Genomic DNA, 48405 nt, shown 5'->3' with positions numbered 1-48405 from the left:
ATGAGGTTGGCCATGGGGGAGTCCTCGCCGGTGAAGACCAGGCTCTCTTTAACGAACTCCACCCGCACACCTTTGCGCGTGAGGTTTTGGACCAGAGCGCGCAGGTCATCGAGGTTACGGGCCAGCCGGTCCATGCTGTGCACCACCACGGTGTCCCCGTCCCGGGCAAACCGCAGCAACTCCGTAAGCTCTGGCCTCGCGGTGTCCCTGCCGGAGGCCTTGTCCGTGAAGACCCGGTCCAGAACCTGGCCTTCGAGCTGGCGTTTCTCGTTCTGATCCAGGGTGCTCACGCGCACGTACCCGATCCGCTGTCCGGCCACTGATCGCCTCCAACCTTGAACCCGTCAGGTTGAGTTCTAGGCTTCTCTCAGAAAGAAGTCAAGACCAGCCGCGAATTTGTCAGATTGGGGTGTGCCTCAGATCGGCAGAGCAGTGCCTACTATGGCGGCCCCTGACGAAGCTGTTTTCAGGTTCACCATCCGTGATACTGCCACGATGCATAGATGGCGCCGAGTATGGCAACGGTCCCAGAAATTCCTACAGACCACCCTTCGATGGTGCTTCGCCTCTTATTACCCGGGCAACTGCAGTCAGTTCTGTGAATGCTGGTTTTGACTAGTGCAGCGCTGACTTCTTTCAAGGCTTCCCCCTATTCACAGTGCTCATGATCGCGGCGTCAGCCCCACTGCGGGCTTATGGCCCATGCAAGGCGGCCAGGCTCATGTGCCTGTAATTAAGAATGTTTTGGCCAAACACGGCGGAGGCTATGAACGCCAGCCGCTACGGCCAGGGCCTGCAGCGCCGAGTCTTAACAGTCATATCGGCCGTGAACGATATAAACAGAGGCAGGGGTTCCAGACGGATCCATGATGACGAACAGCGTTACCAGAACAGAGATGAATAACTGCCCACCAATCCATTTAACAGGGTTCCCCGGGTTTTCCTGTCCGTCCTTCCTGCGACAGCCGTCGCAGTTCTTGGACGACAGTCTCTATGGCTTCCTCGCGAGTCCTTAGTTTGTTCCTGGATGCGGGCCTGTGACTGCGTGCCTGGGTAGCGGTCCTCCTAGTTCTTGGAAGGTGCTGCCGGGTGAGTTCGTCTTCTCCCCCTGATGAGATCGGGTCGTAAAAGATAACCTCTGCGCCCTGCAGGCCGGCAACTACGCTTGATGGGAGACTCGGCAGATCATTTGGCGCGTCCGTCGAAGGCTGGGGGACAGAGCTCGGATGCATCATGCCCAGGACCACCGCAGTGCTTCCCTCTGGGTGGTGCTGTGCGGGCCCAAGGGTGGGAATGGGGTAGGTGCACTCCTGGCCAGCGTGCTGGCCTCTCTGTCTGGTGAGGGGTGCCATTCGTTCCTTCCTAGGCCCCTCATATTGATCTTCTTGTTGCCGGTTCCTGCACCAGAAATCAAGCCGGCGGCTGCCCCGGTGCCTCTGTTTGCGAATGGGCTCCTGCAACTTCTTCTTCAGCTTCCAGGCGATAACCTTTAGGCAACCAAACGCGGGTGCCCTCATCGGCGTAGACCGCTATGCGTCCGCGGCCTCCGTCAAGCCAAACCCAGAAAACGGAGCCGTCCTTGGTTCGGGCGTCAACTTCCCCTGTAAGGATCGGCTCGCCTTCGCGCTGGACCATGACATAGTGACCTTCTTCCAGCTGCCCCCACTCCCGGGCTGGAAGCTTGCTGCCCTTGGCATAGGAAACGGGGGAGAGGAGATTACGGATCTCCAGGTGCGTCATCACTGTGGTTACCAGCCGCGTTGGGCGAGCCGGTGGGGCTGGGGGATCTCGTCGACGTTGATGCCCACCATCGCTTCGCCCAGGCCGCGGGAGGCCTTGGCGATGACATCAGGGTCATCGAAGAAGGTGGTGGCCTTCACGACGGCGGCGGCGCGCTGGGCCGGGTTGCCGGACTTGAAGATGCCCGAACCCACGAACACGCCGTCCGCGCCGAGCTGCATCATCATGGCAGCGTCAGCCGGGGTGGCAATGCCGCCGGCGGTAAACAGCACCACCGGAAGCTTGCCGGCAGCGGCGACTTCCTTGACCAGTTCATACGGGGCCTGCAGTTCCTTGGCCGCGACGTAGAGCTCGTCCTCGGGCAGGGCGGCGAGCTTGGCGATCTCGGAACGGATCTGGCGCATGTGCCCGGTGGCGTTGGAGACGTCGCCGGTGCCGGCCTCGCCCTTGGAGCGGATCATCGCCGCGCCCTCGTTAATGCGGCGCAGCGCCTCACCCAGGTTGGTGGCACCGCAGACGAACGGAACCTTGAAGTTCCACTTGTCGATGTGGTTGACGTAGTCGGCCGGGGTCAGGACCTCGGACTCGTCAATGTAGTCCACGCCCAGGGACTGCAGGACCTGGGCCTCGACGAAGTGGCCGATGCGGGCCTTGGCCATCACGGGGATGGACACGGCGTCGATGATCTGGTCGATCATGTCCGGATCGGACATGCGGGACACGCCGCCCTGGGCACGGATATCGGCCGGAACGCGTTCCAGGGCCATCACAGCAACAGCACCGGCATCTTCGGCGATGCGGGCCTGCTCGACGTTGACGACGTCCATGATAACGCCGCCCTTGAGCATCTCAGCCATGCCCCGCTTAACACGGCTGCTGCCCGTTTCATTGATGGGTGTAGCGGTCATCTAGGAGGTCCTTTGGAATCAGGGCAGTTTTGGAACTGGCCAAACGGGGGTTGCCGCATTTGGCGGCACAGTGCGTGGTTCGACCTTTGTTGTCGCTTCGCAAAGCAGAATCGTGTGCGCAGGAAAACAGTATGACGTCATTCAGGGTAGCTCATAACCATTGCTTCTGAATAGGTTCGACCCTAAAGTTATCTCTGCCATAAGGGCCCGCGAGGCACGCGTAGCAACAGACTTACTTACTCATGTGGCGTGACTCTGTTAGCAGTTCTTAACCATTGCTACCTTGATGTCATACCCCTCCATGAAAGGAAATGGCATGTCGATCACGGTGAATGAACTGACCAAAGCCGAGGACTTGAAGATCCTCCCGGCCTGGACTGCCCTCAAAGCAGCTGTCATTGAATTGCAGAAGGTTCAGGTACAAGACGGTTCGGTTCCTGACGCCGCCCATCACGACGGAGCGCGGTCCAGCGTCAACACGATCGTTGCTTCTATCCATGAGCTGCGACAGCACCTGCCCCACGACAGCGAGTACCTGGAACTGCTGGTGAGGGACTTTGGTCGTTGGGAGTCCGAGGGTTTCGGTGTCCCGGACTTCCTGGACTCATTGGTAGCCTTCCACCCTGAGCACGCTCGTATCGATGGCCTGCCCCATCTGGTGGTTTTCCCCATGTACACGCAGAACGGCAGCACCAGCCGTTTGGTTGAGGCCGTGCTCCTTGAAGTTATTTGGCCTGATTTCGTCTCGGATCTTGAAGCGGGTCGTTACTCGAACAAGCTGTTCGTGCCGATCAGCTTCGTGGACTTCACGCCCGGCTATGACACCAACTCCGCTGTCCTGTTCCCTGAGAGCGTTGCGGTCAGGACCACCCCGACCTTCACCTGGGGCGGCATATTCGCGGACCGGGAAGCGGCGCGCTTCCGCCGGGTCCTGAAAGCCGCTGCCGACATCACGGGCCTTGAGCTGCCGGCGGACGCCGCAGAACTGCTTGAGGACCAGCACCTGACGGAGAAAACCTTCGTGATGTGGGACCTGATCCACGACCGGACCCACATGCGCGGGGACCTGCCGTTTGACCCATTCATGATCAAGCAGCGGATGCCCTTCTTCCTGTACTCCCTCGAGGAACTCCGCTGTGACCTGACCGCATTCCGTGAATCCGTCATCATCGAAAAGGACGAGAACGCCTCCGAAGATGCGCGCAAGCACGCCAAGTTGGTCCAGTACGCCGTCATCTTCGACCGGATCTTCCGTTTCGCCATTACCGGGAACCGGGTCCGCAACTATGACGCAGTGGGTGGCCAGCTGCTCTTCGCCTGGATGCACCAGCACCGCGTCCTGCACTGGACCGACGGCAAGCTCAGCATCGACTGGAAGGACGTCGCCGGCGTCGTCGTCGAACTGGGAATCCGTATCGAGGAACTCTACTGGCGTTCCATCGACCGCCCCAAGACCGCACACTGGCTCGCCGCCTATGAGCTCGTCTCTGAAACCCTCACCCCAAACCCCTCATCGGTATGGGCCAAGGGCCCCGAGGCCCTGCCTTTGGACGGGCCACCCAAGGGCCTGACCGATCAGGTTCACGATGACGAATTCCCCCTGTCCATGTTCTACGAAGCCCTCGAGAAGAAGATGCGGCCTGTCATCGAATCCACCGCCGGCATCACGGGCACCAGCCCAGTGAACACTGAGAGCAAGGTCGACGCGTGAGCGGGGCCCTTGCGGGGCGTAACATTGTCGTCGCTGGCTCAACCAGCGCAGCCGGCGCTGCAGTGGTCCGCACCCTCTCGGCGGCCGGCGCATCCATAGCCGCTGTAGACATTCTTGAGGACCGTGTCCACGAGCTGGCCGGAAAGCACGACAGCGTCACAGGCTATGTCTGTAATCTCGCCGACCAGCAATCCGTTCAGGAGCTGGCAAGATCAGTACGGGCTGACCTTGGCCCCGTGGATGGTATCATCCACCTCGTGGGCGGCTGGCGAGGTGGCGGCGGCATCGCAGGGCAGACGGATGAAGACTGGGACTTCCTGAACACCAGTGTCCTCACGACGCTTCGAAACACCTCCCGGGCCTTTTATGATGACCTGGCAGCCTCGGACGTCGGGCGTTTGGTCATCGTTTCAGCCGAGTCGGCTTCAAAGCCGACTGCTGATGGGGCTGCCTATGCAGCAGTGAAATCTGCCTCCGAAGCATGGACTCTTGCCGTCGCCGATGGATTCCGGCAGGGGCAGGTAGGCGCCGACACTTCGCTCAGCACTCAACGTTCGGCAGCGCTTGTCCTCGTGGTCAAGGCCTTGGTGGACGACCGGATGCGGGCAGCCCAGCCCGAGCGAAAGTTCCCCGGCTTCACGGACGTTTCTGTTCTTGCCGAGGCGGTGGAGAGGATTTTTGATTTGGAGGCAGGGGAAATCAACGGTCAGCGGCTATCTCTTACTTCTGGCCGGTTGGTCGGTGCGCCGGTATGAGCCTCAGTTTTATATCCAGCCCAGGCTCCTTAGCAGTGGCAGGACGCCTCCACGATCCGGGATACCGGGGCTTCGCCTCTGATAATTACGCTGGCGCCCATGCCGAAATAATCGCGGCGGTTGAGGCGGCTAACGAAGGCCATGTCACAGCATACGGCGAGGACGCCTATACAGGGCGTCTTCAGCAAGTCGTGCAGGGCCATTTCGGCGCGGGGGCAACCGCATACCCGGTGTTTAACGGCACGGGTGCTAATGTCCTTGCCCTTCAGGCGCTGCTCCCGCGCTGGGGCGCTGTCGTTTGCGCCTCAACCGCGCACATCAATACCGACGAGAATGGTGCCCCGGAGCGGATCGCAGGCATAAAGCTTCTTCCGGTCCCGACTGCCGACGGCAAACTCACGCCGGAGCTGATTGACGCCGAGGCATGGGGATGGGGTGATGAGCACCGGGCGCAGCCACTGGTTGTATCGATTACCCAGACGACGGAGCTTGGCACCTGCTACAGCCCTGAAGAGATTCAACGGATTGCTGAGCACGTCCATGCCCGGGGAATGAAACTTCACATGGACGGGGCGCGGCTGGCGAATGCGGCAGCCCACCTCAGGCTGCCCTTGCGCTCATTCACCACAGATGTGGGTGTTGATGTCCTGTCCTTCGGGGGGACCAAGAACGGGCTGCTGTTCGGCGAGGCGGTGGTTTGGCTGGATTCACAAACTGACCCCGGCATGAACTACCTGCGAAAGATGAATATGCAATTGGCCTCCAAGATGCGGTTCGTCTCGGCCCAGCTGATTGCCTTGCTGTCAGGTGACTTGTGGCTACGTTCAGCCAGCCACGCCAATGACATGGCCCAACGCTTACGCGCCGGAGTTTCAGCTGTGGACGAGGTCAGGATCACGCAGGCCACAGAGTCGAACGGGGTCTTTGCCATCCTGCCACCCGGGGTGGCAGAAAAAGTCCGTGAGTCTTTTCGTTTTTATGACTGGGACCAGGCACGCGGTGAAGTTCGCTGGATGTGCTCATGGGACACTACCGAAAACGACGTGGAATCCCTTCTCGCGGCCGTTAAGGCGGCCGTAGCCTCAACTCCCACGTCAAAGCCGGGCCGGGAGGATGCAGCCGGCAACTAGCAGAACGAGTTCGCTGGCTGCGAGACCCTGAACTGCGACGGCGCGCTCCTCCGCGCGCCGTCGCAGCGTCCGTTCCAAGGTTTTGAGGAGATGGCACTCACGCAGCTCGACGCCCTCAACGTCATGGTTCATTCCATTCATGAACTCACTTTGACGCGGCTCTTTGTACGATGATGTACTGAGTCGGACGGTGTTGAGCAGAACCACCGAACTCCACGTCACCCCTTGGCAGCATGCTGGATATTCGCATTCTCCTATCAGCCATCCTGGGGACTGTGGCTCCTGGCACCAGCGCCCTGCATGCCCCCTTCCAACGAGCTCTTTCGGAGCATTTCAAGGATCTTTCAATGACAACTGTCACAAGCAGCCAACAACATCAGCTCCCAACACAGGGCACACTGCGTAGGTCAATCACATTCCGGGACCTGGTCGTGTACGGACTGCTGTTCATCACTCCAACAGGTATCGCCGGAATCTTCGGCACCTTGTACGCCAGCAGCAATGGCGCTCTCGCCCTCGTTTACATCATTGCAGCCGCCGCGGTCTCTCTCACGGCAATCTCCTACGCACAGATGTCCAGGGCGGTCCCGACTGCAGGGTCTGTATTTGCCTATGCAAACGCCGGGATCGGACCACGCTCCGGATTTATCGGCGGCTGGATGATGCTCTTGGATTACGTTTTTATTCCATCTATCGCGTACCTGTTTGCCGGCCTTGCCCTCCACTCGGCCGTCCCGTCAGTACCTGCTTGGCTCTTCACTGCCGTGGCAGTCATACTGACCACGCTCTGCAACCTGCAGGGCGTCAAGTTCGCCGCCTGGGTTGGTCGAGTTGTGCTCTACATCGAGTTCGCTCTTCTTGGTCTCGTCATGATCTTCGGCGTGGTCGTCCTTATCAACCGAGGCCCCGCTCAATCCTTGATTATGCCTCTTGCAGGGGATGGCCAGCTCACCCTGGTCGTGCTGGCCGCAGCAGCATCCATTGCAGTCTTTTCCTTCCTCGGTTTCGACGGCATTGCTTCCTTCGCCGAGGAAAACTCTGGGGATCCTCGCCTTGTTGGCAAGGCCACCATCACCTGCCTGATCCTCGCAGGCCTGCTGTTGGTCGCAGTCTCTTACGTTATGGCCCTTTTGGCCCCCTTCTCGCCCGCAGAGGTGGCCGCTAACCCTGACCTGCAGGGCACGGCTTTCTATGACACAATCCGCACTTCAGTCGCCCCATGGCTGGCTACCGTGTTCGCCATCGTCAAGGCACTCGGGTCAGCCTTCTGTGCGATGGTGGGGCAGGCTGCAGCCAGCCGCCTCTTGTTCGCGATGGCCAGAGAACACACCCTGCCACCATTCCTGGCAAAGGTTGGCCGACGTAGTGGCACCCCCATTGTGTCAGTTGCGATCCTGGGCGGGCTGTCCCTCGTCATCGCAGTAACGGCCTCGCTGCAGGGTGACGGGCTGGAGATCTTGTCGACCACGATCAATGTGGGTGCCCTCGTGGGATTCGTTCTGGTCAACATTGCCGTCATCGGTTACTTCGCAGTCCAGCGCAAATCCGGGCGCCTCATCACGCATATTCTGGTTCCTGCCCTGGGCGCCCTGATCGCCGTTGTTCTTCTGGTCTCAACTGGAGAGACCGCAAAGATTGTCGGTGGCGCGTGGCTCCTCATCGGCTTGATCATCCTGCTCGTCCGCAAGGCCCTGAACAAGCCAGTTCCGCACCTCGCTGAAACCGCCGCGCAGGGCACGGACAAGGAATCGGTGTAATCCGCCTCTGATAAAGCGGGAACACCGGATATCAGTGACCTAGGCTCATAGGCTCATGGAGGCCGTTCTGGTGTGATGGCGGAACGATCCGGGATCGCAGCAGAACGGCCTCCCATATAGCCAGCCCCTGAAGTACAATGTCATTCATATGTGGTGCAACACACCAGAACTGAATGATGTCAATTAGGGAAGGTTTACACGGATGGAAGCGAGCCTTCTCAATGGGCGTGTCCCTGTGTTCGAGAACATCCGGCGTCGGCTATCCGACATGACAACTGCGGAACGAAAGATCGCACGGGTCCTCCTCGGGGGACCCGCCACGATTGGTCTTGAAACATCTACCAAGCTTGCGCGCCAGGCTGGGGTCAGCGGTCCGACGGTGATCCGCTTTGTTAACCATCTGGGCTTCGCCACCTATATGGGCTTTCAGGAGGCAGTGAGGGACGAAGTCATCGCCCGCGTTACGACGCCAGTCGAGCTCTTCCCGAAGGCCTCGGGCGCCTCAGGCGCCGCCGATGTACAGGACTTGTCTGACGCCCTTACTACCGCACTGTCTGAAACTCTAAACCGCCTCTCAAGTGAAGACATCGACGCTGCCGCAGAACTGCTGGTGGATCCCAAGCAGAAAGTGCTGATCTTTGGCGGTTGGTTCAGTTCATCCTTAGCACAGCACTTTTGTGCCATGCTGCAGGAACTGCGTGCTGGGGTGGAGTTTGTAGACGATTCTGCCAGTCGGCGAGTGGCAGCGCTGTGCGATGCGGACAGACGCACCACGGCGGTGGCTTTCGATTTTCGCCGTTATGAGGCCCGGACCGAAAAGCTGGGAAGAGCAGTGGTCGAGCATGGCGGGAAGCTGATTCTTTTCACCGACCAATGGCTATCTCCCTTGGCGGACGCGGCCAGTGCAGTCCTGCCGGCGTCGGTGGGGACTGCCAGGCCCTTTGAGTCGTATGTGTCCACCATGGCCGTAGTAGAAGCCTTAACCGCACGGGTGCTCGACTACACCTCTGCCACTTCTCGCAGTCGGTTCGAGCGCTACGGATCCCTTGTTGACACCATGGTTCCTCATCCTGGCTTCGGCCGAGGGCTGGGTTTGGTGACGGAAAGCGCCTTCGCGCCTACTGGGCGGAACGAAGTGACTCCCCGCCACAAATAGGGTAGGAGGGCACTGAAATCAGCAAATCCCTGCCAGCCCACCAACATGTTCTATGCATCCGCGCAGAAGATGGTTCGGGGTGCGCCGTGCTTGGCTGCGCGCCCAAGTCAAATCGGTGGCGGCAGCACGTCGAAGCACACGCCGTGTGTAGCTGACCTTCAGCGCCCGCAATAGCGGATCCGTACCCGCTGGCCGGTCCCTGCGGGCCCAGACAGCAAGGGCGCCTCAGCATGAGGAACCGGCTACACCCCGAGGTCACGGTACGAATACTTCATAGCAGTCCAGTCCTCCATCCCGACAAGGTTTGCCTTCCGCGGAAAGACTGGAGGACTACGTCGAGCCCTCCGGCTCCCCCGCACGCCTCGAAAGGTTCAGCAAGGGGTGAGTTCCCCTTTGGACACTCGAGAAGGAGTAAACGCCAACCTTGCCGATGCCAAGGCAAAGGCCCTAGCGTCAGTTTTCATCCCACAATTCATGGCTGAAGGTCCCGCTCGCGACCATTCGTGCAGGCCCACGCAGGAAGACGTGTTCATCCTGGCTGCCATCAGCTTCGACCTTCGGGCAAAAGGAGACTTGAACTGGTCCGCCAGGCATGGTGACAGTCCAAGCATTGACGTCATGCAGCTCTTCGGAGTGCCGGACGGCGGCTGCGACGGCGCAGGCGCCCGTACCACATGCTTGCGTCTCACCCACGGAACGTTCAAAAACCCTCATTACAACTGATGCTTCAGTACCCTGCTCCGACATTCGTGCCAGGGTAGCGAACTCCACGTTTGTACCGGCGGGAGGCCGGGGTTCAACAGCGGGCTCGGTCGTCAAGTCGAGTTCCTGGATGGAAGTCGACGCAGGGAGGACAACCACGGAGTGTGGATTTCCCATGTCGATGGAAATTGCCGGGTTAGAAGGTTGTCCCTTAAGCGCTACAGCCGCATCTGTACCCGTGGCAGCGATCTGCTCGGGAAACGACAGGCGCCATGGTCCCATGTCCACCTCATAGCTGTTCTGCCCGCGTCGCTGAACCCATTTGACCCCCGCGCGCGTCCCAACGGCCGTTGTTGCCCCGGTCGGCAGTTCAATGAGCCCTACGGAAACGAGGAAATGGACGAAGGCCCGTACCCCGTTGCCACACATCTCAGCGATGCTCCCGTCAGCATTCCTGTAGTCCATAAACCACTGAGCTTCAGGCATGTTCGCCAGTAACGGCCGCCCTTCAGGGATGTTTTCAGACCGGACTGCGCGGATGAGACCGTCGGCACCTACGCCCTGGTGCCTATTGCAGACGAGAGCTGTAGAAGGCCCATCAATGTGGAGTACGCCTTCCGGATCTGGGATAAGGACGAAATCGTTTCCGGTTCCATGGCCCTTCCAAAACGGAACCCCATCTGAAAGGAGCCGCTTCCCCTGGAGCAATTGGGAGAAGCGAAGCTCGTTGCGGTGGGGGTCACTGTCCTGAGGAGGCTTGATGCTCGGTGACTGTGGGTTCGCGTCTAATGCGGTGGAAGAGTGCGTCATCGGGTTTGGCCTTTCAGGGGAAACAAAAAGGGAAGGGGAGCTCGCGTTGGGCCTCAGCCCCAGACGTCCCTGCGGAACAGGTCGTCTTCTGTTTCACCCCGGACTATGAGGCGGGCGTGGCCGCGGGTGACGGCGACGACCGGCGGCCGAGGTGTGTAGTTGTAGTTACTGGACAACACCCAGCAATAGGCCCCGGTTCCGGGCACCGCGAGAAGATCCGCCCGCGCAAGATCTGCAGGAAGGTATGCATCCCGGACCACGATGTCACCGCTTTCGCAGTGACTTCCGACCACCCGGGTCAGCGCCGGTTCGGCGCTGGATGAACGCGAGGCGAGGGTGGCGGAGTAGTCAGCACCATACAAAACAGGACGCGGGTTATCGCTCATCCCTCCATCCACGGAAACGTAGCGACGAGGGAATGTACCGGATCCATGCTCCACGTAGTTGGTCTTGAGCGTCCCCACCTCGTAAAGGGTAAAGGTTGAGCTCCCGACGATGGCACGGCCCGGTTCGATGGAGATCCGGGGAACGTCGATGCCGAGTTGAATGCAGGAATCCGCAACTACACGGGCCATGGCCGCGGCAACATCTTTAGGGTCCTGCGGATCATCCACTTCGGTGTAGGCGATACCGTACCCGCCACCAAGGTCCAGTTCCTTCAGGGACACCCCATGAACCTTGCGCATCTCCGCGATGAAGGCCAGAAGCCGCTGGGCGGCAAGGGCGAAGCCATCCGGGGAGAAGATCTGAGACCCGATGTGGCTGTGAACGCCAAGGAGTTCGACCCCCGCGTCCTGAAGGGCAAAAGCCACGGCTGTTGCGGCGGCAGATTCCCGTCCTTGAACAGAAGCCAGGGACAGTCCAAATTTCTGGTCCTCGTGGGCCGTGGCAATGAACTCGTGGGTCTCGGCATGAACGCCAGGAGTGAGCCGTAACAGTACCGGTGCCCTGATGCCGCGCTCCCGCGCGAGCTCACCGAGGCGCTTTAGCTCCTGAAGGCTGTCAACAACGATCCTGCCAACACCCATGTCCAGCGCGCGCACCAACTCGGCATCCGACTTATTGTTTCCATGAAGGCCCAACTTGGAACCTTCGATTCCCGCCCGCGCTGCGAGGGCCAATTCGCCGCCCGAGCAGGTGTCCAAGCGCAAACCTTCCTCGATAGCCCATTTGGCCACTTCGATGCAGAGAAATGACTTCCCCGCATAGTAGACATCAACACCTCCACAGAGCGGCGCGAATGCATCATTGAAGGCTGTCAGGAAGGCCCGTGCGCGTGCCCGGAAGTCATCTTCGGACACGATGTAGGCGGGAGTACCAAATTCCCTAGCTAGCTCCGCGACCCCGATGCCGCTGACGGCAAGTTCTCCCGCTGCCGACCGCGTAACTCCACTCGCCCAAATCTTGGCGGGCAGATGATTCACGTCAGAAGGGACGGACAGCCACAATGGTGCCAGGGGAGAACCTGCCCGCGTCAGCGCTTCTTCAATCGTCAAAGTTATGCCTCGTTCTTGTCGCTAGCGTCCATCGGAATCTGGGAGGTTAGCGTGTTCCTAGTCCGGTGCCGGCCTTGAAAAGGGGGGACAGGACCTGCTCCAACGCTGACGGCGTAATTCCGTTTCATTCCCAAGCGGGGAGAACACTCCCCACCCATCAAAGTATAACGTCATTCAAGCTGTGCATTCAATGTAAAAACTGAATGAGAATGATCAAGGATGCCTGCGTAAGATTAGGTTCGAAAACGAGGCGCCAAGAGCCGCAGAGGCGCGACGCACGGAAGGAATGATGGCTACCTATGGCAGCCTGATTTCCGGTCGTGGGACCTGCCCAGAATCATTGCGCTAGCGGAGGTGGCCTTTCTCTGTGGAGACCGGCTCACTGCCGTGTGGACAGCAACTAGCCGAACCACAATCAGACCGAGGCGCTGGAACGTCCATGCGGTTCACCGCGTGCCTGATTAGGACTGAGATTGGGGAGCATTCGCTCCTGGCCCCGGTGAAATTCCTAGGCCCCGATCGCCTTATCCGCGATCTCGCGGTGATGCTCCCAGTGGGGGACCAGGGTGTCCACGAAGGACGCGTAGCGTTCGAATCTGGCTCGTGATGAGTCCGCCGTCATCTCGACCACTCTTGCAGTCAAAGCCTCCACTAACGCCAGGCTGGACACATAGGACTCAAAAGGCCTTGGGGTCCCGACCACCGCTGGCAGAACGGCACTGGCAACGTCCGACAAGGGGGATAGCCACTGGTCCGTAAATAGAACGAGTTTCCCGCCCTGCTGGACCAGGGCTCGGCCCAGCTTTTCGGTGTCGGCCTCGTAGCGGCGGAAGTCGAAGGCCACTACGGTGGTGCGTTTGTCTGCATCACACAATGCGGCCACACGCCGGGAAGGCGCGTCGTCGACGAACTCCACCCCCGGGCGTAACTCCCGGAGCATTGCGGCCAGATGCCGGGCCAGAGAAGAAGTGAACCACCCGCCATAGACGAGGATTTTTCGTCGTGGGTCTGCCAGTAGATCCGCGGCGGCCTTAATGTCATTTTCGGACAGCCGGCTCATCGTCTCTGATATAGCAGCACATAGAATATCCGAGAGGTCACTCAAAGGGTTGTCTGCAAGGCTGTGGCTCTCGGGGTATTGCTCGACAGGAGACGTCACCCGCGCCACAACCTCTGTCTTCACCGCATCCTGGAATTCTGCATACGTCGCGAACCCCAGATGGTTCACAAAGCGGATTACTGTGGGTCCGCTCACCTGAGCGTGACCGGCGAGCTTCGTCGAAGATTCGAGGCCTAACGTGGCTGCACCGCCTAGGAGGGCCCGAGCGACCTTGCGCTCTGCAGAGGTCATCTCAGACAGTCGACGCCGAATGTTTTCAAACACCGGCACTTCCTTCATCGCCTGCTGATCTGACATGCTCGTCTCCTAAATGTCTTCATTCACGCAGGAGCTTTATCGCCAGCGCTGAATGACGACGCGTCTGACCAAATCATACAACCCATAAGAAAAACCCTTGCGCAGCCTGCCACTTTTGGCCAGGCCGCGGTGGCAGGCTGCGAGGAGGATTCCAGCGGCCGTACCCGGATCGCGCCTTAGCGCGAGAGTGGAGTGGACAAACGGTAACTAGAAAGTATCGCTCTGACACTTCCACAATCAAGAAAACGGAGGCCGCGGTAAACTCTTCCCACCGTGCCGGCGCCTTGCCTCGGCCTCGACGCCGGCACGGTGCTCCTAGTGGTGGTGAGCGGGAATCGCCTCAAATATGGATTCCTCAGTCGGGAATGCATCGGCCTCGAATCGGTCCGGGCGGTACGCCGAGGAGTCAATCCAGTCGCTGGAGCCGTTAATCACCATTTCCGCAAGTAGGCGTCCAAGCCCCGGTCCGTGGGTTACTCCAGCCTCGTTGTCGCCGGCGAGTACATGCAGTCCTTCAACTCCAGGCACGGGCCCCGCTACAAAATGCCGGTCCGGGGTCATGCAAGGCATCCCTTGCAGCCACCAAGCAACGGAGGTGTCGTGGCTCGGGACGAGTTTTCGCAGCTCAGGAGTGAGGGCGACCTTCAGCCGCTCCAACAACTCTTCACGGCGAGGCTGACCCGGATCCCCGACGGAGCCGCCCAGGGAAAATAGCGGGGCGTAACCATCGCCGTTGCCGTATGTCAGTCCGCCACGGTGCTCGCGCAACCACAGCCCGGAAAGTTCCGGAACCAAAACGGTGGGCATTTCGTTGCTGACTCCTGAGGGTAGCGAGATAGCGCGGGTTGCCACGAGCGTCATCAGTGGAATATTGAACCCGACGTCAGCGAGTAGCTGGTTAGTCCAGGCACCTGCCGCCAAGACAACATGGCCAGCCTCCAGTTCTCCGGCGTCGGTGACAACGCCGGTGACCCTGCCATCAGTGACGAGGAGGCGATTGACCCGGCTCTCGGTGCGGATTTCGCCGCCTCTAGCTACGATCTCGTCGGCCAATGCACGGTTGGCCCGACCGGCACTCATTTGAAGGCCAGCGGGGTGCAGTATTCCTCCGACTACTGCTTCGGCCGCAATCACGCCATCGGTCAGAGCGCTGACCTCGTGTGGGTCCAACGTGCGAGCGTCCTTCGGGGCGCGCGGATGCTGAGCGATGGGTGCTATCCACTCCTCCCAGCCTTGATCGGAAGTTGCCACAAAGAGAGTGCCACGATGCCGATAGTCGATTGGGTAGTCCGCGGCAAGGCGCCCATAGAACTCGATGCCGTAGTGCTCCATTGCCAGGTCCGTCTCGGTGAAATGCTTGTTGAATCCCGCTGCCCAAAGGGCAACGAATCCCCCTCCAGCGCTGCTGGTTCCTGAAGCGGGGGATCCTGCGTCTAAGACAACTACATTTTTGATGCCTTGTTCGAGCAAGTGATACGCCACGGACGTGCCAGTGATGCCTGCGCCGACGACAATTACATCTGCCCGTTCTTTTCTTTCCAACATGATTCTCCTTCGCGATGGTGTACGTGCCGCGACTGCAGCGCTCGAAATCTTTCGGTCGTCGTGGTGGCGACTGATGGAGCACCGATGTCGGAGTACATACGAAGTTTGCTCATCCCCTAGATCTTCCGCTCCGGCTCGGCATCAACCGATCCGCGATCAAAATATAAGGAGGCGGAGCACCCAGATAGCTTGGCCGTTGTGCCCCGAGTTAACATTGTCTGGGAAGTGGGTATTGGAAGCTATGACAAGAATTATCGAGAAAATATCTGTTATTGATCTCAAAGTGATTGGATCGATCGCAACCGCCCCCGCTACCGCCTATGAGCGGCCAAACACAGAGCAGCGGTGGGAAATTGCCTGGATCCGAAATGGTCATGCAGCTGTTACGAGCAACGGTGATACACATTCCTTGCCTCCGAATGCTGTCATAGTGACGAAGCCAGGCCTGCAGGCGGCCTACTCGTGGGACTCCCGCAACATAACCAGAGTCGGCTATGTACTTTTCACCTCTGAGTCGCTCATCGAACACGACTGGCCCCTAGTTCGCCATCTGGCAGCCGATGATGTGGTCCTTGCATTGTTGAATCATTTGCTGTGGCTCGACGCAACCAGGACGCCCGGTTGGCGCGACCAGGCGCGGGATGCGTTGGGCTACGCCCTGACCGCTTATCTTTCCGGCGCCTCTGGCACTAGCAGCCTCAGCGATCGGCCCCTGCCGCCTCCGATTGAGAGGTCAATGGCGCTGGTCCGTGTCCGATGGGCTCAAGGCGGACCGCTGCGGACCCCGTCACTCGATGAACTCGCGGGGGCGGCAGCAGTTACCCGTGAACACCTGTGTCGTGTTTACACGAAGGAAATCGGCTACGGCCCCATTGAGGCGCTTCGCCTACTGCGCCTAAGATATTCCGCCGCTTTACTTGAACGCACCGATCTGAGCGTGGGGAAGATATCGGCCCTGGGTGGCTTCACCAGCCAGTTCCACTTCTCTCGCGTTTTCAAAGATACTTTCGGCATTTCCCCCAGTCGATACAGGAACAGCGACCTACCCCGCGCACCGCTCCCAGATCAGGTCCAACGTCTCGGCATGTACGTGTAGTTGCACTTTCACTGTCAGAGGCCACCCTTAGAGCCACATTGAGGGGAGGCCGTGCTGCCCTTCGCGCACCTTTACGCCGGCCAGAGCACCACGAACGGGACATCTGACATGGCTCTCCTGGGTACAAACCCTGATGAATGATTTCATTCTGAGCCCCCCCTTGACCGCATACCCTGAAGAATGTTGTACTGGCTCGAGAACGATATCGACCCACACCCAAAAGAGCAGCTCAAGGCATGTGGGCATGGAGGGCCGGTTCACAACGTGGAGTCCGACCCGATGAAAGGACCATCATGGTACTGACCGTGGAACAGGGAGCGGACAAGGTAACCCAGTGCGCCACAATCCAGAAGGGCGAAAGGGTCCTGGTGCTTTGTGATGAGTTCGGAGACCCCGCGTTGTCGGCCGCGGTAGCCGCCTCCGCCCGTCGGCGTGGCGCCGACGTGAAGGAACTAACGGTGGCGCAAACGGTTCTTTCGCCGGTTGCAGACGCGAGTGAATTCCCGCCCGGGGCAGTCGACGCCGATGTCCTGATTGGGGCGACGAGTCTGAGCATTTGGCACAGCGCCCTGGGGCGCGCAGCGGCAGCAGCGGGAGGTCGGGTGCTGGCAATGACGGGATGTGACGTCGGGACCCTGATTGCTGGAGGCATAGAAGCTGATTTTGATGCTGCTGGGGGCCCTTGTGTGGCCCTCACGACCCTCTTGACGGACGCCCGGCGAATCCGTGTTACGACCGTTGCAGGCACTGACCTGACCGCTAGCCTCGTGGGGCGGGTGGGCGGCAATTGCACTGGGAAAGTAGAGAAACCCGGCGATCGGGACGCGTGTCCGGACATGGAAGCCTTCATTGCCCCCCTGGAGGAAAGCGTGAACGGCCGGATCGTCATAGACGGAAGCACAACTTCCTTTGGCCTGGTAGACGAGCCGCTGGAGATATTCGTCGAGAACGGAAGGCTTAAGGAAATTCGAGGAGGCGAGCAGGCAAGGTCGATGACCGAGCTGCTGGCCAAGCACGGAGATTCCGCCCATGTCTTTGCCGAGTTTGGGTTCGGGATGAATCCGAGTGCCAGGGTCATAGGAAACATCGTCGAAGATGAAGCAACCCTTGGAACCGGTCACGTGGCGTTCGGCAACAATGACAGCTTTGGTGGTGCCAACTCGTCAACCATTCACCAAGACATGGTCTATTGGCGCCCCACAATAGAGCTCGACGGAACAACCGTGATGCAGGACGGGAAACTGCTCCTCTGACCTCAACCGAACGGGTGGGTCAGAAGGCACCGGGCCCCTCACGGTGAGCCCCCGAGGCGGCTTGAGGCTACTACTCATACCCAGTCCGCACTGAACCCCGAAGGGCAGAGGCGAGAGTCGGAAGTCTTCAGCTCCATAGCGGCGCGGGAATTCCCCGCACTTTCCAGGCGTGCGGATCTGGCCTGGTCCCAGATGGCAGTCAGTCTTCGCCGCCAACAAGTGCCTTTGCTGTCAGCAGGTGCAGCGAGGCAGAAATTCAAATGCACACTTTGAACTGGAGAAGTTATGGCAACCACTCTTGACACCGTCGTAATCGGCGGCGGTGCGATGGGCTCAGCGACCGCATGGGCCCTGTCACGCCAGGGGCGTCAAGTAACACTCCTGGAACAGTTCGGTCCAGGACACAAGATCGGAGCGTCACACGGCACCACCCGCAACTTGAACCTCGGCTACAGTCGCCCGGAGTACGTGGCCATGCTGGGGGAAACCCTGAAATTGTGGGCTGAGCTGGAGCAAGAAAGCGGCGATAAGATCCTGGACCGGACAGGGATGGCCAATCATGGCCCGGATCCGCGTTTTCCCGATATCGCCGCAGCCCTATCCCAGGCAGGCATCAGGGCCAAATTCCTCAGTCCCGACGAGGCCAAGGAGCGGTGGCGCGGCATTCGGTTCGATGAGAAGGTTCTCTACATGCCCGACGGCGGCCAGCTCAACCCGGAAAAGGCATTGCCGGCATTTCAGCGTCTGGCCATCGCCAACGGCTCGGAGGTCCGGCACCACACCAAGGTTGTTGACCTGCAAATAAATGAAGGCAGCGTACGTCTCACCCTCGAGTCCCCATCTGGGTCGGAAGTGGTAACGGCAAATCAGGCAGTCGTTACTGCCGGCGCTTGGACTGAGAAGGTTCTGGGTGGGGCACTTGCTCGAACAGGAGCACGGCTTCCTGAGCTTCGAGTCACGCAGGAGCAGCCCGCACACTTCCGCGTGGTTGATGAGGGAGCGACTTGGCCAGGATTTAATCACCATCGCGGCTTCGGCGACGAGTACAAATACTGGTACACGCCCATCTATGGCATGCAAACGCCAGGGGAAGGAATCAAGGCCGGCTGGCACGGCGTGGGACCAGTGGTGGACCCAGACCGCCGGTCCTTCCTTCCCGAACCAGTCCAGCTCGCTGCGCTACAGGAGTATGCGCGGAATTGGCTACCCGGAGTCGACGCCGATTCCTTGGAAGCTGTTAGCTGCACATATACCAGCACGCGTACCGAAGACTACATTCTGGATCGGGTCGGCCCTGTGATTATTGGTGCCGGCTTCTCCGGGACTGGATTCAAGTTCGTTCCCGTCATCGGCCGAATCCTTGCCGACCTCGCCACCGGAAAGCAAGCCGCACCCGAGGTCTTCCGTCTGGCAAGGTTGACTGTTTGATATCTAAGCTGCCGGCGGTCCCTCTTGGTTTTACGACCCCTCGTGGTTCGTGGGAATGTCTATTAATTCAAACCCCAGACAGGACCACGACCAATACCTGAACCTCCAGGGACGGCCTGACGCGGCCACCAGGTTCTTCACCGTGCCCGACAATCGTGGCATTTCCGCACCCGTCATCCGACGGCGATCGCAGGTCCTTGTTGAGAGCCAGCCGGCTGCCCGGTTCGGAGTCGCAAACGGATGAAGTAATGCCGTTTCCAGCTGAACCGGCACATTCCCGCTGTCTGTGGGCGGAAGTCCTCCGCGAGCAGCGGTCCCGCTCAATGCGTTTCTTCTGGAATGCGATTCGGGCTCCTCGCCGACTCCAGCATGAGCTGTGGATGACCGCCATTGTGGACCTTGACCCAGGCAGGTCCTGGAGATGGCGGGCGGGCGAGTCCACAATGGATATCGGGCACTCTTCGCCCGACCATGTGTTGGGGACTGGGGCGTGCAGGTCGCCCGAGCGACTTGTCGGCAGCGTTCCAGAAGGGCCCGGTCGTGGCGGCCGTGAGGGGGCCCTCATGACCGGTCCCGCCGGGTGAACTACTCGTTCAACCCTAAATCTGCCCGCGCGCACTGGTTATTTGATAGGCAGGATCGCCACAAGCAGGCCGAGCTGCGTTGTCATCAAAGCCTCCGCTGAGTGAATCGTGTAATACATGAGGCCGATATTGACGAGCAAAATGAATGATGTTGTACTTGTCGTTATAGCCCGGTGCCACCCAGGGGCCGGAAACAAGTCAAGCGGTTTCAGGAGTCAACATGGACAAATTTTCACGTCGAGAACTGCTGGTCGGCGGCTCACGTTTGGGTCTCCTAGCCGGCGCTACCCTTGCGGTTCCGGGCTTCCTGACAGCCTGTGGCGGTCAGTCCAGCACATCCTCCACCGGAGGTAAGCTGGCAGAGCTGCAGGCCAAGAAGAGCGTTCGCATCGGAGTCGCGAACGAAAATCCTTACGGGTTCGTCAACTCCAACGGGGAGGTCAAAGGTTTCATCGTCGAAACCCTGGCAGCCGTGCTTGCACCCCTCGGAATAACAACACTGGATCCCGTCGTCGTGCCCTTTGATGCACTGATTCCCGGTGCGGCATCCGGTCGATTCGACCTCATTGCAGGTGGCACTTACATCCGTCCGGAACGCTGCCAGGCCGTCTCCTTCACTAACCCGGTCTACCGCTCCGGAGGCGCCTTCCTGAAGCGGGCAGGTGAGGACGTTCCTGTCCACAGCCTGCTTGACGTGGCAGCCAATCCTTCAGTACGGATTGGAACGCAAACCGGGACCAGCCAAGTGGCCGAAATCGAGGACGCAAAGATCCCTTCAGGGCAAGTGGTCAAGTTCGGGGCAGACAACGAATCCGTAGCTGCCCTTAAAGCCGGCCGTGTGGATGTCATCTACTACCCCAGCCTTCAGGCCGCAACTCTCGTATCCACTAACCAGGGCGCCATCGAACGCGTTACGCCCTACACTCAGATCATGAAGGACGGCAAGCCCGTCTTCAACTACGGGGCACTGGCGGCACGACTAGACGACACGGACATCATCGATGCCCTGAACAACGGGCTGAAGACCATCCGTGAGGACGGCACGCTGAAGAAGATCTTCGCCACCTACGGACTCACTGAAGATGAAATCCCCGAAGCATCCGTTACAGCTGCAGACCTTTGCAAATGATCGCCCATGAACTTCCTTCCACCCCTGATTCAGGGCCTCTATAACTCGCTTCTGGTAACCCTCGGAGCAAGTGCGGTCGCCCTCGCGCTCTCCTTCGTTGCCGGTTTGGCGTTGATCACACCATGGCGTGTGCTCCGGGTACCCGCCCGCATCTATGTCGAAATCTTCCGTGGCACATCCGCACTGGTCCAGATTTTCTACTTCTTCTACGTCCTTCCTTTGATCGGCATCGAACTCACCCCCATGACGGCGGGAATCATGGCCTTGGGCATGTGCTTTTCCGCCTACGGGGCCGAGGTCGTCAGGTCATCCATCCAGGCAGTAGACAAAGGCCAATGGGAAGCGTCCCACGCCCTCTCATTCAGTTGGGGCATGGCAGTCCGCCGAGTCATCATTCCTCAGGCACTGCGGCGCATGCTGCCGCCGTTCGGAAATTTGCTCGTAGAACTCCTGAAGGCAACCTCCCTCGTGTCCCTTATTGGAATCACGGAACTCGCTTTCACCGGCAGCTCCCTGGTTCGCTCGACCGGAGAAAACGTGCTTGTTTATTTGCTGGTGATGGCCGTCTACTTCGCTGCCGCATACCCACTGAGCCTGCTGGTCCGGCATTTCGAGCGACGAATGACAAAGGCGTGGTGAACTGATGAAATTCAACCTCGAATTTGCCCTCTCCATCCTGCCCGAGTTGCTGCAGGGAGCAATCCTCACCCTTGCCGCGACGTTGGGGGGCATGGCCCTGGCACTGGTCGGTGGCTTAATCCTCAGCGTCCTCCAACAGGCTCGCTTGTGGCCCGTGCGTTTCCTCGCCAACGGATACATCGCAGTGGTTCGCAGTACACCATTGCTCATACAACTGTTCTTCCTGTTCTATATCTTGCCCGAATTCGGCGTAACGGCCCCGGCTTTCTGGACGGGCGTCCTGGGGCTCGGGCTCCACTACAGCGCCTACACCGCAGAGGTTTACAGGGCCGGTCTGGAAAACGTACCCCGCGGTCAGTGGGAAGCCGCCACCGCGCTCCACTTGTCCATTAGGGATACCTGGACCAAAGTCGTCATGCCTCAGGCGATCCCTCCAATGGTGCCGATGCTCGGAAACTACCTGATAGCAATGTTCAAAGACACTCCCATTCTGGCCACCATTACTGTTATCGAACTTTTCGGTGCCGCAAACCAGGTAGCGGGTATTACGTACCGGTATTTCGAGCCCTACACGCTGGTTGGACTGATTTTCCTCGCGTTGAGCATCCCCTCCGTCCTTCTTATCAACCGTGCTGATCGTCGCTTCAGCCTCGTTAGGTGATTTCCATGAACAACAACAGCCCTAATCCGACTCCGGCGGCCATATTCCGGGACGTTCAGAAGTCTTTTGGTGAGAACAAGGTCCTCAAGGGTCTCGACCTCACGATTGCGGACGGTGAGAAGGTTGCCATCATCGGCCCCAGCGGGTCAGGAAAAACCACTGTGCTGCGGCTGCTCATGGGGCTGGAGAAACTGTCAGGCGGCCATATAGAAGTATTCGGTAAGGACTACGTTGCCGGAGCCAAGGCGAGCCGTGACGTAGCAGATCGCATCGGAATGGTCTTCCAGCATTTCAACCTGTTTCCACACATGACGGTCCTCCGCAACATCACAGAGGCTCCAGTACGTGTCAGAGGCGTCAAACCAGCAGAAGCAAAAAAACGGGCAATGAACCTGCTGGACCAAGTAGGCCTGTCGGAGAAAGCGGACTTCTATCCGAGGCAACTATCCGGTGGTCAACAGCAACGAGTTGCAATCGCTCGAGCCTTGGCCATGCAGCCAGACATCATGCTCTTCGACGAGCCCACCTCAGCACTCGACCCAGAACTCGTGGGCGACGTTTTGAAAGTCATGCGCGATCTGGCCGAATCGTCAAACATGACGATGCTGTTCGTGACTCACGAAATGACCTTCGCGCGCCACGTAGCGGACCGTGTCATCTTCATGGATCAAGGCATTGTTGTGGAATCCGGACACCCGGACGAGCTTTTCCAAGCGCCACACGAGCAACGGACGCGGAATTTCCTCCGCTCAGTCCTGGACCCCATGGGCTGGGCAGAGGGGCCCAAGGACGCTGTCCTCCCCGTCGCCCCCGTCGATGCGATTGGGCCATCGATTGCACCATTCATTCAGGACGCCGTCAACGAAAGGAACAGAGCGGCTAACTGAAGGTGTCAGTGGCCCCACCGTAAATCTTTTGTTCTGCTCCTGGGTACGAGCTACGACACATCGCGGTGGTAGCCGACGACCAGCTGCTCCACCCTCTTGCTTGAGCTTGCAGTGACTTGCACACGCCCTGTCCGCGGCCGAACCGTGCCCATTCAATATGAACAGGTGCTCCAGAAAGCGTGACGGCTGGACTATCACGCTGCTGCACTGCACAGCCCCTCCCATGCAGCAATGCGACGATATCTCGCGCGGCCCGTGCCCGATGGAAACGAGCGGCGAGCCAATTGAATCAAACATCCACCATCCCTGGCCTCAATCCTCAGTCACACAAGATGGAGCTTATGCTGGGATGCGGACGCCGCCGAGCCGAATCCGCTCTCTACGTACGACGTGGACGTTCGCCCGGCCAAAACGTTCTCGCAACGGCTGCGATAACGTGATAGCCAACCAATCGATAACGAGGAGCCACTGATGGGACGAGTCGCGGGACGATCTCCCGAGCAGACTCGGAGAATATTGCTGGACGCCGCTTGGCGCACAATTCGCGTGCGCGGGATGTCGGCAAGCCTAGACGATGTCGCTGCGGAGGCCGGCGTCACTAAAGGGGGACTCATCTACCACTACTCGACCCGAGAGAAGCTCCTGCTCTCCCTTGTCGAGGACTCACTCGAGAATTTTCGCTCCATCGTTTTGGAGCTTATCGACCCAGAAGACAAGCAAATCGGTCGGCTTGCACGGAGCTACATTCGAGCTTGTTTTGTGGACCGCCACGATCAGACATCAGCTCACGATCGTACGGTCGTTATCGCTCAACTGATGAGCATCCCAACTATCGAGGCTGCTGCCCGACACGATGCCGCACGATGGGCCACCGACTTAGGCGAGGACGGTCTTCCCTCCGAGCTACTGCAGGTTGTCACCTCGGCCGCCGATGGTGCAAGTGCAGCCCCCATGTGGGGCGCTATCCGAGACGAAGAGAGCCGTGGCCGGCTGAGGGACCTACTCATCAGCCTGACCTACCGACCGCATCTTTGATTGCAGACGCGGAACCTGAATTATGGACGTACTACGCCTGCCCTGCGCATTTGCAGACTACACGGAAGAACGGGATTTTCGGTTCCCGGTTTCTGCTCCTACCCAAATGGAACCTGGGGCCGGTTGAGGGGCCTGCGACCGCCGAAAAATACATGGGTACCCGTTTGACCCATGTCCGTCCGCTCACAGGCAGCCCTATTGAATGCCCGCGACAAATTAGGAATACGTAGCACGGACCCGATCGGTGGTCGGAAGCGACTGGCAGCCAAGACGAAGACCGTCGGCCAGTTCATCCTCCTCCAAAACATCGTTCCGGATCATCGCTACCTCGCCCTCAAGCACTCGGACGGCACACGCGCCGCACTCGCCCTCCCGGCAGGAGTACGGAGCCTTCACACCTTTGCTCTCCAGGAATTGGAGCAACGTGCACTCGGGGGTCCAATCGGGGAAGTTGTGCACTTCACCGTTGAGTTCAATTTCGAGTTCGGCCAGCGGCCGCCGCAGGTCCGTCTCACTGCCCTCGCTAAGCCCATCTCCAGCCGCGACGCCCGTCTCCGGGCTTTCGGGGGTAGCTGCGAATGGGTTTCCGCGGAGAGATACGAACTTTTCTTGGCGGAAGCGGTCCCTGGGAAAACCAAGATCCTCAAGCGCCGCCACGGTCACTTTCATGAATTCTTCCGGTCCGCAAACGAAAGTGTCGGAAGCGAAGTACTGGCCCGCGAAAGCGGCTAGTTTCTCTTGGGTGGGACGCCCTTGAACTGCCGTAAGCCAATGCAGGACTTGCAAGCGGTCGGGGTATTGAGCGATCAAATTTTCCCACTCATCGGCGAAGATAATCGACCGCTCGTCACGGTTAACGCAGAAGACGACGACTTGAGCCGTTCCAGCGGCAAGGGCGTGACGTGCGATGGACATAATCGGAGTCACCCCGCTGCCCGCCGCGAACAGAAGTAGATCAACCTCCAGTGAGGCCGGGGTGAATATGCCGTTGGGTGGGAGCACCTGCAAGGTGTGCCCCGGGCGAAGTCGGTCGCAGATCCAGTTGGAGGCGTACCCCTGTTCGGTGCGCTTCACGGTAAACGTCAGCCGGGTATCGTCGAGTGGACTACCAGAGAGTGAGTAGCAGCGCGCCACAATCCCCTCAGATTCGCCCGGCACGGCCACGGTCAGGAACTGGCCCGGCCGGAACGAAAACGTCTGGCGCACCTCCAACGGAACCTCAAGCACGACGGAGCAGACGTCTGTTGTCTCGCGGATGACGTCCAGAACCTTGAGCTGATATGACTCAACTGCCATTTATGGCTCCGACCGTGCGGGAACCGCTCAATGCTTCGTCGCACAGCCGGCTGACGAGTCGGTGAGCGTAGCTGGAAACTCGGCTGCCCGACGGCCTCTTAAGCAATTTGATCTCCTTCAGATGCTGATGCGAGGTGAAGCTGGGCGCGGTGTGGACGGCTTCAGCGGATGGAAGTGGGGTTTAATCAACGACGCCTGCCCAGAGCTTAGGAAGGGGCATCCATCATCAGAAGATACTGAGATAGTGCCGATTTGATGGCTGGCTCCTTTGCGGCACTGAGGGGTCCAGGTGTCCAGTGTCGGGACTTCACACCGCGGAACGCTTCGGTGAGGAGCGCAATGTCTTGTTCGTTTGTCACTTTCCACATTGAAGTCAGGTCGTCCACGTTGTAATCGGTGCCTTCAACGGCGTCTTCATGGACGAACCAGCGTGTAACCCACTGCACGTGACCAGGCTCCACAGGACGAATGCTGTGGATTACGGCATGGTCTACGTGAAAGAAGGCGCGGGTAAAAAACGGCTGGATCCCGAAACCAGCACCGAACGCATCAGGGATTTCAGCGCCATTTTCCAGCGTCCCGAGCAGTGGGCGGGACATAACTTCGCCATTAGGCGACAACGTTTTCATTCCGGTCTTGAGCGGAAGTCCGCCGCCATAAACCTCCACGGCCGGCCGGATGGAGCTTTCGACAGTCGCGTCAAGGTCCATGGGCTCACAGAGCTCGGGATGGTTCCCCGTGCAGTGGTAACACTCCAGGAAGTTCTCAATGAGCGACTTCCAGTTCGCATCGACTTCATACGTGAGCTCGTACGCCTTCTTCATGCGAGCGGGCTCAAGCGGAAGGACATCGCGCGCAATGTCGTCCAGTACCGGCGAAATCGGTTCCTTGGGTTCTTTTGACAGGCAAACAAAGATCATCCCCTGCCAGACGTCAACTTGGACAGGGAAAAGGCCGAACTCGCTGTACTCGATCGGGCCGCCGACGCTTACATCATCGATAGTGGGCGCCTTGAGCAAACGACCATCAAGCCCGAAGCTCCAGTTGTGATACGGGCACACGAACCGCCGCGCATTTCCACTTGCGTTGCTGCACACAGAATGTCCTCGGTGGCGACAAGCCGTAAGCATGGCGTTTACTGCCAAATTCTGGTCCCGGGTGATCATCACACTTTCACCGACCAGCTGTACGGTCACGTAGTCGCCCTTACGGGGAATCTCCGACTCGTGTGCGACATAGTGCCACTGCTGCGTGAAGATCTGATCGATTTCACGGTCAAAGATCTCCTGGGAGAGGTAGTACTCCCGAGGCAGGGTAGTGAAATATTCTTCGTGCTCTATGACGCTGGTCACTGTGTCAGTCTCCCTTGCTTCAAAATTTTCGTTACTACACTGCTCGATTCACCCGGCAGCTGCGTGAAACTAACCATCGCATACAGTTTCCAGACCAGTCAACGGTTTTCTGTACGAAGTCCTTCGCAGGATGCTATTGCCAGCAATCCTGAATGGCTTCATACTGGTTTGAGACGTGGTTCCGGTCACAACCCGGGTCGGTCCATGAAGCAGCTTTTAGCAATTGCAAGGATCCGCACCAAGGCGTCGCACGATCAGGAGCCGAGCTCCGATGCATCGGGCACCTTGTCACTTGCCCTTCCCCGCAGACAACAGATCAGGACGTATTCGATGACTGCTAATGAGAACTCTGGCCGTAACCAGGAGAAAAATGGGCCATGGTCCAACCCCTACTTGACTAGACGGACTTGGCTGGCCGGCGCTGGCGGGCTCCTTGTGGCGACCTCCATAGCAGCATGTTCCGGTGGTGCTCCCTCCCCATCCGGTTTGTCTACAGGCGGTAAACCCGTGCGGGGCGGGAACTTCCGGCTTGGGGTCACCGGCGGAGGATCCAAGGACATCATGGACGGTCAAAACGCAATAACCTTGCCCGACATCTCGCGCAGGTTGACTGCCTGGGAGACCCTTCTAAACCGCGACGACAACTACCAGATACAAAACGATGGGCTGGCAGAGCGAGTCGATTCAGATTCTCCCACGCAGTACACAATCCACCTGCGGCAAGGTGTCCAGTTCCACGACGGCAAGGAGATGACAGCTGAAGACGTCATCTATTCGCTCCAGCGCGTGGGCGACAAGTCGAACGCACTCAATGCATATGTCATGACAGCTTCCATGGACATTGCCAACATCCAGCAGCTGGACAAGTACACCGTTCGATTGCCGCTCAAGACGCCTGATTCAGCTCTTCTTGAAAAGCTTGCCAATGTTGCCTTCTCTATCGTCCCCACGGGGTACAAGCCCTTTTCGGGAGACCCTTCGACTCAAATCGGGACTGGGCCCTACAAGCTCAAGAGTTTCACGCCCGGTCAGCAAAGCGTGCATGAGCGTAACCCGAATTATTGGCGGGGTGACGGATCGCCCTGGTTCGACCAGGTGACAATAAGCAACTTCGCTGATTCCACGGCCCAGGTGAATGCTCTGCTGGGCGGCCAGATCGATGCGATGACCGATGTTCCGCAGGCCCAGATTGCATCTTTGGAGTCTCGGGGCAGCCGGATTGTGTCTTCACAGAACGGATTCTGGCTTGGCCTATGTATGAATATTGACGTAGCGCCGTTCGATGATGAACGTGTTCGCCAGGCTTTCCGTTTGATTGTCGATCGGCAGGCCATGCTGGATCAGGTGGCTTCCGGCCGCGGAAAGATCGGCAACGATCTCTATTCGCTTAACGACCCTGCCTACAACGCTGATCTGCCACAGCGACAGCGTGACATTTCCCAGGCGAAAGCGCTACTTAAGGCAGCGGGGCATGAGTCACTGACCGTCGACCTTAATACAACCAACGGCGCAGCCGGTCAGGTGTCAATAGCCACGGTGTTCGCACAGCAGGCCAAGGAAGCCGGGGTGACGGTCAACGTCAAGAACCTTCCCGGTTCAACGTTTTACGGTGAGGATTTCCTTAAGTACCCGTTCTCGGTGGACTTCTGGACGCCGTTCCCCTACATGCTGCAGGTCCCTCTGAGCTCGCTACGAGATGGGCTGTACAACGAGACTCATTGGCCGCCGCGGGAAGGTGCCGGTTCGAATTTCGCTGACCTTTACAGTCAGGCACTCGCGGAGACAAATACCGAAAAGCGGATCGAAATCGAGGGTCAGATGCAGAAGGCGGAATATGAGCAGGGCGGCTACATCATCCCCTTCTTCCCCGACAAGATCGACGGACACGCCGCGAACGTGCAGGGCTTCTCGCCTAGCAAGCTGGAGTACAACCTCGGCAACTTCGGGCACGGATTCCGAAACATCTGGTTTGCCTAAGTCGATGAGAGTCATGAAAAGGCTGCGCGGGGGAGGCATCCCTGGCTTCGTTCTACGCCGGGCCCTGCTCGGAATGCTGGTCCTGTTTCTGGTCTCGGTCATTGTCTTCGCCGCGACCCAAGCACTAGGCGATCCTGCCCGGGCGATACTGGGCCGCGAAGCGACTCCGGATCGGCTGGAGGTACTGCGAAAACAGCTGAACCTCGATCAGCCTGTGCTCACCCAGTATCTGTCTTGGTTTAGTGGAATATTCCACGGGACGTTTGGAACGTCGCTGGCCTCGCAGTTACCCGTGGGTGACATGCTCGGTCCGCGCCTCGTCAACTCCGCGCTCCTAGTGGTGTGCGCGGCAGTCATCTCGATCCCGTTGTCCATCATTATCGGCTCGTATGCCGCCCTGCGCCGGGAGCGGAAATTTGACAAAGTGAGCTCTAACGCGATGCTGGTGCTGACGGCGTTGCCGGAGTTTGTCGTAGCCGTCCTGCTGGTGATTCTGTTTTCCACCACCGTCCTGCACCTGCTCCCTGCAATCAGTCCTGTTCCTCCGGGCCATTGGCCCTGGGAGTACCCGGATGGACTGATCCTGCCGGTCGCCACACTTGTCATCGCTGTGGCGCCATACGTTTCACGCATCATGCGTGCCTCGATGATCGAGGTACTGGAAACCGACTACGTCGAGATGGCCCGGCTCAAAGGGCTGCCCGAACGTACAGTTCTGTATAAACACGCGCTACCGAATGCCATCGGCCCAGTCTTCCAGGTGATCGCAATAACTCTTGCCTATCTCGCCGGAGGCATCGTCGTAGTCGAATACGTCTTCGCGTACCCAGGGATCGGCAGTTTGCTTCAGGACGCTGTGGTCAACCACGACATTCCGGTCGTGCAGGCCCTGGCAATGATAATCGCCGCCGTCTACGTCATCCTCAACATGTTTGCTGACATCGGGACGATCATTGTCACCCCTCGACTGAGGACACGTCTGTGAGCACCACGCGCAAACATTTTCTATTCTCTGTATTTCACACCACCGCCGAACAACCACGACGGGACTTCGAATGAGCCAGACCGTAGCAGCACCCCCACTCCCAGAGAGCGCCGACACAAAGGCCCCGTCCGGGCGCTCTTCGACGCTACTGGCTCGATCGTTGCGGCTGTGGCGCTCCCGGATCGGGGTGGCGGCCGTGGCCCTTTTGGTGGCCATCGCAGTTTTCGGTCCGCTACTGGCGCCATCCGCCCCCGACAAGTTCGTCGCGCTCCCGAACTCACTGCCAGGCACCAGCGGCACGGTTTTCGGCACTGACTACCTGGGCCAGGACGTCTGGAGCCGCTTCCTAACCGGCGGGGGCGAAATTCTGGTACTGGCCGTTGTTTCCACTGCCATCGGTCTCGTGCTCGGGGTCGCCATTGGCTTGATATCCGCGTACTCGCGCAACGCTTGGGATGATGTCCTGATGCGGGGCATGGACGTTCTCATGGCGTTCCCTCAGATCATGCTCGTCCTCGTTGCGGTCAGCCTGGTCGGGCCCGAAACCTGGATCATCGTCCTCGCGATCGCTTTGACGACAGCGCCCCGGGTGGCGCGGGTGGCGCGAGGGGCGGCACAGCCGGTTGTAGAGCGTGACTTCATTGGCGCAACCCAGGCAATGGGCATGTCGCGGCTACGGATCCTGTTCGGAGAGTTGTTACCCAACATCCTCGGACCGCTGATGGTTGAGGCAAGTCTCCGATTGACTTACTCCATCGGCATTATTGCGACACTGGCCTTCCTCGGACTATCCGGGAATCCTAACAGCCCGAACTGGGGGACGATGATACAGCAGAACCAGACAGCGTTGGCCACTCAACCTTGGGGCGCTCTGCTACCGATCATTGCGATCGCCCTGCTCACAGTAGGCAGCGGCCTCATAGGTGATGGAATCGCCCGTGCCGCCGCAGGAATCGATCGGGAGCGTGCTGCATGAGCATCGACCAACAAGCCGCAGTCACAAAGACCGGAGCGGCCGTAACTGTCCGCGGACTTCAAATAGCGACGACGTCGGGAGTCCCAGTCGTCACCGACCTGTCGTTCGAAATTGCCGCGGGCGAGGTGCTCGGAGTTGTGGGCGAGTCCGGCTCAGGGAAAACTACGGTGGGGCTATCCCTGCTCGGACACGCGCGTCGCGGGCTCAAGATCGTTAGCGGCAGCGTTTTGCTTGGTGACCAGGACGTCCTTGAGATGGATGACGTTGCACTTCGTCGCCTTCGCGGATCGCTGGTCTCGTACGTGCCCCAGGATCCGGCTTCGTCCCTGAACCCTGCACTGCGGATTGGCGTACAACTGCGTGAGGCACTGAAAGCGCACGGTTCCACCAGTGATGCTGAAAATACGGCGCGCATTGCCGAAATGATGCGCGAAGTTGCCCTCCCCGACGACCCGGAGTACCTACGCCGCTACCCCCACCAGCTCTCAGGCGGGCAGCAGCAGCGCATCGGACTCGCAATGGCCTTTGCCAACCGCCCGCGACTAATTGTCCTCGACGAGCCGACCACCGGGCTCGATGTCACCACCCAAGCCACTGTTCTGGCAACGGTGCGCGATCTGGCCGCCGCTTATGGCTCAGCCGCACTCTACGTGAGCCATGACCTCGCGGTAGTTGCCGCCGTAGCGAGCCGGGTCGCAGTGATGTATGCCGGTCGGATCGTGGAACTGGGTCCGGCCGACCAGCTTTTCGAGTCTTCGGCCCACCCCTATACCCGGAGACTTGTGGGTGCAATCCCACGGCTGACCGGCAGTCGCGTCCTCGTCGGGATTCCCGGTCACGCCCCATCCCCGGGGTCACGCCCCCCTGGCTGCGCGTTCGCGCCCCGCTGCCAACTTCACTCGCCAGAGTGCGACGAAAAGGTGCCCGAGCCGCTACAGGTCGTGGGCGGTCACACTTCGCGCTGCATCAAGGCACTCGAGGTGGTGAAGTTACAGGCGGTGACGCCGGGAGAAAGGGTGCAAAGCCCTCGTGTCGATTCCTCCGCTCCAGTGCTCAGTCTCAAGAACTTAGTAGCTCACTACGGCGACACCGAGGTGCTCCACTCGATCAATCTGGACTTGGAGCACCATGAATGCCTGGCCATCGTGGGTGAGTCCGGTTCCGGCAAGACCACCACAGCCCGTGCGATTGCCGGTCTCCATCGTGACTGGACCGGCAGCATTCGACTCGGCGATCTCGACCTTGCAACCTCCGCCCATGCCCGGAGCACGGACGTCCGACGCCAGATCCAGTACGTATTCCAAAATCCGTACGGTTCGCTGAACCCGCGCAAGTCCGTGGGGGAGACCGTCGGCCAACCGCTGCAGGTCTTCGGCATCGCTTCTGGCCGCGAAGCGGACCATCGGGTCGCGGAAATGTTGGAGCAGGTATCGCTGTCCGCCAGCTACGCCCGTCGATACCCCGACCAACTTTCGGGTGGCGAGCGGCAGCGTGTTGCCATTGCCCGGGCACTGATCTCATCACCGTCGGTGCTCGTATGCGACGAGGTCACCTCAGCCCTCGATGTAAGTGTGCAGGCAGCGATCGTTGAACTTTTGGGCAACCTGCAGCGCGAGCTCGGGCTGTCGATGGTCTTCGTTACCCACAACCTGCCTTTGGTGCGCTCCATTGCGCAAAAGATCGTCGTGCTCGCCAACGGCAGCATCGTCGAGTACGGCGATACCGCCGCCATCCTCGGGAACCCCCAGCAGGAGTACACCCGTCACCTGATCTCCAACACGCCCTCGCTAGAGACCGCAAGGATGGAAGCCGTCGAGCTTGCCTCTGAGTTCGGTCCAAGTCACGCCCTGCACGTCACACGTTCGGCGGGAATCTGAGCGTACGCCGGAGAGGCACTAGCAGAGCGAATTACTCGTTATCAAGCGACCCGCCCAGCATGCTATTCCACGAACGAGGTGCGGTCGCGATAACGCCTAACCCGGTCTTACCGGAAAACGGAAACTGTCAGCAGGATACTGGCGTCACCCAACCCGGTCTGGCGGATCTGACGTGCCTCATGACCTACAGCTGCGTTCATCTTGGCAGGCCGGGACCTGGGGTCCGACCAATCCTAAAGTGTAGTCAGAACCGTCAGAAATCATCGTTACCTATACTTTTTCGTTTCGCGAAGATTGATATCAGCCAGAACGCATCATTCGACCGAGACGGTCCGATGACCAAAGCAGAGGATAAATTTTGAATCAGACAGAAAGTGCGGTGCGTACTGCGTACAGCAGCACAGCTGACATTGTCCGTAATCTGTCTCTCGTCACCGACGAGATCGCGGACACGGCAGCCAAGATCGATGGACAGCAGGTGGCGGATTTGGCCCGCCACCTCTCCCACCCGGGGCGCGTATTCGTGGCCGGGGCAGGCCGAAGCGGGCTGGTCCTGCGTATGGCCGCAATGAGGCTGATGCACCTGGGCTTGGATGTGCATGTGGCCGGCGACACCACCACCCCTGCAATCCGGTCCGGTGACCTGCTCCTGGTAGCCTCCGGATCGGGAACGACCTCGGGAGTGGTCAAGGCTGCGGAAACAGCGGCGACAGCCGGGGCGCGGATTGCCGCGTTCACCGCCAACCCAGGTTCGCCGCTGGCAGGTCTAGCAGACGCAGTGGTAATCATTCCCGCTGCGCAGAAGACCGACCACGGCTCCAGCGTCTCCCGCCAGTACGCCGGATCCCTCTTCGAACAGGTGCTTTTTCTAGCGACGGAAGCAGTCTTCCAGTCGCTGTGGGATAACACGGAAGTGCCTGCGGAAGAGCTCTGGCTCCGGCACGCCAACCTCGAATAACCGAGCCTCAAATTTCCACCAACGGCAATTCCGAATAGAAAAGAAAACAACATCATGAAACTTCAAGTCGCTATTGACCTCCTCACCACCGAAGCCGCTCTCGAACTGGCTGGCCAGGTTTCCGAACACGTTGACATCATCGAACTCGGCACCCCGCTGATCAAGGCCGAAGGACTCTCTGTCGTCACCGCCATCAAGGAAGCTCACCCGGACAAGATCGTTTTCGCGGACCTCAAGACCATGGACGCTGGCGAACTGGAAGCTGACATCGCTTTCAAGGCCGGCGCGGACCTGGTCACCGTGCTCGGCGCTGCCGACGACTCCACCATTGCCGGCGCCGTCAAGGCCGCCAATGCCCACAACAAGGGCATCGTCGTGGACCTGATCGGCGTGACAGACAAGGTTAGCCGCGCCAAAGAAGTCCGCGCATTGGGTGCAAAGTTCGTAGAGATGCACGCCGGCCTGGATGAGCAGGCTAAGCCTGGCTTCGACCTGAACGGACTGCTCCGTGCCGGAGCAGAAGCCCGCGTTCCGTTTTCCGTTGCAGGCGGCGTAAAGCTCGCCACCATCGCAGACGTGCAGAAGGCTGGCGCTGATGTCGCCGTCGCCGGCGGCGCCATCTACGGTGCAGCCGACCCGGCACTGGCAGCCAAACAGCTCCGCGCCGCCATCGTCTAGCACTTCGATAACGGCGGCGTCCCGCACTCTAGAAGCCGCGAAACACCGCCTCCGGCTGCAGGCCCCCTGTTACTTCAGGGGGCCTGCAGCTGCCGTATGGGTCCCTGTGCTGCCGCGGTAGACCGTCACCATGGGCAGCACATGTTTCGGTGGAAGACCTAAAACGATCCTGCTACAGGGATTTGACTTGCTCCCAAGAGGAGGGGTCTTCGTACACGGAAAATCCATCCCTGAGGAAGGAATCTGTTGATAATGCATTGTCAGGCCTCACATATCTTGGAAGTCGTCGTTACAGAACCGCGTCGGCTTTACGAGTTGCTCGACGACGCAGAGGCAACGCTCCGGCAATTGGCGATGCCCTATGGCCAAGCGGGAATTCTTGTCACTCGCCATGATCCCAGCCGCTATACCCTCACGCTCAGCGACACGGTGTCCTACGGCGAAACCCACGAGCAGATACTCTCGTGACCGTCGGTCGACGGCTACACCGCCTTGCGGAAAGTTAGAAGCAACCATGTCAGTCACTTACGCTGATTCAAGGATGAGGTCTGGGCAACAGTCAGGGCGGAATCCGCTTCGGGATCCGCGTGACCGTCGTTTGAACCGGATCTCCGGTCCGTCCTCGCTGGTGCTCTTCGGAGTCACCGGCGACCTTGCCCGCAAGAAGCTCATGCCGGCCGTGTACGACCTGGCCAACCGCGGGCTGCTGCCGCCGAGCTTTGCGCTGGTGGGTTTTGGGCGCCGGGAGTGGACTGATGAGGATTTCGCCGGTCAAGTGAAGGCCTCCGTGCAGGCCTACGCCAGGACACCGTTTGATGAGGCGGTGTGGAACCAGCTGTCCGAGGGCATCCGTTTTGTCCAGGGTGAGTTCGACGACGACGGCGCTTTTGAGCGTCTGGGCGAGACCATCAAGGAACTCGACGATGTCCGCGGCACCCGCGGCAACCACGCGTTCTATTTGTCGATCCCGCCGAAGGCGTTTGAGCAGGTCTGCCGGCAGCTGTCCAAGCACGGCCTGGCGCAGGCCGAGGGCGAGAAGTGGCGGCGGGTGGTGATCGAGAAGCCGTTCGGGCACGACCTTGAGTCGGCCCGGAAGCTGAACGACATTGTGGAGTCGGTGTTCCCCGCGGATGCGGTGTTCCGGATCGACCACTACCTGGGTAAGGAAACGGTCCAGAACATCCTGGCGCTGCGGTTCGCGAACCAGTTGTTCGAGCCGTTGTGGAACGCGAACTACGTGGACCACGTCCAGATCACCATGGCCGAGGACATCGGCACCGGCGGCCGGGCAGGTTATTACGACGGCGTGGGCGCGGCCCGCGATGTGATCCAGAACCACCTGCTCCAGCTGCTGGCGCTGACCGCGATGGAGGAGCCCATCTCCTTCAACGCCGATGACCTGCGCGCGGAAAAGGAAAAGGTCCTCGCCGCCGTCAAACTGCCCGATGACCTGTCCACCCACTCGGCGCGCGGCCAGTTCACTGGCGGGTGGCAGGGCGGCGAGCAGGTTCAGGGCTACCTGGAGGAAGAGGGCATCCCCGCCAACTCCACCACGGAGACGTTCGCAGCGATCCGGGTGGACATCCACACCCGACGCTGGTCCGGGGTGCCGTTCTACCTGCGTGCGGGCAAGCGCCTGGGCCGGCGCGTGACCGAGATCGCGGTGGTGTTCAAGCGCGCACCGAACCTGTTGTTCCGTGACCACGGGGAGGATGACTTCGGCCAGAACGCCGTGGTGATCCGGGTCCAGCCCGATGAGGGCGTGACCATCCGGTTCGGGTCCAAGGTGCCGGGCACGCAGATGGAAGTCCGGGACGTGACCATGGACTTCGGCTACGGCCACTCGTTCACCGAGTCCAGCCCCGAGGCGTATGAGCGTTTGATCCTGGATGTGCTGCTGGGTGAGCCGCCGTTGTTCCCGCGGCATGAGGAAGTGGAGCTGTCCTGGAAGATCCTTGACCCGTTCGAGGACTACTGGGCCACCCTGGACGAACAGCCCGAACCCTACGCCCCCGGCAGCTGGGGGCCGGCCAGTGCCGATGAGCTGCTGGCCCGCGACGGACGAACCTGGAGAAGGCCATGATTGTAGACCTGCCGGACACCACCACCTCCAAGGTGTCCAAAAAGCTCATGGCGCTGCGCGAGCAGGGCGGCGTGATCGCCCTGGGCCGGGTACTCACCCTCGTGGTGGTCACCAAGTCCGGGCTTGAGGAAGAAGCGATCGAGGCGGCGAACGATGCCAGCCGGGAACACCCCTGCCGGATCATCGTCCTCGCCGACGCCGGCGCCGACGCTGCGGACCGTTTGGATGCGCAGATCCGGGTGGGCGGTGACGCCGGCGCGTCCGAGGTCATCGTGCTGCGCGGCTACGGTGAGCTCGCCCACGAATCCGAGTCCCTGGTGGCCGCGCTGCTCCTACCGGACGCGCCGATCGTGGCCTGGTGGCCGCACGGCGCCCCCGAAAACGCCTGCGAAACCTCCATCGGGCGGATCGCCCACCGCCGGATCACCGATTCCGCCAACGAGCCCGACCCGCAGGCGGCACTGGCCCGGATCCACAAAACGTACCGGGCCGGCGACACGGACCTCGCCTGGACCCGCCTGACCAACTGGCGGAGCCAGCTCGCGGCGGCCCTGGATGAAGTGGACGCCTCGCCGGTGACCGCCGTCGCCGTCGAAGGTGCATCGGACTCCCCGTCCACCATCCTCCTCGCGGCCTGGCTTACCCTCGCCCTGGAAGCACCGGTAACCATCGTGGCGGACCCCGCCGGGACCGGCATCCGCCGCGTCCGGCTCACCCGTCCCGGCGGCGACGTCCAGCTCGTCCGCCCGGGACTGTCCGTGGCCGAGCTGACCCAGCCGGGCCAACCCGCCCAGCGGATCTCGCTGCCGCGCCGCAGCCTCCGCGACTGCCTGGCCGAGGAGCTGCGACGCCTGGACCCGGACGAAGTCTTCGGCAGAACGGTTCGTAGTCTTGGAGCGCCCAGAGTGCGAAAAAAGCCGCGCGATGTTCCTTGGCAGCGGGGAGCCGGGGCGAAACTCAGACTTTTTGCAACTGATGTCGTCTAAGGAAACCCCGATACGGCGGTTGGAATAAACTCACCAGCAGCGGCAGAGGGTGGCACTTCCGTCCCGTGTGCAGCCTCTGCGGCGTCTTGCGTCGTGAGGGCATAGATCTTCGCTGTGCCGCCGAGTCGTCACACCCTTACCTAAGTCCGTGGCTGTGTGCCAGGGCGATGGCCTCAGTGCGCGAGCCGACCTCGAGCTTCCTGAACAGGTTCCGGACATGGAACTTGACGGTATTTTCGCTGATGCCCAGCGTCGAGGCGATGGTCCGGTTGCGGTGCCCGGCAACAAGATGCTGGAGCACCTCGAGCTCCCGGGCAGCCAGATCCCAACCGGCGACATCCCTGGCGGGGCGTGACGCTTGCAGGTCGAGAGGGAGGGTGACAAATACATCCGCACCCCAGCCCGGCATAACCTCGATACGCAGTGTTCCGGTGAGCGCCTGAACCCGGCGGTCCAGGCGGGCGATGCTCGGGTCGTCGGCTTTGAGTGCGCCCCGGCCGTCGTCGCGGACGTTGATCAGCAGGTTTTCGCCGTCGCAGTCCCATTGTGTCCTTACCCTACTGACATCCGGTTGTTCCGTTATGGCCAGCACAAGTCCCCGGACGATGGCCCGCGCCGCGTGCGCAACTTCGCCGGGCAGGGCCCTTCCGTTGAGCGGCGGTTCAATAAATTCGATCTCAATGCCGCTGTATCGTGTAAGCGGCCGCAGGTCCTCCCGCAGACGTTCGAAGGCCTTCGCGACAGGCTCCTCGACTAGGTCCGTCGTGCGGTCACTGTGGGTCCGGAGCCCGATCAACGCCTTGGCGGTGAGGTCAGTGACTGTTGAGCGTGCTGCCGCATCGTCAAGGGAGGATGATCGCAAGGCTGCCAGGAGGGTCTCCAGGGTCGTGGAGTGCAGGTCGGTCAGTTCCGCTGTCACACGAAGGCGTTCAGCAGATGCGGCCCGCGATTCGAGGAGGTACGACGGCGGCGCATCTGCCACTTTCTCCCGGATCCGCCGGGCAGTAAGCCGCCACAGATACGTCACCAGGTCCAGCCTGACGTTGTGTCCCGTATCGGCAAGGTGCGGATCCGTGAGGACGAGAAGGGCATTGCTGGAGGCGTGCTTTAGGGCGAGTACCGGGCGGGGGCGGCCCGCGAGCTCGGCTTCCCCAAACCAAGGTGCCTCATCCGAAAGGGTAGCGCGAAGCGTGTCCAGTTCGGCGATGGAGGCCCGGGAAATGATTTCTTCGGCGCCCGCTTTCTTCTGCGGCCGCCCCGTGCAGTCTTCGGTGAAGATGACCAACGCGCTGCTTGGCACGTAGGGGAGCGTGGCATCACGCAGTCTCTCCGCTATCTGGGTCAGGGGGGCATCTGCCAGGGCCGCCACGCTCTGCAAAAGTGGCCACGGCAGGTCGGGCAGGGAAATGGCTGAATCCTTCACGGGTAGGTCGGCAGCTGTGCTCATTCAGCCAGACTACGGGGGCGATGAGCGTTTTGCCAGTCCTAAAGTGTAGTAAGAACCGTCAGAAAACAGTATTACTCCTACCCGTTCGGTTCGGGATCATAGACATAGCCAGAAGCATCCGTGGCCCGCAAAAGGCCGATGACCGAATCGAAGGGCATAAATCGTGAATCCGACCGCAAATGCGACCCATACTTTGTTCAGCACCGCCGATTCAGCTTCACCTCCTGAATCGGCAACATTAAACTGGATGCCAGAGGACCAGCGCGCCGTGGACACAGCCCGGGTTTTGGCCGCGGACGCCGTCGAAAAGGTCGGCAATGGCCACCCCGGCACGGCCATGAGCCTCGCCCCGGCCGCCTATCTTCTTTTCCAGAAGCTGATGCGTCACGATCCCAGCGACCCGGACTGGCTGGGGCGTGACCGCTTCATCCTGTCACCCGGACATTCGTCGCTGACCTTGTACATTCAGTTGTTCCTATCCGGCTACGGTCTGGAGCTGGACGACCTCAAGTCGCTGCGCACCTGGGATTCCCTGACGCCCGGCCACCCTGAGTACAAGCACACCCCCGGTGTGGAGATCACCACCGGTCCGCTGGGCCAGGGCCTGGCCTCCTCGGTGGGCTTCGCTTACTCGCAGCGCCGCATGCGGGGCCTGTTCGACGCCGACGCTGCCGAGGGCGCGTCCCCGTTTGACCACACGATCTGGGTCATCGCCTCCGACGGCGACATCCAGGAAGGCGTGACCTCCGAGGCCTCCTCGCTGGCTGGGCACCAGGAACTGGGCAACCTCGTAGTGGTCTACGACGAGAACCACATCTCCATCGAGGACGACACCGACATCTCATTCACCGAGGATGTCCTGAAGCGCTATGAGGCCTATGGCTGGCACACCCAGCGCGTGGACTGGACCGAGACCGGCGAATACGTCGAAGACGTCCAGGAACTGTACTCGGCCCTGCTCGCAGCGAAGGCTGAGACGTCCAAGCCGTCCATCATCTCGCTGCGCACCATCATCGGGTACCCGGCGCCGAAGAAGCAGAACACCGGCAAGATCCACGGTTCAGCCCTGGGCGCCGACGAGGTGGCGAGCCTGAAGGAGGTTCTGGGCTTCGACCCGGAGAAGTCCTTCGAGGTGGACCAGGAGGTTCTCGCCCACGCCCGTGCCGTCCTGGACCGCGGAGCAGCCACCCGCAGCGAATGGGATTCCTCGTTTGATGCATGGCGGTCGGCGAACCCTGAGGGCGCTGCCCTGTTGGAGCGGATCGAAGCTAAAAAGCTTCCCGCCGGACTCGATGCAGTCCTGCCGGTCTTCGAAGCCGGCAAGGATGTCTCTACCCGCGCCGCGTCAGGCAAGGTCCTGAACGCGCTGGGCCCGGTCATGCCGGAACTCTGGGGCGGCTCGGCTGACCTCGCGGAGTCCAACAACACCACCATCGAAGGCTCGGCGTCCTTCATCCCGGTCTCCCGCTCCACCGATGCCTGGAGGGGCAACCCCTACGGCCGGGTCCTGCACTTCGGCATCCGCGAGCACGCCGCAGCGTCCATCGTGAACGGTATCTCTCTGCACGGACGGACCCGTGCGTTCTCCGGTACGTTTTTGATCTTCAGTGACTACCAGCGCCCGGCCATCCGCCTTTCGGCCCTGATGGGTGTCCCGTCTATCTACGTCTGGTCCCACGACTCCATTGGCTTGGGCGAGGACGGTCCCACCCACCAGCCAGTGGAACAGCTCGCCTCGCTGCGCGCCATCGTGGGCCTGGACGTAGTCCGCCCCGCTGACGCGAATGAGGTGGGCACCGCGTGGAAGACCATGCTGGAAAACCACGAAAACCCGGCAGGTATCGTCCTGACCCGTCAGAACGTGCCCACTTTCGCCCGCGGTACCGGCGCAGCACAGGGTGACACCTTTGCTTCCCCGGCGGGCGTCGCAAAGGGCGGCTATGTGCTGGCCGAAGCAGCCAAGGACGGTGCCACCGTTCCGGCCGACGTGATCCTGATCGCTACCGGCTCCGAGGTCCAGCTGGCCGTCCAGGCCCGCGAAGCGCTCCAGGCCGAAGGCATCGGCGCCCGCGTCGTTTCCATGCCGTGCGTCGAGTGGTTCAACAGGCAGGACGCGGCCTACCGTGAGTCCGTGCTGCCAGCCGCCGTCAGGGCCCGCGTCTCCGTGGAGGCCGGACTGGCCCTGGGCTGGAAGGAATTCGTCGGCGACGCCGGTCGTTCCGTCAGCCTCGAACACTACGGCGCCTCCGCTGACTATAAGCGTCTGTTCCAGGAGTTCGGCATCACCGCCGAGGCTGTTACCGCAGCCGCCAAGGACTCCCTAGCCGCTGCCCGCATCTGACCAATGCCAGCACTGCTGGCCGTACCGCGGGACGGTCTCATGGGGGACGTCCGGCGGTGCGGCCACAAATTGTCACCAGCCCACATATTTTGAAGGAAGAAGCCATGGCCCACGCAACCCTAACCGCCCAGCTATCCAATGCCGGTGTGTCCATCTGGCTCGATGACCTCTCGCGTGAGCGTCTCGACAGCGGCAGCTTGCAGAAGCTCATCGACGAAAAGAACGTGGTGGGTGTGACCACCAACCCGTCCATCTTCCAGGCCGCCATCACCTCCGGCTCGGACTACGACCCTAAGATCGCCCAGCTTGCCGCCCAGGGCGCCGGCGTCGAAGAGACCATCTTCGAAATCACCACGGCCGACGTCGCTGACGCCTGCGACCTGTTCGCACCGATCGCCGCCGCAACCAACGGCGTTGACGGCCGTGTCTCCATCGAAGTTGATCCCCGGCTGGCCTGGGACACGGCCGGCACCATCGTCGAGGCCAAGAACCTCTACAAGAAGGTGGACAAGGACAACGTCCTTATCAAAATTCCCGCAACCCCCGAAGGCCTCGAGGCCATCACGGCAACCTTGGGCGAAGGCATTAGCGTCAATGTGACCCTGATCTTCTCCCTGGACCGCTACCGTGCGGTCATCAACGCCTTCCAGTCCGGACTGGAACTGGCCAGGGAGAACGGCCACGACTTGTCCACGATCCATTCCGTGGCGTCGTTCTTCGTCTCCCGCGTGGACTCCGAGATCGATAAACGCCTCGACGGCCTCGGCATCGATGAAGCCAAGGCACTCAAGGGCAAAGCTGGCGTTGCCAATGCCCGCCTGGCCTACCAGGTCTACGAGGAGCTCTTCTCCACGGAACGCTGGGCAGTGCTGGCCAGATCCGGAGCCCTCCCTCAGCGCCCCTTGTGGGCCTCCACCGGGGTCAAGGACCCGGCCTACCCCGACACACTATATGTGACCGGTCTGGTTGCTGCCGACGTCGTCAACACCATGCCCGAGAAAACCCTCGACGCCACCTTTGACCATGGCGTCATCACCGGGGACACCATCACCGGCATGTATGAGGATTCCAACCGCGTGCTGAACGATCTGGGCGCGCTGGGCATTTCCTACAACGAGGTGGTAGCACTCCTAGAATCTGAAGGCCTGAACAAGTTTGTTGCTAGCTGGAAGGAACTGCTTGCCGACGTCGAAGGCGCACTGGCCAGCGCACGGAAGGCACCCTGACCCGAGCTTTGACTGCTAGCGAAAGGCAGACATCATGTCCGCATCACTTCTGAACTGCTGCATCAACCCCAGCATCCTCTCGGCCGACTTCGTCAACCTCGAAGCCGAGCTTTCCCGCATAAGCAACGCTGATGCCGTCCACGTGGATGTCATGGACAACCACTTTGTACCCAATCTGACCATCGGCCTGCCTGTTGTGGAACGACTGAACAAGGTCAGCCCCGTCCCGTTGGACGCGCACCTGATGATTGCCAATGTGGACCGCTGGGCACCCCTGTACGCCGACGCGGGCCTAAGCTCTGTCACATTTCACGTTGAGGCGTCCGAGGCACCCATCAAGCTTGCTCGGGAACTTCGCGCACGCGGGGCCAAAGCGGGCATGGCACTGCGCCCGGCCACACCGGTGGAACCCTACCTCGACATGCTCCCCGAGCTGGACATGCTGTTGATCATGACGGTAGAGCCGGGCTTCGGCGGCCAGGCATTCCTGGACGTCATGCTGCCCAAGATCCGGCGCGCGCGCGCAGCCGTTGAGGGCTCCGGGGTGAACGTGGCTATCCAAGTCGACGGCGGCATCACGGAGGAAACCATCACTCGGGCCGCGGGGGCCGGTGCCAATATCTTCGTAGCCGGATCGGCCGTATACGGCAAACCGTCCCCTGCAGATGCCATCGAGTCACTGCGCACCAACGGTCAGCTCGCCTTCGGCCCCGGTGCTCGCGTCGACGCCGCCGCATCCCAACCAGCCTAAGGACCATTCATGCGCGTACACGTCGCAACCGACCACGCGGGTATGGAGCTAAGCTCCCACCTCATTACTGCATTGTCTGCAAACGGCTACGAAATAGTAGACCACGGGCCAGCGGTCTATGACGCCGAAGACGACTACCCGACGTTCTGCATTAGGGCTGCGACCGCCGTCGTGGCCGATCAGGCCGCGGGCGTTGATGCCCTGGGGGTAGTGCTGGGCGGCTCTGGTAACGGCGAGCAGATCGCGGCGAACAAGGTAAAGGGCGTCCGTGCGGCCTTGGCCTGGAACCTTGACACGGCGAAACTAGCCCGCGAACACAACAACGCCAATGTGGTGGCCGTAGGCGGGCGGCAGCACACCGTTCAAGCGGCCATCGAGTTGATTGAGGCATTTCTTGCAGAACCATTCAGCAATGCGGAGCGCCACGAGCGCCGTATCGGTAAGATCGCCATCTATGAAGCAACCGGCAAGGTTGCGGAGTAGCAGACAGTAACTCTGGTCTTGTGCGTTTGGCCACGTCCTCCACGTGGCCAAACGCACCGGGGTTGTTAGCCGGCGATAAGAGCAAGCGAGAGCCCGGAGGTTGGTCGATCGTCAATGTGAAGAACCTCACCATCCCGGACGGCAGCGGCTGGGCCAAGGAGACCCGCAGGGCAGGTGCATCTCTCTAACCGGGCAACAGCTACTGCAACGGCAGTCCGGACCGTGCGTGCGTCGTCATTGATGATCATCCCTGGTCGCGATGCCGGACCCCACGGTGACGAAACAGCCGCTCACCGCAGCAAGCGGTATTAAAAAGACGGTAAGCCCGTCTGCTGCCCGCGCCGTCACCGTCAAGTGCATGCTCTACGACAACGGGTCAGCCTACAAATCAGATCTTTGGCCGGGACACTTGCTAGGAGCTGAAACTTCATGGCTGGAGACCGGGCCTACCGTCCGCAGACCAGCTCAACAGCGAACGATAGCCACAACACCGGGCCGACAGTGAGGCTTTCAAAAGGTTTTACAATCATGAACCTTATTCATGACTGGTCCGGACTGGTCAGCAGGACGACTGGCCGCACCGCCCTCGAAGTTCGAGTGTCTTTCCGTGGCTTATCCATCTTTGAGAAGTGCGCGGCCGGGACGCGCCGAAGGTTTCACTGCTAAAAGAAACCGCCGCCGCCGCAGGCGCTAGATGGCCTGCCACATCCTAGTGGGCGCTAAACGCCTTATCCGCAACAAGAAGGCGGAATTCATGGGACCGCACCCTTAGTCGGCGCCCACCGCCTGTCAGCCGATTGACCAATCCTGCTGATCAGGTACAGCGAGCACCCGCGGCTCATTGGGCCTGGTGGGGAGTATTGATCTCCTTCGGAGAGCTCAGGCTACTTCACTGGTGTTACTCACCGGCATCGACCGGCGGCCTGGTAAGGGGCCGCGGTTCGGATAAGCAGTGGTTGCATCTATCTCAGGGCGGCAAGCGCCGATACGAGTCCTTCAGCGGCGTCCGTGGCGGGGAAGGATGGTCGGTTCACACCGGCCATTTCTTCCATCACGCGGACCACCTGGCAGCTGTAGCCGAACTCGTTGTCGTACCAGACGTAGAGCACCAGGTTCTTCTCGTTCGAGATGGTGGCAAGGCCATCCACGATTCCGGCGCGGCGGGAACCGACGAAGTCCGTGGAAACAACCTCGGGCGAGTCGATGTAGTCGATCTGCTTGCGCAGGTCCGAGTGCAGCGACATTTCCCGCAGGTATTCGTTGACCTCGTCCTTGGTGGTTCCGTTTTCCAGGCTCAGGTTCAGGATGGCCAGCGAAACGTCCGGGGTGGGGACGCGGACGGAGCTGCCGGTGAGCTTGCCCAGCAGTTCGGGCAGGGCCTTGGCGACGGCCTTGGCGGCACCGGTTTCGGTGATCACCATGTTCAGCGCGGCCGAGCGGCCGCGGCGGTCGCCCTTGTGGAAGTTGTCGATCAGGTTCTGGTCATTGGTGAAGGAGTGGACGGTCTCGACGTGTCCGTGGACCACGCCGAACTTGTCGTTGATGGCCTTCAGGACCGGGGTGATGGCGTTGGTGGTGCAGGATGCGGCGGACACAATCTGGTCCGTGTCCGCGATCGTGCGGTGGTTGATGCCGTGGACGATGTTCTTCAGTTCGCCCTTGCCCGGGGCGGTCAGCAGCACCCGTGCCACGCCCTTGCTCTGCAGGTGCTGGGACAGGCCTTCGGCGTCACGCCAGCGGCCGGTGTTGTCCACCACGAGCGCGTTGTTGATGCCGTAGGCGGTGTAGTCGATGGTGGCCGGGTTGTCCGAGTAGATGACCTGGACCTGGACGCCGTTGGCGGTGATGGTGTTGGCTGCCTGGTCAACGCGGATGGTGCCTTCGAAGGAGCCGTGGACCGAGTCGCGGCGCAGCAGGCTGGCGCGCTTGGAGAGGTCGTTGTCCGAGCCCCTGCGGACCACGATGGCGCGCAGCCGCAGGCCGTGGCCGCCGCCTGCCTTTTCGATCAGGAGGCGGGCCAGGAGGCGGCCGATGCGGCCGAAGCCGTAGAGCACGACGTCGGTGCTGGTGCGGTCGTCGGCGCCGTGCTTGCCCACGATCTCTGCAAGCTCTTCGCGGAGGAACTCCTCCAGTGTGGCGTCGCCGCCCTCTTCCTTGAACTTCTGGTTCAGCCGGGCGATGTCGATGGCCGCCGCACCGAGGTCCAGCCCCGCCAGGGTGTTCAGCAGCGGGGCCGTCTCCTCGAGGGGCAATTCGTCTTTAGTGATCCGACGCGCGAAGCGGTGCGCCTTGAGGATGTTCATGGTGGACTTGTTGATCAGGCTGCGGCCGTGGATGCTGGTGACCACGTTGTTTTCGCGGTACAGCCGGCCGATCACCGGAATCATGGCCTCGGCGAGGGCCTCCCGGCCCATCCACGTTTCACGAAAAGAATCTGAGCTTTGTAGCATCGGGCTGCCTTCCAAAAAGGGGTAGGATCTATTTGCGCGTGGGCGCGGAATTGTCTAAGGGCTTCGCCGGCCCGCTTTTGCCGCCTTGCTGTTTTTGCCCGTGGGCTTCCTGACAGATGTCCAAAAGCATTCATCCCTGACTTTTCTCAGGCGGCGGTGGGCCCAGCATCCATAGTCCCGTTATTTGCGAGTAGGCGAAACGCTAATTCGGGATGGTATGAACAGCCCTTTTGGATAGGATGCTGTGGAGGTTCGTGTGCCCTATCGATGCCGAGCTGCGTTGGGGCCGACTAGGAATTGATTAAGCTTGCATCACCGGCGCAGGCGTAAGCATTTTGCCCCTGACGGGGGCGGCTGTAACTTTTTAACGGCCGAGTTGGATACGGCGTCACGTTGATTTGCCACACCGCCGCACGATGCTGCGGTTCTCTCCCTGACGCTGACCCGCAAAAGGACCGGCGCCGCTCACATGTCTACGTCCTGACTGCCGGATTCAAACCCCGGACTCTACCGAACAACTGCGACAGGTAGCCGCAGCCTCGGCACGTTAAGGAGCTCTCGCCACCCTGTCCGGGGACGTGGCCCCAGTGATGCAGGGATGTGTTGGGGGAGACTCACTAGTCCGTTTCCGGCCCCTCGCAGTAGTGACAGCCGTCTTCACAACCAGGCAATTCAGTGCTGACAATTGGTGGAATAGCCGGCTCATTAGTGTCGGCATCCGGAGGATGAAGTGGCTCTCGAAGGGCGCTCTCAGGCCTTAGAGGGCTAGTAGCATTCAAGGTAAGCTCCAAGTGCAGGACGGAAAGTCTGGTTTACATGAGGGGACTCACCCCGGCGCCAGGCTTCCAGGCTACTTACCGGTCCGCCAGCGGCTTTACGAACGTCACTGTTCCGCCGCAAGACGCTAGACCTGACTACTGGAGCGATGCTTCCTCTATTGTGTGCGGCCTTGCAGGTTAACTGTTCGGAAGGTCATGCTGAATAAATGACATATACCTTCCGCAGACGCTCATGCACGGTCCACGTTCCGGTCCACCCAATAGGGAAATAAGCGGTGTCACCAGCGGAGAGGTGGACTTCGTCCCTGCCATCGCGCTTAACACTCATTTTGCCCGAGAGAACATGAATGATTTCGCCCCTGGTGAGGAATTCCCATCTGGACTGCCCCGTTTCGGTCTCCCAGGTGCCCGAAGAGATGCGTCCATCCTCAGTCTTGAAGGCGCTAAAACTACGAACGGTTATGTCACCGGTAAGTGGCGTGGCGCTGGGTGGGGCGAGGAGTGTTTCTTCTAGCTCACTGGAAGGGAGGTCGGCTGCGCGAAATGCGGTTGTCATATGGGAATGTTTCTCTTTCTTGAGGAGGCTTGGGCGGTTCAGCAGCCATGGTGAGGCAGCCCAGAGCGGAAGGCTCGAGAGGCTGCATGGTGCCGAGCGCGTGAATCGCAGTCCTAACAAAGCGCGTACACAGTTCTTCGCCTAAGACGATGGATGCGATTCCAAGTTGCCCGGTGATGCCATTCACCAAGCCATACAACTGAAGTATAGGATCATTCAGAGGATCTTTTCAACTGGGATGATGAAAGAAAGCATTCACTTCTCACTGGGGCATTATTTTTCCGTAACCTAACTCGGCTACCAACAGTCGCCCTTTGTCGGTGCCCCCAAAAGGAGCGTAAACGTAGCCCATCCTCCGGAGAACGAAACGGCACTGACATGAACTTGGCCTCGCCAGACTAGGAGCGGACAACGTCACGATGATGTGGCTTTGTGCGGCCGCTGAGCCTGACAGTCAGGCCTTTTTTGGTCTGCATCCAGAGGCCTTGGAACAAAGGGCGATCAGCATCACCTGAACGCCCCTTCGCTCAATGCTTTGCTGGCGCAGAGTGATCCAGCCTTGAGAAGTTTTCCTGCTCTGCGGCGATGGTGGTGTTGTCGCCGTGTCCGGTGCGGACCACCGTGTCACCGGGCAGCGTCAGCAACCGTTCGCGGATCGAGGTCAGGATGGTGGGGTAGTCGCTGTAGGAGCGCCCGGTGGCACCGGGCCCGCCGTTGAAGAGCGTGTCCCCGGTGAAGACCGTTCCTTCGCTTTCCAGGTAAAAGCAGGTGGAACCGGGAGAGTGGCCCGGTGTGTGGATAGCCTGGAGCGTCACTCCACCCACCTGTAGCTCGTCCCCGTCACTCAGGTCACGGTCAGGCTCCGAATCAGGGTAAACCTGCTCCCAGAGGACTTGGTCTCCCGGATGCATGTAAATGGGCGCGCCGACGGCGTCCGCGACCTCCCAAGCGGCGCCGATGTGGTCGTTGTGCGCGTGGGTCAGCAGGATGGCCTTGACCTTCCGGCCACCCACCTGGTTGATGGTGGCGGAAGCGTCGTGGGGGGAATCAATGATGATGCATTCCTCGTCGTTGCCGACGATCCAGACGTTGTTGTCGACGTCCCAGGTGCCGCCGTCGAGCGAAAAAGTGCCGGAGGTGACCAGGTTCTCGATCCGGATGCCCATCAGGACTCCACACCCGCGGCAGGCAGTTCAACAACGGAGCGCAGGACCTTGCCCTCGTGCATCTTCTCGAAGGCTTCCTCTACCTGGTCGATGCTGATCCGCTCGGACACAAAGGCATCCAGGTCCAGGTTGCCCTGCTTGTAGTGGCTCACCAGCATCGGGAAGTCGCGGGAGGGCAGGCAGTCGCCGTACCAGGAGG

At 60.4% G+C, this 48405-nt stretch carries 39 protein-coding genes and 1 pseudogene; 25 read left to right on the top strand and 15 right to left on the bottom strand.

Going from position 1 to position 48405, the window contains the following annotated elements; all coding sequences use genetic code 11:
• The 3 genes from DBR22_RS05750 to pdxS form a co-directional block, all read right to left on the bottom strand.
• A partial coding sequence (locus DBR22_RS05750; RefSeq protein WP_146187402.1) for a recombinase family protein occupies positions 1-320 on the bottom strand: 320 nt, incomplete at its 3' end.
• Between the two features lie 1090 nt (positions 321-1410).
• Positions 1411-1740 (bottom strand): hypothetical protein, encoded by a 330-nt coding sequence (locus tag DBR22_RS05745; protein ID WP_108598194.1) that lies wholly within the window; start codon positions 1738-1740, stop codon positions 1411-1413.
• A gap of 8 nt (positions 1741-1748) precedes the next feature.
• Complete coding sequence (gene pdxS / locus DBR22_RS05740; protein ID WP_108598193.1) at positions 1749-2648, bottom strand: pyridoxal 5'-phosphate synthase lyase subunit PdxS; 900 nt, start codon at positions 2646-2648, stop codon at positions 1749-1751.
• A gap of 316 nt (positions 2649-2964) precedes the next feature.
• Between pdxS and DBR22_RS05735 the strand changes: the two genes are divergently transcribed.
• From DBR22_RS05735 to DBR22_RS05725, 3 genes are read left to right on the top strand one after another with little or no spacing between them, the layout of a single operon-like run.
• Positions 2965-4359, top strand: a complete 1395-nt coding sequence (locus DBR22_RS05735; RefSeq protein ID WP_108598192.1) for a DUF6421 family protein — start codon at positions 2965-2967, stop codon at positions 4357-4359.
• A complete protein-coding gene (locus DBR22_RS05730; RefSeq protein WP_108598191.1) occupies positions 4356-5114 on the top strand; it encodes an SDR family oxidoreductase in 759 nt (252 codons plus the stop codon). The genes DBR22_RS05735 and DBR22_RS05730 overlap by 4 nt, the downstream gene beginning before the upstream one ends.
• The gene (locus DBR22_RS05725; RefSeq protein WP_108598190.1) at positions 5111-6244 is read left to right on the top strand and encodes a threonine aldolase family protein; all 1134 of its coding nucleotides are present in this window, start codon (positions 5111-5113) and stop codon (positions 6242-6244) included. The genes DBR22_RS05730 and DBR22_RS05725 overlap by 4 nt, the downstream gene beginning before the upstream one ends.
• On the opposite strand, the gene DBR22_RS24090 is transcribed toward DBR22_RS05725, so the two are convergent.
• Positions 6209-6385 carry a hypothetical protein gene (locus DBR22_RS24090; protein ID WP_219928079.1) on the bottom strand — a complete coding sequence of 59 codons (177 nt, stop codon included), beginning with the start codon at positions 6383-6385 and terminating at the stop codon, positions 6209-6211. The two genes, DBR22_RS05725 and DBR22_RS24090, sit on opposite strands and share 36 nt — an antisense overlap.
• A gap of 92 nt (positions 6386-6477) precedes the next feature.
• On the opposite strand from DBR22_RS24090, the gene DBR22_RS05720 reads away from it, so the two are divergent.
• Together DBR22_RS05720 and DBR22_RS05715 are read left to right on the top strand one after the other, a co-directional pair.
• Positions 6478-8001, top strand: a complete 1524-nt coding sequence (locus DBR22_RS05720) for an APC family permease (protein ID WP_219928078.1) — start codon at positions 6478-6480, stop codon at positions 7999-8001.
• 202 nt (positions 8002-8203) lie between these two features.
• Positions 8204-9157, top strand: a complete 954-nt coding sequence (locus DBR22_RS05715) for a MurR/RpiR family transcriptional regulator (protein WP_108598188.1) — start codon at positions 8204-8206, stop codon at positions 9155-9157.
• Positions 9158-9610: 453 nt separating this feature from the next.
• On the opposite strand, the gene dapF is transcribed toward DBR22_RS05715, so the two are convergent.
• The 4 genes from dapF to DBR22_RS05695 all read right to left on the bottom strand — a co-directional run bounded on the left by dapF (position 9611) and on the right by DBR22_RS05695 (position 15127).
• Entirely contained in the window at positions 9611-10669 is a 1059-nt protein-coding gene (dapF, locus tag DBR22_RS05710) for a diaminopimelate epimerase (protein ID WP_108598187.1), read from the bottom strand.
• A gap of 53 nt (positions 10670-10722) precedes the next feature.
• Positions 10723-12159 carry a diaminopimelate decarboxylase gene (gene lysA / locus DBR22_RS05705; RefSeq protein WP_108598198.1) on the bottom strand — a complete coding sequence of 479 codons (1437 nt, stop codon included), beginning with the start codon at positions 12157-12159 and terminating at the stop codon, positions 10723-10725.
• Between the two features lie 514 nt (positions 12160-12673).
• Positions 12674-13582: a MurR/RpiR family transcriptional regulator gene (locus DBR22_RS05700; RefSeq protein WP_108598186.1), complete on the bottom strand. Its 909-nt coding sequence runs from the start codon at positions 13580-13582 to the stop codon at positions 12674-12676.
• Positions 13583-13897: 315 nt separating this feature from the next.
• Positions 13898-15127, bottom strand: coding sequence for an NAD(P)/FAD-dependent oxidoreductase (locus tag DBR22_RS05695; protein ID WP_108598185.1), 1230 nt, complete (start codon positions 15125-15127; stop codon positions 13898-13900).
• 241 nt (positions 15128-15368) lie between these two features.
• Between DBR22_RS05695 and DBR22_RS05690 the strand changes: the two genes are divergently transcribed.
• The 8 genes from DBR22_RS05690 (at position 15369) to DBR22_RS05655 (ending at position 23839) form a co-directional block, all read left to right on the top strand.
• A complete protein-coding gene (locus DBR22_RS05690) occupies positions 15369-16223 on the top strand; it encodes a helix-turn-helix transcriptional regulator (RefSeq protein WP_181365045.1) in 855 nt (284 codons plus the stop codon).
• Between the two features lie 293 nt (positions 16224-16516).
• Positions 16517-17476, top strand: a complete 960-nt coding sequence (locus DBR22_RS05685) for an aminopeptidase (RefSeq protein ID WP_181365044.1) — start codon at positions 16517-16519, stop codon at positions 17474-17476.
• A 285-nt stretch (positions 17477-17761) separates the two neighbouring features.
• Positions 17762-18904: an FAD-dependent oxidoreductase gene (locus tag DBR22_RS05680; protein ID WP_108598183.1), complete on the top strand. Its 1143-nt coding sequence runs from the start codon at positions 17762-17764 to the stop codon at positions 18902-18904.
• Positions 18905-19708: 804 nt separating this feature from the next.
• A complete protein-coding gene (ehuB, locus tag DBR22_RS05675) occupies positions 19709-20617 on the top strand; it encodes an ectoine/hydroxyectoine ABC transporter substrate-binding protein EhuB (protein ID WP_108598182.1) in 909 nt (302 codons plus the stop codon).
• Positions 20618-20623: 6 nt separating this feature from the next.
• Complete coding sequence (gene ehuC / locus DBR22_RS05670; protein ID WP_108598181.1) at positions 20624-21256, top strand: ectoine/hydroxyectoine ABC transporter permease subunit EhuC; 633 nt, start codon at positions 20624-20626, stop codon at positions 21254-21256.
• 4 nt (positions 21257-21260) lie between these two features.
• Complete coding sequence (ehuD, locus tag DBR22_RS05665; RefSeq protein WP_108598180.1) at positions 21261-21917, top strand: ectoine/hydroxyectoine ABC transporter permease subunit EhuD; 657 nt, start codon at positions 21261-21263, stop codon at positions 21915-21917.
• A gap of 5 nt (positions 21918-21922) precedes the next feature.
• Entirely contained in the window at positions 21923-22804 is an 882-nt protein-coding gene (gene ehuA, locus DBR22_RS05660; protein WP_108598196.1) for an ectoine/hydroxyectoine ABC transporter ATP-binding protein EhuA, read from the top strand.
• 516 nt (positions 22805-23320) lie between these two features.
• Entirely contained in the window at positions 23321-23839 is a 519-nt protein-coding gene (locus DBR22_RS05655) for a TetR/AcrR family transcriptional regulator (RefSeq protein ID WP_258229050.1), read from the top strand.
• A 216-nt stretch (positions 23840-24055) separates the two neighbouring features.
• On the opposite strand, the gene DBR22_RS05650 is transcribed toward DBR22_RS05655, so the two are convergent.
• The gene (locus tag DBR22_RS05650) at positions 24056-25135 is read right to left on the bottom strand and encodes a ferredoxin--NADP reductase (RefSeq protein WP_108598178.1); all 1080 of its coding nucleotides are present in this window, start codon (positions 25133-25135) and stop codon (positions 24056-24058) included.
• Between the two features lie 206 nt (positions 25136-25341).
• Entirely contained in the window at positions 25342-26487 is a 1146-nt protein-coding gene (locus DBR22_RS05645; RefSeq protein ID WP_108598177.1) for an aromatic ring-hydroxylating oxygenase subunit alpha, read from the bottom strand.
• A 561-nt stretch (positions 26488-27048) separates the two neighbouring features.
• Here DBR22_RS05645 and DBR22_RS05640 point away from each other — a divergent pair.
• From DBR22_RS05640 to DBR22_RS05600, 8 genes are all read left to right on the top strand, one after another.
• Positions 27049-28464, top strand: a complete 1416-nt coding sequence (locus DBR22_RS05640; protein ID WP_181365043.1) for an ABC transporter substrate-binding protein — start codon at positions 27049-27051, stop codon at positions 28462-28464.
• Between the two features lie 13 nt (positions 28465-28477).
• Positions 28478-29449 (top strand): ABC transporter permease, encoded by a 972-nt coding sequence (locus tag DBR22_RS05635; protein ID WP_108598175.1) that lies wholly within the window; start codon positions 28478-28480, stop codon positions 29447-29449.
• Between the two features lie 196 nt (positions 29450-29645).
• The gene (locus tag DBR22_RS05630; RefSeq protein WP_219928077.1) at positions 29646-30425 is read left to right on the top strand and encodes an ABC transporter permease; all 780 of its coding nucleotides are present in this window, start codon (positions 29646-29648) and stop codon (positions 30423-30425) included.
• Entirely contained in the window at positions 30422-32302 is a 1881-nt protein-coding gene (locus DBR22_RS05625) for an ABC transporter ATP-binding protein (RefSeq protein ID WP_108598173.1), read from the top strand. Before DBR22_RS05630 ends, DBR22_RS05625 begins: the two co-directional genes overlap by 4 nt.
• 358 nt (positions 32303-32660) lie before the next feature.
• Complete coding sequence (gene hxlB, locus DBR22_RS05620; protein ID WP_181365042.1) at positions 32661-33260, top strand: 6-phospho-3-hexuloisomerase; 600 nt, start codon at positions 32661-32663, stop codon at positions 33258-33260.
• 54 nt (positions 33261-33314) lie between these two features.
• Positions 33315-33938 carry a 3-hexulose-6-phosphate synthase gene (hxlA, locus tag DBR22_RS05615; RefSeq protein WP_108598171.1) on the top strand — a complete coding sequence of 208 codons (624 nt, stop codon included), beginning with the start codon at positions 33315-33317 and terminating at the stop codon, positions 33936-33938.
• Between the two features lie 514 nt (positions 33939-34452).
• Positions 34453-36021, top strand: a complete 1569-nt coding sequence (gene zwf / locus DBR22_RS05605; protein WP_181365041.1) for a glucose-6-phosphate dehydrogenase — start codon at positions 34453-34455, stop codon at positions 36019-36021.
• Positions 36018-37007 carry a glucose-6-phosphate dehydrogenase assembly protein OpcA gene (locus tag DBR22_RS05600; protein ID WP_108598169.1) on the top strand — a complete coding sequence of 330 codons (990 nt, stop codon included), beginning with the start codon at positions 36018-36020 and terminating at the stop codon, positions 37005-37007. Before zwf ends, DBR22_RS05600 begins: the two co-directional genes overlap by 4 nt.
• 136 nt (positions 37008-37143) lie before the next feature.
• Here the strand turns inward: DBR22_RS05600 and DBR22_RS05595 are convergent, their stop codons facing one another.
• Entirely contained in the window at positions 37144-38454 is a 1311-nt protein-coding gene (locus DBR22_RS05595; protein WP_108598168.1) for a helix-turn-helix transcriptional regulator, read from the bottom strand.
• Between the two features lie 247 nt (positions 38455-38701).
• On the opposite strand from DBR22_RS05595, the gene tkt reads away from it, so the two are divergent.
• From tkt to DBR22_RS05575, 4 genes are all read left to right on the top strand, one after another.
• Positions 38702-40795: a transketolase gene (tkt, locus tag DBR22_RS05590; protein ID WP_108598167.1), complete on the top strand. Its 2094-nt coding sequence runs from the start codon at positions 38702-38704 to the stop codon at positions 40793-40795.
• Positions 40796-40899: 104 nt separating this feature from the next.
• A complete protein-coding gene (gene tal / locus DBR22_RS05585; protein ID WP_108598166.1) occupies positions 40900-42021 on the top strand; it encodes a transaldolase in 1122 nt (373 codons plus the stop codon).
• Between the two features lie 34 nt (positions 42022-42055).
• Positions 42056-42772: a ribulose-phosphate 3-epimerase gene (gene rpe, locus DBR22_RS05580; RefSeq protein WP_108598165.1), complete on the top strand. Its 717-nt coding sequence runs from the start codon at positions 42056-42058 to the stop codon at positions 42770-42772.
• A 9-nt stretch (positions 42773-42781) separates the two neighbouring features.
• On the top strand, positions 42782-43255 hold the full coding sequence (locus DBR22_RS05575; RefSeq protein WP_108598164.1) for a ribose-5-phosphate isomerase: 474 nt from the start codon (positions 42782-42784) through the stop codon (positions 43253-43255).
• Positions 43256-44217: 962 nt separating this feature from the next.
• On the opposite strand, the gene DBR22_RS05570 is transcribed toward DBR22_RS05575, so the two are convergent.
• The 4 genes and pseudogenes from DBR22_RS05570 to DBR22_RS05555 form a co-directional block, all read right to left on the bottom strand.
• Complete coding sequence (locus DBR22_RS05570) at positions 44218-45705, bottom strand: glyceraldehyde-3-phosphate dehydrogenase (RefSeq protein WP_108598163.1); 1488 nt, start codon at positions 45703-45705, stop codon at positions 44218-44220.
• 972 nt (positions 45706-46677) lie between these two features.
• Positions 46678-47040, bottom strand: coding sequence for a cupin domain-containing protein (locus DBR22_RS25215; RefSeq protein WP_108598162.1), 363 nt, complete (start codon positions 47038-47040; stop codon positions 46678-46680).
• Positions 47041-47567: 527 nt separating this feature from the next.
• Positions 47568-48206 carry an MBL fold metallo-hydrolase gene (locus DBR22_RS05560; RefSeq protein ID WP_108598161.1) on the bottom strand — a complete coding sequence of 213 codons (639 nt, stop codon included), beginning with the start codon at positions 48204-48206 and terminating at the stop codon, positions 47568-47570.
• Positions 48206-48405, bottom strand: a pseudogene (locus DBR22_RS05555) (S-(hydroxymethyl)mycothiol dehydrogenase); the annotation flags it as partial. The pseudogene DBR22_RS05555 and the gene DBR22_RS05560, both read right to left, overlap by 1 nt.

Origin of the sequence: Arthrobacter sp. HMWF013 (assembly GCF_003061105.1) — a bacterium.
Taxonomy (GTDB): domain Bacteria; phylum Actinomycetota; class Actinomycetes; order Actinomycetales; family Micrococcaceae; genus Arthrobacter.
The sequence above is the reverse complement of the archived record's forward strand: the minus strand, read 5'-3'. Positions and strand labels throughout refer to the sequence as shown.

Excerpts from the sequence above, each read along its gene's own strand:
- DBR22_RS05745 (WP_108598194.1), bottom strand. The coding sequence starts at position 1,740 with ATGACGCACCTGGAGATCCGTAATCTCCTCTCCCCCGTTTCCTATGCC.
- pdxS (WP_108598193.1), bottom strand. The coding sequence starts at position 2,648 with ATGACCGCTACACCCATCAATGAAACGGGCAGCAGCCGTGTTAAGCGG.
- DBR22_RS05735 (WP_108598192.1), top strand. The coding sequence starts at position 2,965 with ATGTCGATCACGGTGAATGAACTGACCAAAGCCGAGGACTTGAAGATC.
- DBR22_RS05725 (WP_108598190.1), top strand. The coding sequence starts at position 5,111 with ATGAGCCTCAGTTTTATATCCAGCCCAGGCTCCTTAGCAGTGGCAGGA.
- DBR22_RS24090 (WP_219928079.1), bottom strand. The coding sequence starts at position 6,385 with ATGAATGGAATGAACCATGACGTTGAGGGCGTCGAGCTGCGTGAGTGC.
- DBR22_RS05720 (WP_219928078.1), top strand. The coding sequence starts at position 6,478 with ATGCTGGATATTCGCATTCTCCTATCAGCCATCCTGGGGACTGTGGCT.
- DBR22_RS05715 (WP_108598188.1), top strand. The coding sequence starts at position 8,204 with ATGGAAGCGAGCCTTCTCAATGGGCGTGTCCCTGTGTTCGAGAACATC.
- dapF (WP_108598187.1), bottom strand. The coding sequence starts at position 10,669 with ATGACGCACTCTTCCACCGCATTAGACGCGAACCCACAGTCACCGAGC.
- DBR22_RS05700 (WP_108598186.1), bottom strand. The coding sequence starts at position 13,582 with ATGTCAGATCAGCAGGCGATGAAGGAAGTGCCGGTGTTTGAAAACATT.
- DBR22_RS05695 (WP_108598185.1), bottom strand. The coding sequence starts at position 15,127 with ATGTTGGAAAGAAAAGAACGGGCAGATGTAATTGTCGTCGGCGCAGGC.
- DBR22_RS05690 (WP_181365045.1), top strand. The coding sequence starts at position 15,369 with ATGACAAGAATTATCGAGAAAATATCTGTTATTGATCTCAAAGTGATT.
- DBR22_RS05685 (WP_181365044.1), top strand. The coding sequence starts at position 16,517 with ATGGTACTGACCGTGGAACAGGGAGCGGACAAGGTAACCCAGTGCGCC.
- DBR22_RS05680 (WP_108598183.1), top strand. The coding sequence starts at position 17,762 with ATGGCAACCACTCTTGACACCGTCGTAATCGGCGGCGGTGCGATGGGC.
- ehuB (WP_108598182.1), top strand. The coding sequence starts at position 19,709 with ATGGACAAATTTTCACGTCGAGAACTGCTGGTCGGCGGCTCACGTTTG.
- ehuC (WP_108598181.1), top strand. The coding sequence starts at position 20,624 with ATGAACTTCCTTCCACCCCTGATTCAGGGCCTCTATAACTCGCTTCTG.
- ehuD (WP_108598180.1), top strand. The coding sequence starts at position 21,261 with ATGAAATTCAACCTCGAATTTGCCCTCTCCATCCTGCCCGAGTTGCTG.
- ehuA (WP_108598196.1), top strand. The coding sequence starts at position 21,923 with ATGAACAACAACAGCCCTAATCCGACTCCGGCGGCCATATTCCGGGAC.
- DBR22_RS05650 (WP_108598178.1), bottom strand. The coding sequence starts at position 25,135 with ATGGCAGTTGAGTCATATCAGCTCAAGGTTCTGGACGTCATCCGCGAG.
- DBR22_RS05640 (WP_181365043.1), top strand. The coding sequence starts at position 27,049 with ATGGACGGTCAAAACGCAATAACCTTGCCCGACATCTCGCGCAGGTTG.
- DBR22_RS05635 (WP_108598175.1), top strand. The coding sequence starts at position 28,478 with ATGAAAAGGCTGCGCGGGGGAGGCATCCCTGGCTTCGTTCTACGCCGG.
- DBR22_RS05625 (WP_108598173.1), top strand. The coding sequence starts at position 30,422 with ATGAGCATCGACCAACAAGCCGCAGTCACAAAGACCGGAGCGGCCGTA.
- hxlA (WP_108598171.1), top strand. The coding sequence starts at position 33,315 with ATGAAACTTCAAGTCGCTATTGACCTCCTCACCACCGAAGCCGCTCTC.
- zwf (WP_181365041.1), top strand. The coding sequence starts at position 34,453 with ATGTCAGTCACTTACGCTGATTCAAGGATGAGGTCTGGGCAACAGTCA.
- DBR22_RS05600 (WP_108598169.1), top strand. The coding sequence starts at position 36,018 with ATGATTGTAGACCTGCCGGACACCACCACCTCCAAGGTGTCCAAAAAG.
- DBR22_RS05595 (WP_108598168.1), bottom strand. The coding sequence starts at position 38,454 with ATGAGCACAGCTGCCGACCTACCCGTGAAGGATTCAGCCATTTCCCTG.
- tkt (WP_108598167.1), top strand. The coding sequence starts at position 38,702 with ATGCCAGAGGACCAGCGCGCCGTGGACACAGCCCGGGTTTTGGCCGCG.
- tal (WP_108598166.1), top strand. The coding sequence starts at position 40,900 with ATGGCCCACGCAACCCTAACCGCCCAGCTATCCAATGCCGGTGTGTCC.
- rpe (WP_108598165.1), top strand. The coding sequence starts at position 42,056 with ATGTCCGCATCACTTCTGAACTGCTGCATCAACCCCAGCATCCTCTCG.
- DBR22_RS05575 (WP_108598164.1), top strand. The coding sequence starts at position 42,782 with ATGCGCGTACACGTCGCAACCGACCACGCGGGTATGGAGCTAAGCTCC.
- DBR22_RS05570 (WP_108598163.1), bottom strand. The coding sequence starts at position 45,705 with ATGCTACAAAGCTCAGATTCTTTTCGTGAAACGTGGATGGGCCGGGAG.
- DBR22_RS25215 (WP_108598162.1), bottom strand. The coding sequence starts at position 47,040 with ATGACAACCGCATTTCGCGCAGCCGACCTCCCTTCCAGTGAGCTAGAA.
- DBR22_RS05560 (WP_108598161.1), bottom strand. The coding sequence starts at position 48,206 with ATGGGCATCCGGATCGAGAACCTGGTCACCTCCGGCACTTTTTCGCTC.